A 44860-nucleotide genomic window follows, 5' to 3' on the forward strand; every position below is an offset into this window, starting at 1 on the left:
GCAGGGGCGGACGCTCTTCTCCCCTCCCGCTTGCGGGAGGGGTCGGGGGTGGGCAACGACGTTGCCATGGCCCACCCCGCTGCGACTAACGAGCAAGCTCGTAAGTCTCGCTGCCCCTCCCGCAGGCGGGAGGGGAGGGGCTCACGCGTCCGCTGTCTAAAGCCCGCCTTCCCCATCGGCGTGCAGGCTCATCAGCGAATCCATCAGCCCGTCGTCGGCGCTCGAACACACCCCCAGCACCAGCGCCTCGTCGCAGCCTTCGGCGACGACATAGGCGTGGCCCATCGACGAATCGAGGTAGATGCCCTGGCCGACCTCGAGGATGATCGGATCGTAAAATTCGGTGTGCACCGCCATCCGCCCTTCGAGGACGTAGATGAACTCCTCGCCATGATGGTGGACGAGCTCGCCGAATTCGGTCGCGCTGTGCGCGCGGATGCGCGTCAGGATCGGGATCATGCGCTTCTGGCGCAGGTCGGTGCAGAGATAGTGATAGTCGTAATTGTCGGTGGTCACGCGCACCGCATTGTCGAGCGTGCCGACGCTGCGTCGCCCGGTCACGCGCGGCGAGGCCTCCTCCGATTCCTCGGCGAACAGGTCGGACATGCGCATGTTCAGCCGCTGGCTGAGCTGCTGGAGCTTGTCGTAGCTCAAGGTCAGCCGGTCGTGCTCGACCTTCGACAGCGTCGACACGGGGATGCCCGACTTCGCGCTCATCTCCTTGAGCGTCCAGCGATTCCGCGACCTTATCCCGCGCATCACCTCGCCGAGCGTCGGCGGTTTGCTGCGGCTTGCCATCAAAGTCGCCATAAGCCGTTTGACAATTTTCTAATCAGGATCATTATGTCCCTATTGGGCTAACAGATGTCAGCCCTTGGTAAGGGGTCGCGCTGCTCGCTGCAAGGGCCAGTGAGGGCGCCGCAAAAAGGGAGGTGGCGATGCGTTTCGTTCGCAAGCTGATGATCGGACTGGCGGCGCTCGCCGCGGTCCCGCTGATGGCGCAGGGGCCGGTCCCCGCGCCGCCCGCCAAAAAGGCCGAGGCGCCCGCGCTGCCCGCGGTCAAGGCGCCCGCCGCGCCGGTCGCGCTCGACCGCGCCGATCTCGAGGCGTGGCTCGACGGTTATCTCCCCTATGCGCTCGAACGCGGGCGCATTCCGGGCGCGGTCGTCGTCGTCGTCAAGGACGGCCAGGTCGTGCTGGAGAAGGGCTACGGCTATTCGGACGTCGCGAAACGCGCGCCGGTGCTGCCCGAATCGACGCTCTTCCGCCCCGGCTCGGTGTCGAAGCTCGTCACCTGGACCGCGGTGATGCAACAGGTCGAACGCGGCAAGATCGATCTCGACAAGGACGTCAACGCCTATCTCGATTTCAAGATTCCCGCCTTTGAGGGCAAGCCGATCACGATGCGCAACATCATGACGCACACCGCGGGGTTCGAGGAATCCGTGCGCCACCTGATCAGCAGCGATCCCAAGGCGGTGATGACGCTGAAGAAACAGATGCCGCTGGCGCTGCCCGAACGCGTCTTTGCGCCGGGCACGACCCCTGCTTACTCGAACTACGCCACCGCGCTCGCGGGCTATATCGTCGAGCGGGTGAGCGGCGAGGATTTCGACTCCTATGTCGAAAATCACGTCTTCAAGCCGCTCGGCATGACGCACGCGACCTTCCGCCAGCCGCTGCCGAAGGCGCTCGAAGCGCATATGTCGAAGGGCTATCCCGACATCACCGGGAAGGCGCAGCCCTTCGAAATGGTGATCCCCGCGCCCGCGGGCAGCCTGTCGGCGTCGGGCGCCGACATGGCCAAGTTCATGATCGCGCACTTGAGCGACGGCGCCGGGCTGATGAAGCCCGAAACCGCGAAGATGATGCACGATTACAAGGCGCCGGGCGTCGGCCCGCTCAACAGCATGGCGCTCGGTTTCTACGAACAATGGGTCAACGGCCACCGCGCGATCGCGCATGGCGGCGACACCGTCTGGTTCCATTCCTATCTGTGGCTCTTCCCCGACAGCGACATCGGCCTCTATATCTCGATGAACGCCCCGGGGCAGGCGGGCGACGCGGGCGCGGTGCGCAGCGCGCTGTTCCACAAATTCGCCGACCGCTATCTGCCCGGCACCGAAAAGCCCGGCACCGTCGATGCCAAGACCGCCAAGGCGCACGCGCAGATGATGGTCGGCCATTATGTCAGCAGCCGCGGCAGCTTCACCAATTTTCTGAGCGTGCTTGGCCTGCTCGGCCAGGCGCAGATCGGGGTGACCGAGGACGGCAAGCTCAGCTTCCCCGCGCTCGACGGGCTCGGTGCCGGCGCGCGCGACTGGGTCGAGGTCGAACCCTTCGTGTGGCGCGACACCGGCACCGGCGAGCGGCTCGCCGCCGAGGTCAAGGACGGCCGCGTCGTCCGCATGAGCGTCGACGCGGGCTCGCCCTTCATGGTGTTCGAACCCGCCCCCGCGGCGACCAACAGCGCCTGGCTCAGCCCCGCGATGCTCTTCGCGCTGGCGATGGTCCTACTCGCGGCGCTCGCCTGGCCGGTGCGCGCGCTGGTGCGCCGCAGTTATAAAGCGGAATTCGCGCTGACCGGACCGTCGCTCCGCGCCTACCGCCTGTCGCGCGTCTTCGCCTGGCTGGTGATCGCGGCGCTGGTCGGCTGGGGTGCGCTGATCGCGGCCTTCTCGGCCGATATCGGCAGCATCGGGGGGCCGCTCGACTGGCTCATCCACCTGCTGCGCATCCTGACCCCGCTCGCGAGCTTCGGCCTGTTGGCGACCGCGGGCTGGCACCTGGTGCGCACGGTCAAGGACAAGCGCGCCTGGACGATGAAGCTCGGTGCGGTGCTGCTCGTGCTCGCCGCGCTGGTGCTCGTCTGGGTGACGCTGGTCTTCCACCTCTACGGCTTCGACATGGTGTATTGATGGCGACCATGGACCGGCAGAAACTGGCGCTCGACCTTCGGGTCGAGCGCTTTCCCTACCACCAGCCCTTCCGCATCTCGGGGCATGTCTTCACCGAGACGGCCTTGCTCGTCGCCGAGTTGTCCGACGGCACGCACAGCGGGCGCGGCGAGGGGGCGGGGGTCTATTATCTCGGCGACGATATCGACCATATGCTTAGCCAGGCGACCGTCGTGCGTCCGGCGATCGAGGCGGGCGCGACGCGCGCCGAGCTGCAGCACCTGCTGCCCCCCGGCGGCGCGCGCAACGCGATCGACTGCGCCTATTGGGAGCTCGAAGCGAAGCAGGCGGGGCGGCCCGTGTGGGAACTCGCCGGGTTGGCGGCGCCCAAGGCCCTGCGCTCGACCCTGACGCTCGGCGCCGACGCGCCGGGCAGGATGGCGCGCGCGGCGCTCACCATCGACCCGGAGGCGCCGGTGAAGGTCAAGCTCACCGGCGATTTGGGCGACGACATCGCGCGCGTCGAGGCGATCCGCGCGGCGCGGCCCGAAGCGTGGATCGGGGTCGATGCCAACCAGGGCTATGACGCCGCCACCTTGCGCAAACTGCTCCCGATACTCACCGCGAACGGCGTGGCGCAACTCGAACAGCCGCTGAAGCGCGGGCGCGAGGCCGATCTCGACGGCCTCAAGCGTCCGCTCCCGTTCGTTGCCGACGAAAGCGCGGTGACGCTTGCCGACACCGCCTCGCTGATCGGCCGCTTCGACGTGGTGAACATCAAGCTCGATAAATGCGGCGGGCTGACCGAGGGGCTGGCGATCGCGCGGCAGGCGAAGAAGCTGGGGCTCGACGTGATGGTCGGCAATATGATGGGCACCAGCCTGTCGATGGCGCCCTCCTATCTGGTCGGCCAGCTCTGCGACATCGTCGACCTCGACGGTCCAACCTTCCTCGCGCGCGACCGCGCGCCGGGGGTCGAATATCGCGGGGGGATGATCCGTTGTCCGGAAGAAATCTGGGGTGGGTAGGCTCCCATCCCTCGTCCCCCCGGACCTGATCCGGGGTCCCGCTTTTCGATGTGGCTGAGCGGGACCCCGGGGTCGAGCCCGGAGTGACGAAAAAGTCGACAACATGTCCTATTTGGGTTGACAATTTTCTGATTAGGACAATAGTCTCAAATTTGTAAAACATACTCGTGGAGGGTGGAATGAGTCGGTCATTCCCGCTGACGCGCCGCGCGCTTGTCGCCGGTGTGGTGGGGAGCGCCGTGTCGGCGCCGATGATCAATCGCGGGGCGTTCGCTTTCGCCGCCGCCCCCGCGCGCAGCTATTCGCGCCGCGCGGTCGATCTCGTCGCGTCGTCGCTGGTCATCGACATGCTCGCGCCGCTCAAGATCACGCTGTCGCCCGACTATGTGACGCGCCGCCTGACCGACGCCGAGGCGGCGGAGTTTCGCGCCAGCGGCATCACGGGCTTCCACAATGCCTTCGGCCTCGGCGGCCCCGATGCCCGCGCGCAAGCGCTCGAATATCTCGCGGCGTGGCAGCATTTTGCGGGGCATAATGCGCATGTCTTTTCGCTCGTCGGCGACGTCGCCGACCTCGACCGCGCCAAGTCCGAGAAAAAATGCGCGGTGATCATGGGCATCCAGAATGCCGAGCATTTCGAGAAGGTCGAGGATGTCGCGACCTTTCGCCGCCTCGGCCTCCGCTGCGCGCAGCTCACCTACAACAGCCAGAATATGATCGGGTCGGGCAGCACCGAGCGCGTCGACGGCGGGGTCAGCGACTATGGCGCCGCGATCATCGCCGAGATGGAGAAGCAGAAGATGCTGATCGACGTCTCGCACTGCGGCGACCGCACGACGCTCGACGCGATCGAACTGGCGAAAGGCCCGATCGCGATCACCCACAGCAACGCGCGTGCGCTGGTCGACCATGTGCGCGTCAAGACCGACGAAGCGATCAAGGCGCTCGCGGCGAAGGGCGGGGTGATGGGCATCACCGGGGTGCGCATGTTCGTGCGCGCCAGCGACCCGACCAACGTCGGGCATATGGCCGACCATATCGACCATGTCGCGAAACTGACGGGAATCGAGCATGTCGGCATCGGCTCCGACGCCGACCTCCACGGCTACGACGACATGGAGCCGTCCGAATATGCCGCGCTCAAGGGCAGCTACAAGGCGAGCTACGGCTTTCGCGACAAGATCGACATCGACGGTTTCGACCATCCCTTGAAGGTCTTCGACCTGACCGAGGAACTCATTCGCCGGGGTTATTCCAACAACAACATCACGGCCGTGCTCGGGGGCAATTTCCGCCGCCTGCTTGGTCAAGTCTGGGGGTAAGACGATGAAAAAGACTGTTTTGATTGCCGCAAGCCTGACCGCGCTGATGGCTGCCATGCCCGCGCAGGCGCAGGACGCCGCCGCGGGCGAAACCGACGGAGAGATCGTCGTCACTGCGCAGAAGCGCGTCCAGAATGTCCAGGACGTGCCGATCTCGATCGCGGTGGTCAGCGGCGAGGCGCTGCAGGAACAGGGCTCCGCCTCGCTCGTCGACTATGCGGGCTATGTTCCCGGCATGAACGTCAGCAACGGCGGCACGCCCGGCCAGACCACAATCACGCTGCGCGGCGTCGCGCCTTTGAACGCGGCGCAGACCGTCGGCATCTATCTCGACGACGCGCCGGTGGGGTCGAGCGCGCTCTACAATCGCGCCGGCTCCTTCACCATCGACCTGATGCCGTACGACCTCGAGCGCATCGAGGTGCTCAAGGGGCCGCAGGGCACGCTCTACGGCGCAAGCTCGATCGGCGGACTCGTCAAATATGTCACCGTCCAGCCCGACACGACGCAGTTCAAGGTCCGCGCCGGCGTCGAGGGTTTCACGATCAAGGATGCCGGCGGGCTCGGCTGGGGCGGGCAGGTGTTCGTCAACGCGCCGATCGCCACCGACACGCTCGCGGTGTCGGGCAGCTTCGCGTGGCGCAAGACGCCCGGCTGGGTCGACAGCGTCAACAACGCCGGGCTCAAGGACCAGAACGACTATGAACAGCGCGGCGGCCGCCTAGCCCTGCTGTGGCAGCCGACCCCCGAACTCAGCGTCAAGCTGGCGGGCATCTGGCAATCGCTCGATTCGGACGGCAATGGTCTTTATGCGGCCGATCTGACCGGCCAGCGGCTCGGCAACGGCCACTCATTCAACAATTATGTCCCCGAATCCTATGACATCGACCTCGACTATTATTCGGCAACGCTCGACTATGATTTCGGCGCGGCGACGCTGACCTCGGCGACGACCTACAGCAAGACGCAGAGCCGGCAGGTGCAGGATGCGAGCTATGCGTTCGGCGTGCTCTTCCCGCTGCTCACCGGCGGCGCGATCGCACCCGGCATCACGCCCTTCTACCTCGACCTCGGGCTCGAGAAATGGACACAGGAGCTTCGCCTCGCGTCGCCGAGCGGCGGGACCTTCGAGTGGATGGTCGGCGGATTCTTCACCGACGAAACCACCAGCAATTCGCAGTTGGTGCGTTCGTTCGACATGGCGGGCAACCCGATCGCGCCGCTCGATCCGCTCGCGATCGTCGGCCTGCCGGCGACCTACAAGGAATATGCGGTCTTCGGCAACGCCACCCTCAAGCTCAGCGAACGGTTCGAGGTCACCGGCGGGCTGCGCTGGGCGCGCAACGAGCAGACCTTCACCCAGATCAGCTCGGGCGCGATCGTGCCGACCGCGAACGACCCCGGCACGTCGGAGGAAAGCGTCTGGACCTTCTCGGTCAGCCCGCAGTTCCACATCAACGAGGATGCGATGCTCTATGCGCGCGTCGCGACGGGCTATCGCCCCGGCGGTCCGAACGTCATCGTCCCCAATGTCCCGCCCAGCGTCGATGCCGACCGCATGACCAATTACGAGGTCGGGCTGAAGGCCGATTTCGCCGATCGCATGGTGACCGTCGACGCCGCCTTTTTCTGGATGGACTGGACCGACATCCAGGTCACCCGCGCCTTCGGCGGCGTGTCGGGCGGCGCCAACGGCGGCAAGGCGACGAGCAAGGGCTTCGAGGGCAGCATCGCGCTGCGCCCCGCGCCCGGCCTGACGATCAGCGCGACGGGCAGCTACACCGACGCGACCTTGAGCGAGGATGTGCCCGAGATCAGCGGCGTCGATGGCGACCGCCTGCCCGCGGTGCCCAAGTTCAGCGGTGCGCTGCGCGCCGATTACGAGTTCGAGCTCGGTGGCAGCACCAAGGGCAGCTTCGGCGCGGGCATACGCCACGCGAGCAACCGCCTGTCGCTGGTCGAGAGCGATCCGCTGGTGGCGGTGGCCAAGCCCTACACCTCGGTCGACCTCAACGCGTCGGTGACCTTCAACGACCATTGGACGGCGCGCGCCTATGTGCGTAACCTGCTCGACAACAAGGGGGAGATGGCGCGGTCGACCTTCGCCAATGGCCTGAACCAGCCCAGCTTCCTCGGCATTTCGCCGCTACAGCCGCGGACGATCGGCGTCGCGCTCGACATGTCCTTCTGACGCGACGGGAGAGACCAAGATGAACGCGCCCACCGGACGCTTGTCCGAACGATTGACGCTGCCGCAGCCCTATCTGCTGTTCCTCGGCGACACCACCGAAGCAAGCTTCGCGAAGACCGCCTTCGGGCTCGCGGACTGGGCGGCGGACCGCTGCGTCGGGGAGTTTTCCGCCGCGGGCTGCACCGTCACCACCGGCCTGCCGCGGCTCGATCCCGCGGCGGCCAAGGCGGCAGGCGCGCGCTCGCTGGTGATCGGCGTCGCCAACCAGGGCGGCGTCATCGGCGATACCTGGGTCGCGATCCTGATCGAGGCGATGGAGGCGGGGCTCGACGTCGTTGCCGGGCTGCACACGCGGCTAACCAGCGTCCCCGCGCTGGTCGAGGCGGCGCGGCGCACCGGCCAGCGACTGATCGACGTGCGCACCCCGCCCGCCGACATCCCGATCGGCACCGGGATCAAGCGCACGGGCAAGCGCCTGCTGACCGTCGGCACCGACTGCGCGCTCGGCAAGAAATATACCGCGCTCGCGCTGCACCGCGCCTTTGTCGAAAGGGGCTTCGACGCCGACTTCCGCGCCACCGGCCAGACCGGGATCATGATCGCGGGCGGCGGCATCCCGATGGATGCGGTGGTCTCGGACTTCGAGGCCGGCGCGGCCGAAATCCTGAGCCCCGATGCGCCCGCCGATCATTGGGACCTGATCGAGGGGCAGGGGTCGATCTTCAACCCCGCCTATGCCGCGGTGTCGCTGGGCCTGCTCCACGGCAGCCAGCCCGACGTCTTCGTCGTCTGCCACGATCCGTCGCGCAAGGTGATCCTCGGCATGGAAAGCTTCGCGCTGCCGAGCGTCGAGGAGGTCATCGACCTCACGATCCGCCTCGGCAGCCGCACCAACCCCGCGATCCGCTGCGGCGGGGTCAGCCTCAACACCTCGAGCCTCGGCGCGGGCGAGGCCGAGGCGCTGCTGGGCGCCGAAAGCCGGCGGCTCGGGCTGCCGGTCGCCGACCCGATCCGCGGCGGCGCGGCCTTTGCGGCGCTCGTGGACAGCTGCCTCGCATGATCGGTGCCGAACCAGCCGGAGGGTCGAGCTGGTTCCAGCGCTTCCTGCTCCCCGGCTTCGCGCTCAAGGCGGTGATCATCGGCGGCGGCTATGCCACCGGCCGCGAGCTCGCCGAATATTTCGTGCCCGCGGGGCCGTGGGGCGGGCTTGCCGCGATGCTGCTCGCGACCTTCGTCTGGAGCGTGGTCGCGGCGTTGACCTTCGCGCTCGCGCGCAAGATGAGCGCCTATGACTATCGTGCCTTTTTCGAAGGCCTTCTGGGCCCAGGCTGGATCGCCTTCGAAATCGCCTATCTGATCTTCGTCATCCTGATCCTCGCGGTGTTCGGCGCCGCGGCGGGGGCGATCGGCGCCGCGACCTTTGGTTGGCCCGAATGGCTGGGCTCGCTGCTGCTCGGCGTGGCGATCGTCGCGGTGACGGCGTGGGGCACCGGCGTCGTCGAGCAGATGTTCAAATATGTCTCGATCCTGCTCTACACCGTCTACGCCCTCTTCCTGATCATCGCGCTCGCCAGCTTCGGCGACCTGATCGGTCAGGGTTTCGCGACCGCGCCGCCGCCGTCGGGCGACTGGATGTCGGGCGGGCTGACCTATGCGAGTTACAATATCGTCGGCGCGGTGGTGATCCTGCCGGTGCTGCGCCATTTGACCAGCCAGCGCGACGCGGTGCTTGCGGGGATCATCGCGGGGCCGCTGTCGATGCTGCCCGCGATCCTCTTTTTCGTCGCGATGATGGCGTTCTACCCCGCGATCGGCGCCGAGACGCTGCCGTCCGATTTCCTGCTGCGGCAGATGACGGTGCCGGGTTTCCATGTCCTGTTCCAGGTGATGATCTTCGCCGCCTTGCTCGAAAGCGGCGCGGGGGCGGTGCATGCGATCAACGAGCGCATCTCGGGCGCGATCGAGAGCCGCGGCCGCGCGCCGCTCACCACCGGCGCGCGCGCGGCGATCGGCGCGGTGATCCTCGCGGGCTGCATCTTCGTTGCGGGGCGCATCGGGCTCGTCGACCTGATCGCGAGCGGCTATCGCTTCCTCGCCTGGTTGTTCCTCGGGGTGTTCGTCGCGCCCTTGCTCACCATCGGTGTCTGGCGCCTGCTGCGTCCCGCCCCCATTGCCCCCATGGAGACCGTGTCATGAAACACGTCCGCATCATTGCCCTGTCGCTGCTCGCGACCACCGCCGTCCCGGCGTGGGCCGAACCGCCCAAGGATTTCGGGACCGAGGTCGAGGCGCTGCGCAAGGAGATCGGCGCGACCGGGGTGTCGATCGCGATCGTCGAGGACGGCAAGACCACGATGTCGCGCGGCTGGGGCGAGCGGAAGCTCGGCGAGCGCGCGCTGGTCGACAAGGAGACCATCTTCCAGACCGGCTCGACCGGCAAGGCGATGACCGCCGCGGCGCTCGCGATCCTCGTCGACGAGGGCAAGATCGGCTGGGACGACCCCGTCATCGAGCATATGCCCTGGTTCCGCATGTACGACGCCTGGGTCACGCGCGAGATCACGATCCGCGATTTGCTCGTCCACCGCAGCGGACTGGGGCTGGGGCAGGGCGACCTGATGTTCGTCCCGCGCACGCACCTCACCCGAAAACAGACCGTCGAACGCGTTGCCCATCTCAAGCCCAAGACCAGTTTCCGCTCGGCCTATGCCTATGACAATATCCTCTACGCCGTCGCCGGCCAGCTGATCGAGGAGGTTACGGGTCAGACCTGGGAAGTATTCATCCGCGAAAAGCTGCTGCGCCCCGGCGGCATGAAGAACGCGACCAGCGACAGCGAGGACCGCTTCCGCATCGCCAACCGCTCATGGCCGCACGCGCGGCTGAACGGACCGCTGCGCGGGCTCGGCGACCAGCAGGCGCTGAACGAGCGCGACGAACTGGGCCGCAACGGCGCGCCCGCGGGCGGGCTTGCGCTCAGCGCCGACGACATGGCGGCATGGCTCAAGATCCAGCTCGCGCACGGCGCACTGCCGAACGGGAAAAAGCTATTCAGCGAAGCGCAGGCGGCCGAGATGTGGAAGCCGGTGACCCCGATGCCGATCACCCAGTTGCCCGAGCAGCTGAAAGCCGCGCAGCCGATGCAGCAGGCCTATGCGCTCGGCTGGCAGGTGCAGGATTATCGCGGCCACCGCATCATCTCGCACGGCGGCGGCGTGTTCGGCTCGATCACCCGCGTCGTGATGATTCCCGACAGACAAGTCGGCTTCGCGATCATGATGAACAATGAAGAGAGCGGCATGCTGCTCGGGCTCACCTATCGGCTGCTCGACCATTATCTGGACCAGCCCGACATCGGCTGGACGACGAAATGGCAGGATTGGTACAAGGAGCGGCTTGCCGGCGGCGTCGAATATCTGAAGCAGGCGCAGGCCTCGCCCGCGAAGGTCGGCCCGTCGCTCGACCCCGCGCGCTATGCCGGGCGCTACCGCGATCCCTGGTATGGGGACATCGTCGTCGCGAACACGGCGCAGGGGCTGACGATCGACTTCACCTCGACCCCGCGCATGGTCGGGCGGCTCAAGCATTGGCAGTATGACAGCTTCGTCACCGAATATGACGACCCCGCGATCGAACCCGCCTATGTGACCTTCGCGCTCGATGCCGACGGCAAGGTGACGGGCGTGACGATGAAGGCGGTGAGCAAGATCGCCGACTTCAGCTGGGACTATCACGACCTCGACCTGAAGCCGGTGGAGGAGAAGAAGTGAAACAGCTCGCGATCCTGCTCGCCACCGCCTCGCTCGCCGCCTGCACCGCCGCGAAGGAGGACGGCGCCGCGCCTAACGATGACCGGCCGCTGCACAGCCGTTTCCTGACGCTCGACACCCACCTCGACACCTCGCTCCATTTCGAGCGCGCGGGGTGGAGCTTCGCCGATCCGCACACGCTGGAGGGCGACATCGTCCAGGTCGATATCCCGCGGATGAAGGCGGGTGCGCTCGATGGCGGTTTCTTCGTCATCTACACCGAACAGGGGCCGCTGACGCCGCAGGGCTATGCCGACGCGCTCGCCTTCGCGCGCGGTCGGTCGGACCTGATCGATGCGACGATCCGGAAGCATGGCGACCTCATCGGCCCCGCGCTGACCGCCGCCGACGCGCGCACGCTCGACAAGGCGGGCAAGCTGATCGCGTACAAGTCGATCGAGAACAGCTATCCCTTGGGCGACGATGTCGCGCTGCTCGCCGAATTCTACAAGAAGGGCGTCCGCATGGCGGGCCCGGTGCATTCGAAGACCAACCAGTTCGCCGACAGCGCGACCGGCGAGGCGAAGTGGAAGGGGCTGAGCCCGCTCGGCAAGCAGTGGGTGGCGGAGATGAACCGGCTGGGCATGGTGATCGACGCGAGCCATGCCTCGGACGCCACCTTCGACCAGCTGCTCGCATTGTCGAAATATCCGATCATCCTCTCGCACTCGAGCCTGCGCTCGGCGAACGACCACCCGCGCAACCTCGACGAGGGGCGGCTGAAGGCGCTCGCGGCGAAGGGCGGCGCGATGTGCATCTCGACGATCTTTATGTCGGAGATGAACATGACCCCCGCGCGCGGCGCGCTGTTCGGCCAATATGAGCGGATCGGCAAATTGTCGCCGCAAGAGCAGGCCGAGCTCAACCGCCAATGGCGCGAGCTCGACAAGCGCGAGCCTTTGTGGGCCGCCGATTTCGAGGCCTATATGAAGATGGTGCTGCGCGCGATCGAGGTCGGCGGGGTCGACCATATCTGCTTCGGCGCCGATTGGGACGGCGGCGGCGGGCTGCCCGGGATCGAGGATATTTCGGCGCTGCCCAAGGTCACCGAGCGGCTGAAGGCCGCGGGTTATTCGGACGCCGACCTCGAAAAGATGTGGAGCGGCAATGTGCTGCGCGTGCTGGCGGCGCAGGGCGGCAAATGATCCGTTCGGCCCTGCTGGCGCTCGCGCTGCTCGCCCCGGCGGCGTCGCCGGCGCAGGAGGCGCCGCGCGCCGACCATCATATGCATATCCAGAGTCGGCTGATCACCGATCAGCTGCGCGCGATGCAGGCTGCGGACCCCGCCATATTCGACGGCATCTCCGTCGACCTGTTCACCGAGCGGAGCGGCGCGGATGCGGTGCGCGAGCTCGACCGCGCGGGCATCGACAAGGGGGTGCTGCTGTCGGTCGGCTATATGTTCGGCTTCTCCGCGGTGCCGATGGAGCCCGCGGTCCGGGCCGAGCGGATGCGCGCCGAGAACCGCTACAATGTCGACGCCGCGCTGGCGTCGAAGGGGCGGCTCGTGGCCTTCGTCGGGATCAATCCTTTCGCCCCCAACGCGTTGGGCGAGCTCGATTATTGGGCGAACCAGCCTGGGGCATCGGGCATCAAGCTGCACCTCGGCAACAGCGGCTTCGACACCGCGAACGCCGAACAGGTCGATACGCTCGGCCGCTTCTTCGCCGCGGCGCGCAAGGCGCGCCTGCCGCTGGTCGTCCATCTGCGCGGCGCGGCGCCGTTCAGCGGGGCGAGCGTCAACATCTTCATCGACAAAATCCTGGCGCAGGCGGGCGACCTGCCGGTGCAGATCGCGCACGGCGGCGGCTATGCCGGGATCGACCAGCCGACGCTCGAAGCGCTCGACGCCTATGGCGCGGCGATCGCGCGCGGGGCGCCGGGCACCGCCAATCTGGTGCTCGATATTTCGGCGGTGATGCAGTTCGATCCGGCAAAACTGCCCGATGCGAAGACGTCGACCGAGACGCGCAGTTACGAGGAGATGCGCGGGCTCTATGTGGCGGGGATGCGGCGCATCGGGCTCGATCGTTTCGTGCTGGCGAGCGACTGGCCCGCGCTCGCGCCCGTGGCCGAATATTTTGCGCGCGAGCGCGAAATGCTGCCCGTGACCGACGCCGAATGGAAGCAGCTGTGCGGCAATCTGGCCCCCTATCTACGTCCCGGATGGCAACAGCCCTAGGGTCAGGACCTTGGGTGCCTCGGCCACGTCGACGAGATGGACGGATCGGGTCGCTATATGATGGACGATAGCCAGGAGCATCCGGCCGGATTCGGGTGTCGCAAAGCGGGCCGGATGCGCATAACAGGCCCGACATGACCGCCGCCGTCGATCCCTTTTTCGCGATCTCGATCAGCCGCCTCGCGCACCAGATGAAGGCGGCGGGCGAGCCCGTGATCCATATGGAGTTCGGCCAGCCCTCGACCGGCGCCCCCGCCGCCGCGGTGGCGCGCGCGCAACAGGTGCTGGCCGAGGACGGCATGGGCTATTGGGAAAGCCCGGCGCTCAAGCAGCGGATCGCACGCTACTATCAGGAGATGCATGGCGTCGCGGTCGATGCCGAGCAGGTGATCCTGACCTGCGGCGCCTCGCCAGCCTTCGTGCTCGCGCTGACCTGCGCCTTCGCGCCCGGCGCGCGCGTCGCCCTCGCGCGGCCGGGCTATGTCGCCTATCGCAATACGCTCAAGGCGCTGCACATGGTGCCCGTCGAGATCGGCTGCGGCGAGGCCGAGCGCTTCCAGCTGACCGCCGCCGCGGTCGAGGCGCTCGACCCCGCGCCCGAGGGGCTGATCGTCGCCAGCCCCGCCAACCCGACCGGCACGGTGATCGAGGCGGCCGAAATGGCCGCGATCGCCGCGGTCTGCCGGCGGCGGAACATCCGCATCGTCTCCGACGAAATCTATCACGGCCTCTCCTATGTCGGGCCGGTGCCGTCGATGCTGCAGGAGTCGCCCGACGCCTTCGTCGTCAACAGCTTCTCCAAATATTACAGCATGGCGGGCTGGCGGCTCGGGTGGCTGGTGGTGCCGCCCGACCAGATCGACGCGGCGCGCGCGCGGATGGGCAATCTGTTCCTGACCCCGCCCAGCCTTGCCCAGCATGCCGGGCTCGTCGCCTTCGACGAACGCGAAGAGTTGGAGGGGCATCTCGCGACCTACAAGCGCAACCGCACCCTGCTCCTCGACCGGCTGCCCGCGATGGGCCTGCGCCGTATCGCACCGCCCGACGGCGCCTTCTATATCTATGCCGACATCGGGCACCTGACCGACGACAGCATCGCCTTCTGCCGGCAATTGCTGGTCGATACCGCGGTCGCGACCGCGCCGGGTGTGGACTTCGACCCCGTCGACGGATCGCGCTTCATGCGGCTGAGCTTTGCGGTCTCGAGCGAAGAGATCGAGGAGGCGTGCGGCCGCATGGCACCCTGGTTCGCGAATTACGCGCAGCGGCCCTAGCGGCATCGCCTCCCCAAGAATTTCTATTCGGCCCCGGCCCCGCCGCCGCTTGCCTCGCTTTCCCGCGCGTGCAAGGGAAGCCCTCGCATAAACCTATGCGGGAGAGATTTGGCGATGCACTTCGACGTGGTGATCGTGGGGGCGGGGCATGGCGGCGCGCAGGTCGCGGTAGCGCTGCGCACGCAGAAGTTCGAAGGCAGCATCGCGATCGTCGGCGACGAACCCGAACTCCCTTATGAACGCCCGCCCTTGTCGAAGGAATATTTCGCGGGCGAGAAGGAATTCGAACGCATCCAGATCCGCCCAGCCAAATATTGGGACGAGCGCGAGGTCACGATGCTGCTGAACACGCGCGTCGTCGCGGTCGATCCCGCGGCGCGCAGCGTCACGACCGAGGGCGGCGAGACGATCGGCTATGGCAAGCTCGTCTGGGCCACCGGCGGGGCCCCGCGCATGCTGCCGATCCCCGGCGGCGACCTCCCCGGCGTACAGGGCGTGCGCACCCGCGCCGATGCCGATGCGATGAAGGCGGCGTCGGAGACCGCGGGGCAGATCGTCGTGATCGGCGGCGGCTATATCGGGCTCGAGGCCGCGGCGGTGCTGCGCAAGGCGGGCAAGCCCGTGGTGCTCTTGGAAGCGCTCGACCGCGTGCTCGCGCGCGTCGCGGGCGAGGATCTGTCGCGCTTCTACGAGAAGGAACATCGCGACCATGGCGTCGATCTGCGGCTCGGCGTCCAGGTCGTCGCGATAGAGGGCGAGGATCGCGCTACCGGCGTCCGCCTCGGCACCGGCGAGGTCATTCCCGCCGATCTCGTCATCGTCGGCATCGGTATCGTGCCCGCGGTCCAGCCGCTGATCGCGGCGGGGGCGCATGGCGGCAATGGGGTGCTCGTCGACCATCATTGCAAGACCAGTCTCGCCGACATCTACGCGATCGGCGACTGCGCCGCGCACGAGAACGATTTTGCCGAAGGCGCGGTCATCCGGCTGGAATCGGTGCAGAATGCCAACGACCAGGCCAATGTCGTCGCCAAGGGCATCTGCGGCGACGAAGCGCGCTATCACGCCATCCCCTGGTTCTGGTCAAACCAATATGATCTGAAGCTCCAGACCGCGGGACTGTCGACCGGCCACGACGCGACGGTGCTCCGCGGCGACCCCGCGACGCGCAGCTTCTCGATCGTCTATCTGAAGGGCGGCAAGGTCATCGCGCTCGACTGCGTCAACGCCACCAAGGACTATGTCCAGGGCCGGATGCTCGTCACCGCGGGTCTCGTCGCGACGGCGGAACAACTCGCCGATGTCGAGACGCCGCTGAAGAGCCTGCTGCCGGCCTGATCAACCCGGCGGCGGCGCGGCGGACGGTTCGTCGCCCAGCGTGCGTTTCAGCGTTGCCTTGATATTGCGCAGCAGGCGCCGCAGCGCGATGATCACGATCACCGCCGCGACCAGCATCAGGACCGCGATGACGATCGCGACCGGCGGATAGGCGATCGCGAGCGCGATCAGCCCGCCCGTCGCGACATCTTCGCCGGTCGATACCACGACGTTGCTGAAGGGCTCGGGGCTGGCATTGACCACCGCACGCGTCGTCGCCTTGGCGCCATGGCTGACCAGCGCGCCGCCGCCGCCGAGCAGGAAGGCGACCACCTGCCACGCCGGGTCCGAACTATCGACCAGCGCGAGCGCGAGCAGCGCGCCGCCCAGCGGGCGGATCACCGTATGGACGGCGTCCCACGCCGAATCGACCCACGCGATCTTGTCGGCCAGGAATTCGGCGAGCGTGCCGACCCCCGCGACTCCCAGCACCCAGGGGTTCGCCAATATCTGCAGCGCCTGCAGATGCTCGGGCAGCGGCAGCCAGCCGAAATGCATCGCGATCCCGGTGGCGAGGATGGTGAGGTAGAGCCGCCAGCCCGCGAGCAGGCTCAGGCTGCCCGCGACGCCCAATATCTCGACGATGCCCATCGACCCGCTCCCACCGCCATCCTGCGATTGCCATCTTGCACCCGGCTCGCTGCGTCGGCAATGCCGGATGACAGACAGAGAAGAGAGGATGATCGCCGATGGCCACGAGCGATACGGAAAAACTGCCCGACGGCGCGATCCCCGCCGCCACCCTCGTCATCATGCGCCCGTCCGAGAGCGGCGGTCCCGACGAGATATTGATGGTCAAGCGCGCGGCGAACATGGCCTTCGCGGCGGGCGCGATGGTCTTTCCGGGCGGGCGGATCGATCCCGACGACTATCTGGTCGCGCACCGCCACGGCTATGCCGAGATGGACCCCGACGGCGCGGCGCGCGTCGCGGCGCTGCGCGAAACGCTCGAGGAAACCGGGCTCGCGGTCGGCTGGCCGACGCTGGGCGAGGCGGAGGTTCCGGCGGTGCGCCAGGCCTTGCTCTCCGAACGGCTGCTGTCCGAAATCCTGACCGAGCGCGGCGACCGGCTCGAGCTTAACGCGTTGATTCCTTTTGCGCGCTGGTGTCCCAATTTCAAGGAAGCGCGCACCTTCGACACGCGCTTCTTCGCGGTCGAGGCGCCCGAGCACGGACACGAACTGACCATCGAGGAGGCCGAGCACAGCCACATCTTCTGGGCCAGCGCCCGCGCCACGCTGGCGATGGCCGACCGCGGCGAGGTGTCGATCATCTTCCCGACGCGCCGCAATCTCGAAAAGCTGGCGCAGGCCGATGATTTCGCCGCATTTTCGGCACATGCCGACGCCCATCCGGTCGAACTGGTGACGCCGTGGATCGAAGAGCGCGGCGGGGAGTCACATCTCTGCATCCCCGGGCACCTCGGCTATCCCGTGACGAGCGAGCCTTTCGAGCGCGTGCGCCGCGGCTGAACGAGGGCTCGCGGAGGAACTTTCCCGAGATTTAGCAGAATCATAAGAAATGGTGCAGTACGGCAAAACGCCTTGCAATATCTGGCAGCGCTGCCTAGAAGGGCGAGGCAGAAGCGGTTTGGGGGTGATTCCCCGGAGCGATTCGAGAAGATCAAAATTCCAGTGGATGGAGAAAAAGATGAACCTGCTCAAGAAAGCTGCGATCTCCCTCGCCGCGACTTCGATGCTTGCGGCTCCGGTTGCTGCTTCGGCTGCACCCGCCATGTCGGCGGTGTCGTTCGACGACGTGAACGCCGTTTCGGCCGTTGAAGGCCAGAGCGAGCTCGAAGGCAGCACCAGCTGGATCATCGCGCTTCTGGCGCTGATCGCCATCATCGGTGGCATCGTGATCGCCGCGGGCAACAACAGCGACGATCCGACCAGCCCGTAAGCTGGCGCGTCCACGCACGAGTTTCAAAAGGCTCCGAGCTAAGGCTCGGGGCCTTTTGCACGTCTGGCTGGTGGGCGGCGCGTTGGGCGCTGGGTGGCCGGTATCGGGCGTCGGCTGCCGTTCTATCATCGTCACGCCGCGTTTGACCCGGGGTGACGGTCGTTCGAATAGATATAGCTTGTGATCCCCGGCGACAGCCGGGGCCCAGATGGGGCTAGCGCGGCCTTTTCCTCATAGGCCCCGGCTTTCGCCGGGAATCCCATAACAGCAGCCACACGGCCCCAAAGCGCCCTTCATCGCCGCTCAGGGCGTGATCCCGAAACCCGAATATTCGGCGTCGATGCGGCCCTGCTGCAGCCGCGCGAGCGCGAGGTCGGCCTGGCCGCCGGCGCGGTCGTCGCCGCGCAGCTTGACGATGCCGCGCATATAGAGCGAACCCGGCATGTTCGGGCTGATCTTGAGCGCGGCGTCGAGGTCGGCGCGCGCCTCCTCCATCCGGCCCAGGCGGAAGAAGACCATCGCGCGGCTGTCGAGCACCGCCGCGGGATCGTCGGTGAGCTCGATCGCGCGGGTGCAGTCCTTGAGCGCCGATTCGAGCTCGAACGAGCGTGTGCCCTTGAGCCAGCAGAGACCATTGAGCAGACCGGGGTCGCCCGGCCGCTCGGCGAGCGCCTCGGCGAGCAGCGCGGCGCCCTCTTCGGCGCGTCCCGCCTTGCCGAGCGTCTCGGCCTTGAGCGCGACCCAGCCGCGCTTGTCCTTCGCCGCGGCGATCTGTTCGTCGTTGAGCGCGAGCGAATCGTCATACTGCTTGAGCTCGGCGAGCAGGCGGATCTTGTAGTCGAGCGCACTTTCCGAGCCCGGATCGAGCGCCAGCACCTCGTCGGTGTCGGCGAGGGCCGCCTTGAATTCGCCGGTGTCGAAATAGAGGTCGGCGCGGCGCAGATAGGTCGCGGCGTCGGCCTCGCGCTTCAGCGCTTCGCCGAGGTCGGCGATCGCGGCCTTGGGTTCGAAGATGCCGCTGTGGAAGGCGGCGCGGTTGAGATAGCCGTTCGCTGCCTCGGGGTCGTCGTCGATCGCCTTTTGATAGGCCGCGAGCAGCGGGCCGAGGCGCTTCGCCTTCTTGGCTTCGGCGATCTCCTCGGTGCGCGAAGGAAAGCCCGCGGGGGCGCGCAGGCGGAATTCGCGCTGCTTGGCGGCGGCGGTCGCCGCGCGCGCGGCGGGCAGCTGGTCGACCGCGACCTCGCGCCCGGTGGTCCAGATCGTCTCGCGCTGTTCGAGGCTGTTGCCGGCGAGCTTCGCCTCGCGCTGCATGCCGATGCCCGCGATCATCAGGTCGGCGGCGGTGTCGCCCTCCATCGCGAAACCCTCGGCGCGCGGCAGCTTGAGGCTGATTTCGCGCACGATCAGGCCGGGCTGGCCGCCCGCGACGGGGATGGTGCGCCAAGCGGCGCGGCTGCGGTCGGCGCTGACCTCGAAATCGCCGACCAGCCCGTCGAGTTTGACATAAGGACGCTGCTCGTCGCGGACCCACGGCAGATTGCCGACGCCCGCCGCACGGATCGTCGCGGTGCCCGCGGCCTCGTCGATCTCGATCGAGCGCGTGTGGATCTGGCCGTTGTTGACGAAGTCGCCGAGCGCGCCCTGCGCGAGGTTGCGCAATTGTTCGGGGGTCGCCTGCGCCGCCATGCCCGTCATGCGCGTCGCAAGCTCGCCGCGCATCGTGAAGCGCATGTCGAAAAGCGGCGGGAAGGCGGTGCCCGCCGACTGGTCATAGGCGATGCTGACGGTCATGTCGGGCCGCGCCGGGCGCCGCACCGGCAATGCCGCGAGGTCATGGCCGGCCGTCGTCAGCGGCAGCGCATGGCGGAAGGGCGGGACGTCGGCGAGGTCCTCGACATGCGTGCCCGCGGTGGTGCCGTCGAGCCAATAGTCGGTGCCGTCGATCGCCGCCTGGACGATGACATGGTCGAAGGCGCCGAGCGTGGGTAGCCGGTCGGGCAGCGCATCGCCGAGCGTCGAATGGACGAGCGTCGGCTGTGCCGCGATGCCGAGCCGATCGAGGACCGCGAGCAGCAGCAGGGTCTTCGCCTTGCAGTCGCCATAGCGCAGCGTCCAGGTCTCCTCGGGCTGCTGCGGGACATAGTTGCCGTTGGCTAGGCCGTTGTAGAGATAGCGGATCTCGTTCTGGACAAAGGCCAGCGCGGCGGCGGCGCGCGCCTTGGGATCCTTGGCCGAGGCGGCGATCTTGTCGATCGCGGCGGCGAGCGTGCCGCCCTCCTTGACCGTGCCCGCCGTTGCATAGAGCGGCGCGACGGTGCGTGACAGGTCGGTCCAGCTGGCGAAGGTCGAAAATTCGAGCCCGGGCGGGCGGCGATAGCGCAGCGGCGCATCCTGCGGCATCTCGTCCTGCTTGATCACCGGCTGGGCCTGGGTGAGGACGTGGTAGGCGCCCCCCTCGTTTACGACGTCGGCCTCGACCGGCGCGATGCCCTTGCCGAAGGCCTTCCACTTCACCGGCAGCGCCTTGGGCCAGAGCACGCGGAGCGAGCCCTGCGCCATCGCCGCGGGTTTCGCCTGGACGTCGGCAAAGGCCTCGCCATTGCCCGCGAGCACGTCGCTGCGTTCGACGACGGTCACCGAGAAGCGCACCGTGTCGCCGACGCGCAGGTCCTCGATCGCCGCGGTCGCGGTGAGCAGTCCGTCGATCATCTTCTGCTCGAACGCGGTTTCGCGGCGGAGCACGGTGAGCTTCAGCCCCTGCGCGAGCAGGTCGATGGTGGCGCCGCCGCGGACGATCTCCAGCTTGTGGACGATCAGGTCGTCGCGGTCGGGCTGCCACACGAATTGCAGGTCGTCCCAGTTGCGCAGCGCGTCGGCCGTGGCGATACGAAAGGCGTGGTCGGTGAAGGTCGAGCGTTTGTCGGCCTCGATCAATATCTGTTCGTCGCTGAGCAGCCAGGGTGTCGCGGCGTCGCCCGCGGGCAGCGGCCCGGCGTGCGGCACGACCCACGCCGCGGGCGCGCCATAGGCCGGCGTGTCGGCGGCAAAGGCGGGCGCGCTGAGCGCGAGGGCCGAGGCGGCCAGAAAAACGGCAAGCTGACGCACGAAATGAAACTCCCCCTGATCGCCCTCATCTAGCTTGGATCATGTGCGTTACCAATGTCTTTGCAGCGCACTCATGGAAAAAGAATGGCAAGCGGCCGACTGTTCGGGGCGCCTCGAGGTCACGAACTTCCCCGGTGCTGCACGACTATTCCGTTACCTTTGTGCCCTTGGCGGGGACCTGCTGTTCGCGCATCGCGGCGCGGACGAGGCTCATGGTCCGGGTGCAGCGGACGGCGACCGCGCCGCCGCGAGGCTACGGACGGTGGTGACGGGTGCCGGGCGGGAGGCGACGCCGGTGTAACCCACCTTCGTCACCGCGGGCTTGACCCGGGGCCTGCCTTTTCTTTGATCCGACGTCGAAAGAAGGAAGGCGGGTCCCGGGTCAAGCCCGGGATGACGACTTAATAAGCGGCAGTTCCCCACCCCAAAGCCGACGTCGCCTTCAAATAAGGCTTTCCTACATTATCCGGCTGTGCCAGCCTTCATCCGTTGGGTGAGCGCGGCCGCTGCCGGCTGGCCGATGCGATCACGGCGCGAGGTCCAAATCGGCGCGTGCAGGGCTGAACTTTCCTGAACTTTGGAAGGTCACGCCGCCTTCGAACGCCAGCGCGGCTCGCCATCCCGAAGCCGGCGCAACGCTCGCCCGGTACCGCCGTACAGCTAGAGGTCGACCCCGCGATTCGCGCGCGACCGCGCCAGCGGGATCGCCTGTCGTGCCCGCTCCGTCGCGGCGGGGTCGACCGGCGCCACGACCAGCGCAAAATCCTCGCCCGGCACCCCTTGCGCCTCGCCCAGCACCTCGCCCCACGGCCCGACCGCCAGGCTATGCCCATAGGTCGACCGCCCGTCGGCATGCACCCCCGCCTGCGCCGCGGCGAGCACATGACAGCCGGTCTCGATCGCCCGCGCGCGCATCAGGACGTGCCAATGCGCCTCGCCCGTCGAAACGGTGAAGGCCGCGGGGATCGCGAGCAGTTCCGCGCCGCGCTGGGTCAGCGCGCGATAGAGTTCGGGGAAGCGCAAATCGTAACAGATGCTGAGCCCCAGCCGTCCCACCGGCGTGTCGACCACGGCCGGCGCCTCGCCGCCCGCATAGCTCGACGATTCGCTCCAATTCTCGCCCGACGGCAGCGACACGTCGAACATGTGGATCTTGTCGTAGCGCGCGACGACCGACCCGTCGGCGGCGACCACATGGCTGCGGTTGACCCGGCGGCTGCCGTCGTCGGACAGGAAGGGCGCCGATCCGGTGTGGATCCAGAGGCCATGGCGCCGCGCCATCGCGCCATAGGTCGCGATCCAGGCGCTATCCTCCTCGCGCGCGATGTGGACCGCCGACCGCGCGCGGTCGGCGGTCCACATCGCGCGCGAGGAGGATAGCGCCTGGATCGCGACCTATGGCGCGATGGCGCGGCGCCATGGCCTCTGGATCCACACCGGATCGGCGCCCTTCCTGTCCGACGACGGCAGCCGCCGGGTCAACCGCAGCCATGTGGTCGCCGCCGACGGGTCGGTCGTCGCGCGCTACGACAAGATCCACATGTTCGACGTGTCGCTGCCGTCGGGCGAGAATTGGAGCGAATCGTCGAGCTATGCGGGCGGCGAGGCGCCGGCCGTGGTCGACACGCCGGTGGGACGGCTGGGGCTCAGCATCTGTTACGATTTGCGCTTCCCCGAACTCTATCGCGCGCTGACCCAGCGCGGCGCGGAACTGCTCGCGATCCCCGCGGCCTTCACCGTTTCGACGGGCGAGGCGCATTGGCACGTCCTGATGCGCGCGCGGGCGATCGAGACCGGCTGTCATGTGCTCGCCGCGGCGCAGGCGGGGGTGCATGCCGACGGGCGGTCGACCTATGGGCATAGCCTGGCGGTCGGGCCGTGGGGCGAGGTGCTGGGCGAGGCGCAAGGGGTGCCGGGCGAGGATTTTGCGCTGGTCGTGGCGCCGGTCGACCCCGCCGCGACGGAGCGGGCACGACAGGCGATCCCGCTGGCGCGGTCGCGCGCGAATCGCGGGGTCGACCTCTAGCTGTACGGCGGTACCGGGCGAGCGTTGCGCCGGCTTCGGGATGGCGAGCCGCGCTGGCGTTCGAAGGCGGCGTGACCTTCCAAAGTTCAGGAAAGTTCAGCCCTGCACGCGCCGATTTGGACCTCGCGCCGTGATCGCATCGGCCAGCCGGCAGCGGCCGCGCTCACCCAACGGATGAAGGCTGGCACAGCCGGATAATGTAGGAAAGCCTTATTTGAAGGCGACGTCGGCTTTGGGGTGGGGAACTGCCGCTTATTAAGTCGTCATCCCGGGCTTGACCCGGGACCCGCCTTCCTTCTTTCGACGTCGGATCAAAGAAAAGGCAGGCCCCGGGTCAAGCCCGCGGTGACGAAGGTGGGTTACACCGGCGTCGCCTCCCGCCCGGCACCCGTCACCACCGTCCGTAGCCTCGCGGCGGCGCGGTCGCCGTCCGCTGCACCCGGACCATGAGCCTCGTCCGCGCCGCGATGCGCGAACAGCAGGTCCCCGCCAAGGGCACAAAGGTAACGGAATAGTCGTGCAGCACCGGGGAAGTTCGTGACCTCGAGGCGCCCCGAACAGTCGGCCGCTTGCCATTCTTTTTCCATGAGTGCGCTGCAAAGACATTGGTAACGCACATGATCCAAGCTAGATGAGGGCGATCAGGGGGAGTTTCATTTCGTGCGTCAGCTTGCCGTTTTTCTGGCCGCCTCGGCCCTCGCGCTCAGCGCGCCCGCCTTTGCCGCCGACACGCCGGCCTATGGCGCGCCCGCGGCGTGGGTCGTGCCGCACGCCGGGCCGCTGCCCGCGGGCGACGCCGCGACACCCTGGCTGCTCAGCGACGAACAGATATTGATCGAGGCCGACAAACGCTCGACCTTCACCGACCACGCCTTTCGTATCGCCACGGCCGACGCGCTGCGCAACTGGGACGACCTGCAATTCGTGTGGCAGCCCGACCGCGACGACCTGATCGTCCACAAGCTGGAGATCGTCCGCGGCGGCGCCACCATCGACCTGCTCGCGCAGGGGCTGAAGCTCACCGTGCTCCGCCGCGAAACCGCGTTCGAGCAGAAGATGATCGACGGACTGCTCACCGCGACCGCGGCGATCGAGGACCTGCGCGTCGGCGACACGGTGCGCTTCTCGGTGACCGTCGTCGAACGCAGCGACGTGCTCGCGGGCAATGGCGAGGCCTTTGCCGACGTCCAGGCGAAACCCGCGGCGATGGCGCAGGGCTCGCTCCGCGTGCTCTGGCCCAAGGCGCTGCCGGTGAAGTGGAAGGCCTTCGGCAAGGGCATCGCGCCGGTCGAGGCCGACGTCGTAAACGAGGGGGGCGCCTACCACGTCCTCACCCAGGCCCAGCCGGTGATCAAGCAGGACGAGATGCCGCAGGATGCGCCGCTGCGCTATCGCCGCCCGCCCGGGCTCGAATTTTCGACCTTCGCCAGCTGGACCGACCTGTCACGCACCGTCGCGCCGCTCTATGCAACGGCGGGCACGGTCAAGGAGGGCGGCACGCTCGCCGCCGCGATCGACAAGATCGCCGCCTCGGCCAAGGATCCCAAGGCGCGCGCCGCCGCCGCGCTGGCCTTTGTCCAGAACGAGATCCGCTATCTCTACAACGGCCTAGCCAACGGCAACTATGTCCCGCAGCAGCCCGAGGAGACCTGGACGCTGCGCTATGGCGACTGCAAGGCGAAGACCCTGCTGCTGCTCGCGGTCCTCGATCGGCTCGGCATCGCGGCACAGCCGACGCTCGTCCATTCGACGCTCGGCGATGCGCTGCCCGACCGGCTACCCACGCTCGGCGCCTTCGACCATGTCATCGTCCAGGCGGCGATCGACGGCACCGACTATTGGCTCGACGGCACCACCGCGGGCACGCATGTCGAGGACCTCGCCGACGTCCCGCCCTTCCGCCATGCGCTGCCGCTGACGACGGCCGGCCATGACCTCGCGGCATTGCCGGTGCGGCGCCCGGCGCGGCCCGACATGACCGTCAGCATCGCCTATGACCAGTCGGCGGGCACCGCCTTCCCGCCGCTTTTCGACATGCGCTTCACGATGCGCGGCGAGCTTGCGACGCGCATGACGGGCATGGCGGCGCAGGCGACCCCCGAACAATTGCGCAACCTCGCGCAGGGCGCGCTCGGCGACTTCGTCAACAACGGCCAGATCCACACGCGCTCGATCGAGATCGACGAGGCCGCGGGCACCGCGACGATCCGTGCGGCGGGCGTCGGCAATCTGCCGTGGGTCCGCGACGAGCAGCGTCCTTATGTCAAACTCGACGGGCTGGTCGGCGATTTCGAGGTCAGCGCCGACCGCAGCCGCGCCGCTTGGCGCACCATCCCCGTCGCGGGCGGCCAGCCCGGCCTGATCGTGCGCGAAATCAGCCTCAAGCTGCCGCGCGCCGAGGGTTTCGCGATGGAGGGCGACACCGCCGCCGACCTGATGATCGCGGGCATCGGCATGCAGCGCGAGGCGAAGCTCGCCGGCAACAGCCTCGAACAGCGCGAGACGATCTGGACCACCGGGCGCGAGGTCGCGGTCGACCAGCTGCCCGCCGCGCGCGCGGCGACCGCCGCCGCCAAGCAGCGCGAATTCCGCCTGCGCGCCCCCGCGGGCTTTCCTTCGCGCACCGAGGAGATCGCCGAAGCCAAGAAGGCGAAGCGCCTCGGCCCGCTGCTCGCGGCCTATCAAAAGGCGATCGACGACGACCCCGAGGCAGCGAACGGCTATCTCAACCGCGCCGCCTTCCACAGCGGCATCTTCGAACCCAAGGCCGCGATCGCCGACCTCGGCGAAGCGCTGAAGCGCGAGGCCGACGCCGCGACCTATCTGCGCCGCGCCGACCTCTATTTCGACACCGGCGAATTCAAGGCGGCCCTCGCCGACACCGACGAGGTGCTGGCGCTCGATCCGGGCTCGGAAAGTGCGCTCGACTACAAGATCCGCCTGCTCGCCGAGCTCAAGCAGTATGACGATTCGCTCGCGCTCAACGACGAACAGATCGCCGCGGCGAAGGACAAGCGCGGCTGGGTCGCGCTCAAGGCCGAGACGCTCGGCAAGGCGGGACGCGCCGAAGAGGGCGCCGCGCTGCTCGCCGAGGCGCTCGCCGAGCGGCCGGGCGACCCCGGTCTGCTCAATGGTCTCTGCTGGCTCAAGGGCACACGCTCGTTCGAGCTCGAATCGGCGCTCAAGGACTGCACCCGCGCGATCGAGCTCACCGACGATCCCGCGGCGGTGCTCGACAGCCGCGCGATGGTCTTCTTCCGCCTGGGCCGGATGGAGGAGGCGCGCGCCGACCTCGACGCCGCGCTCAAGATCAGCCCGAACATGCCGGGTTCGCTCTATATGCGCGGCATCGTCAAGCTGCGCGGCGACGACCGCGCCGGCGGCCAGGCCGACCTCGCGCTCGCGCGGCTGCAGCAGGGCCGCATCGACGCCGAATATTCGGGTTTCGGGATCACGCCCTGAGCGGCGATGAAGGGCGCTTTGGGGCCGTGTGGCTGCTGTTATGGGATTCCCGGCGAAAGCCGGGGCCTATGAGGAAAAGGCCGCGCTAGCCCCATCTGGGCCCCGGCTGTCGCCGGGGATCACAAGCTATATCTATTCGAACGACCGTCACCCCGGGTCAAACGCGGCGTGACGATGATAGAACGGCAGCCGACGCCCGATACCGGCCACCCAGCGCCCAACGCGCCGCCCACCAGCCAGACGTGCAAAAGGCCCCGAGCCTTAGCTCGGAGCCTTTTGAAACTCGTGCGTGGACGCGCCAGCTTACGGGCTGGTCGGATCGTCGCTGTTGTTGCCCGCGGCGATCACGATGCCACCGATGATGGCGATCAGCGCCAGAAGCGCGATGATCCAGCTGGTGCTGCCTTCGAGCTCGCTCTGGCCTTCAACGGCCGAAACGGCGTTCACGTCGTCGAACGACACCGCCGACATGGCGGGTGCAGCCGAAGCAGCAACCGGAGCCGCAAGCATCGAAGTCGCGGCGAGGGAGATCGCAGCTTTCTTGAGCAGGTTCATCTTTTTCTCCATCCACTGGAATTTTGATCTTCTCGAATCGCTCCGGGGAATCACCCCCAAACCGCTTCTGCCTCGCCCTTCTAGGCAGCGCTGCCAGATATTGCAAGGCGTTTTGCCGTACTGCACCATTTCTTATGATTCTGCTAAATCTCGGGAAAGTTCCTCCGCGAGCCCTCGTTCAGCCGCGGCGCACGCGCTCGAAAGGCTCGCTCGTCACGGGATAGCCGAGGTGCCCGGGGATGCAGAGATGTGACTCCCCGCCGCGCTCTTCGATCCACGGCGTCACCAGTTCGACCGGATGGGCGTCGGCATGTGCCGAAAATGCGGCGAAATCATCGGCCTGCGCCAGCTTTTCGAGATTGCGGCGCGTCGGGAAGATGATCGACACCTCGCCGCGGTCGGCCATCGCCAGCGTGGCGCGGGCGCTGGCCCAGAAGATGTGGCTGTGCTCGGCCTCCTCGATGGTCAGTTCGTGTCCGTGCTCGGGCGCCTCGACCGCGAAGAAGCGCGTGTCGAAGGTGCGCGCTTCCTTGAAATTGGGACACCAGCGCGCAAAAGGAATCAACGCGTTAAGCTCGAGCCGGTCGCCGCGCTCGGTCAGGATTTCGGACAGCAGCCGTTCGGAGAGCAAGGCCTGGCGCACCGCCGGAACCTCCGCCTCGCCCAGCGTCGGCCAGCCGACCGCGAGCCCGGTTTCCTCGAGCGTTTCGCGCAGCGCCGCGACGCGCGCCGCGCCGTCGGGGTCCATCTCGGCATAGCCGTGGCGGTGCGCGACCAGATAGTCGTCGGGATCGATCCGCCCGCCCGGAAAGACCATCGCGCCCGCCGCGAAGGCCATGTTCGCCGCGCGCTTGACCATCAATATCTCGTCGGGACCGCCGCTCTCGGACGGGCGCATGATGACGAGGGTGGCGGCGGGGATCGCGCCGTCGGGCAGTTTTTCCGTATCGCTCGTGGCCATCGGCGATCATCCTCTCTTCTCTGTCTGTCATCCGGCATTGCCGACGCAGCGAGCCGGGTGCAAGATGGCAATCGCAGGATGGCGGTGGGAGCGGGTCGATGGGCATCGTCGAGATATTGGGCGTCGCGGGCAGCCTGAGCCTGCTCGCGGGCTGGCGGCTCTACCTCACCATCCTCGCCACCGGGATCGCGATGCATTTCGGCTGGCTGCCGCTGCCCGAGCATCTGCAGGCGCTGCAGATATTGGCGAACCCCTGGGTGCTGGGAGTCGCGGGGGTCGGCACGCTCGCCGAATTCCTGGCCGACAAGATCGCGTGGGTCGATTCGGCGTGGGACGCCGTCCATACGGTGATCCGCCCGCTGGGCGGCGCGCTGCTCGCGCTCGCGCTGGTCGATAGTTCGGACCCGGCGTGGCAGGTGGTCGCCTTCCTGCTCGGCGGCGGCGGCGCGCTGGTCAGCCATGGCGCCAAGGCGACGACGCGTGCGGTGGTCAATGCCAGCCCCGAGCCCTTCAGCAACGTCGTGGTATCGACCGGCGAAGATGTCGCGACGGGCGGGCTGATCGCGCTCGCGATCGCCTATCCGCCGGTCGCGATCGTCATCGCGGTCCTGATGCTGGTCGCGGCGGTGATCGTGATCATCGCGCTGCGGCGCCTGCTGCGCAATATCAAGGCAACGCTGAAACGCACGCTGGGCGACGAACCGTCCGCCGCGCCGCCGCCGGGTTGATCAGGCCGGCAGCAGGCTCTTCAGCGGCGTCTCGACATCGGCGAGTTGTTCCGCCGTCGCGACGAGACCCGCGGTGACGAGCATCCGGCCCTGGACATAGTCCTTGGTGGCGTTGACGCAGTCGAGCGCGATGACCTTGCCGCCCTTCAGATAGACGATCGAGAAGCTGCGCGTCGCGGGGTCGCCGCGGAGCACCGTCGCGTCGTGGCCGGTCGACAGTCCCGCGGTCTGGAGCTTCAGATCATATTGGTTTGACCAGAACCAGGGGATGGCGTGATAGCGCGCTTCGTCGCCGCAGATGCCCTTGGCGACGACATTGGCCTGGTCGTTGGCATTCTGCACCGATTCCAGCCGGATGACCGCGCCTTCGGCAAAATCGTTCTCGTGCGCGGCGCAGTCGCCGATCGCGTAGATGTCGGCGAGACTGGTCTTGCAATGATGGTCGACGAGCACCCCATTGCCGCCATGCGCCCCCGCCGCGATCAGCGGCTGGACCGCGGGCACGATACCGATGCCGACGATGACGAGATCGGCGGGAATGACCTCGCCGGTGCCGAGGCGGACGCCGGTAGCGCGATCCTCGCCCTCTATCGCGACGACCTGGACGCCGAGCCGCAGATCGACGCCATGGTCGCGATGTTCCTTCTCGTAGAAGCGCGACAGATCCTCGCCCGCGACGCGCGCGAGCACGCGGTCGAGCGCTTCCAAGAGCACCACGGGCTTGCCCGCCTTGCGCAGCACCGCCGCGGCCTCGAGCCCGATATAGCCGCCGCCGATCACGACGATCTGCCCCGCGGTCTCCGACGCCGCCTTCATCGCATCGGCATCGGCGCGGGTGCGCACGCCCTGTACGCCGGGGAGGTCGCCGCCGGGGATCGGCAGCATGCGCGGGGCCCCGCCGGTGGCCCAGACGAGCTTGCCATAGCCGATCGTCTCGCCGCCCTCGGTCGTGACGCTGCGCGCCGCGGGATCGACCGCGACGACGCGCGTGTTCAGCAGCATCGTGACCTCGCGCTCGTCCCAATATTTGGCTGGGCGGATCTGGATGCGTTCGAATTCCTTCTCGCCCGCGAAATATTCCTTCGACAAGGGCGGGCGTTCATAAGGGAGTTCGGGTTCGTCGCCGACGATCGCGATGCTGCCTTCGAACTTCTGCGTGCGCAGCGCTACCGCGACCTGCGCGCCGCCATGCCCCGCCCCCACGATCACCACGTCGAAGTGCATCGCCAAATCTCTCCCGCATAGGTTTATGCGAGGGCTTCCCTTGCACGCGCGGGAAAGCGAGGCAAGCGGCGGCGGGGCCGGGGCCGAATAGAAATTCTTGGGGAGGCGATGCCGCTAGGGCCGCTGCGCGTAATTCGCGAACCAGGGTGCCATGCGGCCGCACGCCTCCTCGATCTCTTCGCTCGAGACCGCAAAGCTCAGCCGCATGAAGCGCGATCCGTCGACGGGGTCGAAGTCCACACCCGGCGCGGTCGCGACCGCGGTATCGACCAGCAATTGCCGGCAGAAGGCGATGCTGTCGTCGGTCAGGTGCCCGATGTCGGCATAGATATAGAAGGCGCCGTCGGGCGGTGCGATACGGCGCAGGCCCATCGCGGGCAGCCGGTCGAGGAGCAGGGTGCGGTTGCGCTTGTAGGTCGCGAGATGCCCCTCCAACTCTTCGCGTTCGTCGAAGGCGACGAGCCCGGCATGCTGGGCAAGGCTGGGCGGGGTCAGGAACAGATTGCCCATCCGCGCGCGCGCCGCGTCGATCTGGTCGGGCGGCACCACCAGCCACCCGAGCCGCCAGCCCGCCATGCTGTAATATTTGGAGAAGCTGTTGACGACGAAGGCGTCGGGCGACTCCTGCAGCATCGACGGCACCGGCCCGACATAGGAGAGGCCGTGATAGATTTCGTCGGAGACGATGCGGATGTTCCGCCGCCGGCAGACCGCGGCGATCGCGGCCATTTCGGCCGCCTCGATCACCGTGCCGGTCGGGTTGGCGGGGCTGGCGACGATCAGCCCCTCGGGCGCGGGGTCGAGCGCCTCGACCGCGGCGGCGGTCAGCTGGAAGCGCTCGGCCTCGCCGCAGCCGATCTCGACGGGCACCATGTGCAGCGCCTTGAGCGTATTGCGATAGGCGACATAGCCCGGCCGCGCGAGGGCGACGCGCGCGCCGGGCGCGAAGGCGCAGGTCAGCGCGAGCACGAAGGCTGGCGAGGCGCCGCAGGTCAGGATCACCTGCTCGGCATCGACCGCGACGCCATGCATCTCCTGATAGTAGCGTGCGATCCGCTGCTTGAGCGCCGGGCTTTCCCAATAGCCCATGCCGTCCTCGGCCAGCACCTGTTGCGCGCGCGCCACCGCGGCGGCGGGGGCGCCGGTCGAGGGCTGGCCGAACTCCATATGGATCACGGGCTCGCCCGCCGCCTTCATCTGGTGCGCGAGGCGGCTGATCGAGATCGCGAAAAAGGGATCGACGGCGGCGGTCATGTCGGGCCTGTTATGCGCATCCGGCCCGCTTTGCGACACCCGAATCCGGCCGGATGCTCCTGGCTATCGTCCATCATATAGCGACCCGATCCGTCCATCTCGTCGACGTGGCCGAGGCACCCAAGGTCCTGACCCTAGGGCTGTTGCCATCCGGGACGTAGATAGGGGGCCAGATTGCCGCACAGCTGCTTCCATTCGGCGTCGGTCACGGGCAGCATTTCGCGCTCGCGCGCAAAATATTCGGCCACGGGCGCGAGCGCGGGCCAGTCGCTCGCCAGCACGAAACGATCGAGCCCGATGCGCCGCATCCCCGCCACATAGAGCCCGCGCATCTCCTCGTAACTGCGCGTCTCGGTCGACGTCTTCGCATCGGGCAGTTTTGCCGGATCGAACTGCATCACCGCCGAAATATCGAGCACCAGATTGGCGGTGCCCGGCGCCCCGCGCGCGATCGCCGCGCCATAGGCGTCGAGCGCTTCGAGCGTCGGCTGGTCGATCCCGGCATAGCCGCCGCCGTGCGCGATCTGCACCGGCAGGTCGCCCGCCTGCGCCAGGATTTTGTCGATGAAGATGTTGACGCTCGCCCCGCTGAACGGCGCCGCGCCGCGCAGATGGACGACCAGCGGCAGGCGCGCCTTGCGCGCCGCGGCGAAGAAGCGGCCGAGCGTATCGACCTGTTCGGCGTTCGCGGTGTCGAAGCCGCTGTTGCCGAGGTGCAGCTTGATGCCCGATGCCCCAGGCTGGTTCGCCCAATAATCGAGCTCGCCCAACGCGTTGGGGGCGAAAGGATTGATCCCGACGAAGGCCACGAGCCGCCCCTTCGACGCCAGCGCGGCGTCGACATTGTAGCGGTTCTCGGCGCGCATCCGCTCGGCCCGGACCGCGGGCTCCATCGGCACCGCGGAGAAGCCGAACATATAGCCGACCGACAGCAGCACCCCCTTGTCGATGCCCGCGCGGTCGAGCTCGCGCACCGCATCCGCGCCGCTCCGCTCGGTGAACAGGTCGACGGAGATGCCGTCGAATATGGCGGGGTCCGCAGCCTGCATCGCGCGCAGCTGATCGGTGATCAGCCGACTCTGGATATGCATATGATGGTCGGCGCGCGGCGCCTCCTGCGCCGGCGACGCCGCCGGGGCGAGCAGCGCGAGCGCCAGCAGGGCCGAACGGATCATTTGCCGCCCTGCGCCGCCAGCACGCGCAGCACATTGCCGCTCCACATCTTTTCGAGGTCGGCGTCCGAATAACCCGCGGCCTTCAGCCGCTCGGTGACCTTGGGCAGCGCCGAAATATCCTCGATCCCGGGCAGCCCGCCGCCGCCGTCCCAATCGGCGCCGAAGCAGATATGGTCGACCCCGCCGACCTCGATCGCGCGCAGCACCATCTTCATATAGGCCTCGAAATCGGCGGCCCACAAAGGCTCGCGCTTGTCGAGCTCGCGCCATTGGCGGTTGAGCTCGGCCTGCTCTTGCGGCGACAATTTGCCGATCCGCTCATATTGGCCGAACAGCGCGCCGCGCGCGGGGGTCATGTTCATCTCCGACATAAAGATCGTCGAGATGCACATCGCGCCGCCCTTCGCCGCGAGCGCCTTCAGCCGCCCCTCGTCGAGGTTGCGCGGGTGGTCGTTCGCCGAGCGCAGGCTCGAGTGCGAGAGGATGATCGGATATTTCGACAATGCGAGCAGCTGGTCGAAGGTGGCGTCCGAGGCATGGCTCGCGTCGATCACCATGCCCAGCCGGTTCATCTCCGCCACCCACTGCTTGCCGAGCGGGCTCAGCCCCTTCCACTTCGCCTCGCCGGTCGCGCTGTCGGCGAACTGGTTGGTCTTCGAATGCACCGGGCCCGCCATGCGGACGCCCTTCTTGTAGAATTCGGCGAGCAGCGCGACATCGTCGCCCAAGGGATAGCTGTTCTCGATCGACTTGTACGCGATCAGCTTGCCCGCCTTGTCGAGCGTGCGCGCGTCGGCGGCGGTCAGCGCGGGGCCGATGAGGTCGCCATGCTTCCGGATCGTCGCATCGATCAGGTCCGACCGACCGCGCGCGAAGGCGAGCGCGTCGGCATAGCCCTGCGGCGTCAGCGGCCCCTGTTCGGTGTAGATGACGAAGAAACCGCCATCGAGCGCACCCGCCTTCATCCGCGGGATATCGACCTGGACGATGTCGCCCTCCAGCGTGTGCGGATCGGCGAAGCTCCACCCCGCGCGCTCGAAATGGAGCGAGGTGTCGAGGTGGGTGTCGAGCGTCAGGAAACGGCTGTGCAGCGGCCGGTCATCGTTAGGCGCGGCGCCGTCCTCCTTCGCGGCGGTGCAGGCGGCGAGCGAGGCGGTGGCGAGCAGGATCGCGAGCTGTTTCACTTCTTCTCCTCCACCGGCTTCAGGTCGAGGTCGTGATAGTCCCAGCTGAAGTCGGCGATCTTGCTCACCGCCTTCATCGTCACGCCCGTCACCTTGCCGTCGGCATCGAGCGCGAAGGTCACATAGGCGGGTTCGATCGCGGGGTCGTCATATTCGGTGACGAAGCTGTCATACTGCCAATGCTTGAGCCGCCCGACCATGCGCGGGGTCGAGGTGAAGTCGATCGTCAGCCCCTGCGCCGTGTTCGCGACGACGATGTCCCCATACCAGGGATCGCGGTAGCGCCCGGCATAGCGCGCGGGGTCGAGCGACGGGCCGACCTTCGCGGGCGAGGCCTGCGCCTGCTTCAGATATTCGACGCCGCCGGCAAGCCGCTCCTTGTACCAATCCTGCCATTTCGTCGTCCAGCCGATGTCGGGCTGGTCCAGATAATGGTCGAGCAGCCGATAGGTGAGCCCGAGCAGCATGCCGCTCTCTTCATTGTTCATCATGATCGCGAAGCCGACTTGTCTGTCGGGAATCATCACGACGCGGGTGATCGAGCCGAACACGCCGCCGCCGTGCGAGATGATGCGGTGGCCGCGATAATCCTGCACCTGCCAGCCGAGCGCATAGGCCTGCTGCATCGGCTGCGCGGCTTTCAGCTGCTCGGGCAACTGGGTGATCGGCATCGGGGTCACCGGCTTCCACATCTCGGCCGCCTGCGCTTCGCTGAATAGCTTTTTCCCGTTCGGCAGTGCGCCGTGCGCGAGCTGGATCTTGAGCCATGCCGCCATGTCGTCGGCGCTGAGCGCAAGCCCGCCCGCGGGCGCGCCGTTGCGGCCCAGTTCGTCGCGCTCGTTCAGCGCCTGCTGGTCGCCGAGCCCGCGCAGCGGTCCGTTCAGCCGCGCGTGCGGCCATGAGCGGTTGGCGATGCGGAAGCGGTCCTCGCTGTCGCTGGTCGCGTTCTTCATGCCGCCGGGGCGCAGCAGCTTTTCGCGGATGAATACTTCCCAGGTCTGACCCGTAACCTCCTCGATCAGCTGGCCGGCGACGGCGTAGAGGATATTGTCATAGGCATAGGCCGAGCGGAAACTGGTCTTGGGCTTGAGATGGGCAACGCGTTCGACGGTCTGTTTTCGGGTGAGGTGCGTGCGCGGGACGAACATCAGGTCGCCCTGCCCCAGCCCCAGTCCGCTGCGGTGGACGAGCAAATCGCGGATCGTGATCTCGCGCGTGACCCAGGCGTCGTACATGCGGAACCAGGGCATATGCTCGATGACGGGGTCGTCCCAGCCGATCTTGCCCTCGTCGACGAGGATCGCGAGCGCCGCGGCGGTCATCGCCTTGCCGGTCGAGCCGGTCTGGAAGATGGTCTCCTTGTCGACCAGCGCGCGCTCGCCGAGCTTCCGCTCGCCCCAGCCGCGCGACATCGTGGTCTTGCCGTCCTCGACGATCGCGATCGACACCCCGGTCGCGCCGATCTCCTTGCGCAGCGCCTCGACCTCGGTCCCGAAATCCTTGGGCGGTTCGGCCCACGCCGGGACGGCGGTGGTCGCGAGCAGCGACAGGGCAATGATGCGGACGTGTTTCATGACACGGTCTCCATGGGGGCAATGGGGGCGGGACGCAGCAGGCGCCAGACACCGATGGTGAGCAAGGGCGCGACGAACACCCCGAGGAACAACCAGGCGAGGAAGCGATAGCCGCTCGCGATCAGGTCGACGAGCCCGATGCGCCCCGCAACGAAGATGCAGCCCGCGAGGATCACCGCGCCGATCGCCGCGCGCGCGCCGGTGGTGAGCGGCGCGCGGCCGCGGCTCTCGATCGCGCCCGAGATGCGCTCGTTGATCGCATGCACCGCCCCCGCGCCGCTTTCGAGCAAGGCGGCGAAGATCATCACCTGGAACAGGACATGGAAACCCGGCACCGTCATCTGCCGCAGCAGGAAATCGGACGGCAGCGTCTCGGCGCCGATCGCGGGGTAGAACGCCATCATCGCGACGAAAAAGAGGATCGCGGGCAGCATCGACAGCGGCCCCGCGATGATCCCCGCAAGCACCGCGTCGCGCTGGCTGGTCAAATGGCGCAGCACCGGCAGGATCACCACCGCGCCGACGATATTGTAACTCGCATAGGTCAGCCCGCCCGACATCCAGTCGCCCGACGGCGGCGGCGCGGTCGCGAAACCCTGACCGATCAGGTCGCCGAAGCTGGCGAGCGCGATGATCAGGAAGAGGGCGTAGACGGTGTAGAGCAGGATCGAGACATATTTGAACATCTGCTCGACGACGCCGGTGCCCCACGCCGTCACCGCGACGATCGCCACGCCGAGCAGCAGCGAGCCCAGCCATTCGGGCCAACCAAAGGTCGCGGCGCCGATCGCCCCCGCCGCGGCGCCGAACACCGCGAGGATCAGGATGACGAAGATCAGATAGGCGATTTCGAAGGCGATCCAGCCTGGGCCCAGAAGGCCTTCGAAAAAGGCACGATAGTCATAGGCGCTCATCTTGCGCGCGAGCGCGAAGGTCAACGCCGCGACCACGCTCCAGACGAAGGTCGCGAGCAGCATCGCGGCAAGCCCGCCCCACGGCCCCGCGGGCACGAAATATTCGGCGAGCTCGCGGCCGGTGGCATAGCCGCCGCCGATGATCACCGCCTTGAGCGCGAAGCCGGGGAGCAGGAAGCGCTGGAACCAGCTCGACCCTCCGGCTGGTTCGGCACCGATCATGCGAGGCAGCTGTCCACGAGCGCCGCAAAGGCCGCGCCGCCGCGGATCGGGTCGGCGACCGGCAGCCCGAGCCGCCGGCTTTCGGCGCCCAGCAGCGCCTCGGCCTCGCCCGCGCCGAGGCTCGAGGTGTTGAGGCTGACCCCGCCGCAGCGGATCGCGGGGTTGGTGCGGCTGCCGAGGCGGATCGTGAGGTCGATGACCTCCTCGACGCTCGGCAGCGCGAAGCTTTCCATGCCGAGGATCACCTTGCGCGACGGATCGTGGCAGACGACGAAGACGTCGGGCTGGCTGCCGTGGAGCAGGCCCAGCGACACCGCGGCATAGGCGGGGTTGAAGATCGACCCCTGCCCCTCGATCAGGTCCCAATGATCGGCGGGCGCATCGGGGCTCAGGATTTCGGCCGCGCCGGCCTCGAAGTCCGAGACCACCGCATCCATCGGGATGCCGCCGCCCGCGATCATGATCCCGGTCTGGCCGGTGGCGCGGAAGTCGGCGTCGAAGCCCCTTTCGACAAAGGCGCGGTGCAGCGCGAGCGCGGTATATTTCTTGCCGAGCGCGCAGTCGGTGCCGACGGTCAGCAGGCGCTTGCCCGTGCGCTTGATCCCGGTGCCGATCGGGATGTCGGCGGGCGGGGTGCGCACGTCGATCAGTCGCTGGCCGGTGCGCCGCGCCGCCTCGACCAGCGCGGGGACGCTGGTTAGCCGCGTGTGCAGCCCGGCAACGACGTCGAGCCCCGCCTCCATCGCCTCGATCAGGATCGCGACCCAGGTATCGCCGATGACGCCGCCCTGGTTGGCGACGCCGATCACCAGCGAGCGCGCGCCTGCCGCCTTGGCCGCCGCGGGATCGAGCCGCGGCAGGCCGGTGGTGACGGTGCAGCCCGCGGCGGAAAACTCCCCGACGCAGCGGTCCGCCGCCCAGTCCGCGAGCCCGAAGGCGGTCTTCGCGAAGCTTGCTTCGGTGGTGTCGCCGAGGAACAGCAGATAGGGCTGCGGCAGCGTCAATCGTTCGGACAAGCGTCCGGTGGGCGCGTTCATCTTGGTCTCTCCCGTCGCGTCAGAAGGACATGTCGAGCGCGACGCCGATCGTCCGCGGCTGTAGCGGCGAAATGCCGAGGAAGCTGGGCTGGTTCAGGCCATTGGCGAAGGTCGACCGCGCCATCTCCCCCTTGTTGTCGAGCAGGTTACGCACATAGGCGCGCGCCGTCCAATGGTCGTTGAAGGTCACCGACGCGTTGAGGTCGACCGAGGTGTAGGGCTTGGCCACCGCCACCAGCGGATCGCTCTCGACCAGCGACAGGCGGTTGCTCGCGTGGCGTATGCCCGCGCCGAAGCTGCCCTTGGTGCTGCCACCGAGCTCGAACTCGTAATCGGCGCGCAGCGCACCGCTGAACTTGGGCACCGCGGGCAGGCGGTCGCCATCGACGCCGCTGATCTCGGGCACATCCTCGCTCAAGGTCGCGTCGGTGTAGCTGCCCGTCGCGCTGATCGTCAGGCCGGGCGCGGGGCGCAGCGCGATGCTGCCCTCGAAGCCCTTGCTCGTCGCCTTGCCGCCGTTGGCGCCGCCCGACACGCCGCCGAAGGCGCGGGTGACCTGGATGTCGGTCCAGTCCATCCAGAAAAAGGCGGCGTCGACGGTCACCATGCGATCGGCGAAATCGGCCTTCAGCCCGACCTCGTAATTGGTCATGCGGTCGGCATCGACGCTGGGCGGGACATTGGGGACGATGACGTTCGGACCGCCGGGGCGATAGCCCGTCGCGACGCGCGCATAGAGCATCGCATCCTCGTTGATGTGGAACTGCGGGCTGACCGAGAAGGTCCAGACGCTTTCCTCCGACGTGCCGGGGTCGTTCGCGGTCGGCACGATCGCGCCCGAGCTGATCTGGGTGAAGGTCTGCTCGTTGCGCGCCCAGCGCAGCCCGCCGGTGACCTCGAACCGTTCGCTGAGCTTGAGGGTGGCGTTGCCGAAGACCGCATATTCCTTGTAGGTCGCCGGCAGGCCGACGATCGCGAGCGGATCGAGCGGCGCGATCGGGTTGCCCGCCATGTCGAACGAACGCACCAACTGCGAATTGCTGGTGGTTTCGTCGGTGAAGAATCCGCCGACCATCCACTCGAAGGTCCCGCCGCTCGGCGACGCGAGGCGAAGCTCCTGTGTCCATTTCTCGAGCCCGAGGTCGAGGTAGAAGGGCGTGATGCCGGGTGCGATCGCGCCGCCGGTGAGCAGCGGGAAGAGCACGCCGAACGCATAGCTCGCATCCTGCACCTGCCGGCTCTGCGTCTTGCTGTAGGTCGTCGCCGAGGTCAGCGTCGCCGCGCCGAAATCATAGTCGAGCGTTGCCGAATAATAGTCGAGGTCGATGTCATAGGATTCGGGGACATAATTGTTGAATGAGTGGCCGTTGCCGAGCCGCTGGCCGGTCAGATCGGCCGCATAAAGACCATTGCCGTCCGAATCGAGCGATTGCCAGATGCCCGCCAGCTTGACGCTGAGTTCGGGGGTCGGCTGCCACAGCAGGGCTAGGCGGCCGCCGCGCTGTTCATAGTCGTTCTGGTCCTTGAGCCCGGCGTTGTTGACGCTGTCGACCCAGCCGGGCGTCTTGCGCCACGCGAAGCTGCCCGACACCGCGAGCGTGTCGGTGGCGATCGGCGCGTTGACGAACACCTGCCCGCCCCAGCCGAGCCCGCCGGCATCCTTGATCGTGAAACCCTCGACGCCGGCGCGGACCTTGAACTGCGTCGTGTCGGGCTGGACGGTGACATATTTGACGAGTCCGCCGATCGAGCTTGCGCCGTAGAGCGTGCCCTGCGGCCCCTTGAGCACCTCGATGCGCTCGAGGTCGTACGGCATCAGGTCGATGGTGAAGGAGCCGGCGCGATTGTAGAGCGCGCTCGACCCCACCGGCGCGTCGTCGAGATAGATGCCGACGGTCTGCGCCGCGTTCAAAGGCGCGACGCCGCGCAGCGTGATTGTGGTCTGGCCGGGCGTGCCGCCGTTGCTGACGTTCATGCCGGGAACATAGCCCGCATAGTCGACGAGCGAGGCGGAGCCCTGTTCCTGCAGCGCCTCGCCGCTGACCACCGCGATCGAGATCGGCACGTCCTGGACATTCTGGACGCGCTTCTGCGCAGTGACGACGATCTCTCCGTCGGTTTCGCCCGCGGCGGCGTCCTGCGCCTGCGCGGGCATGGCAGCCATCAGCGCGGTCAGGCTTGCGGCAATCAAAACAGTCTTTTTCATCGTCTTACCCCCAGACTTGACCAAGCAGGCGGCGGAAATTGCCCCCGAGCACGGCCGTGATGTTGTTGTTGGAATAACCCCGGCGAATGAGTTCCTCGGTCAGGTCGAAGACCTTCAAGGGATGGTCGAAACCGTCGATGTCGATCTTGTCGCGAAAGCCGTAGCTCGCCTTGTAGCTGCCCTTGAGCGCGGCATATTCGGACGGCTCCATGTCGTCGTAGCCGTGGAGGTCGGCGTCGGAGCCGATGCCGACATGCTCGATTCCCGTCAGTTTCGCGACATGGTCGATATGGTCGGCCATATGCCCGACGTTGGTCGGGTCGCTGGCGCGCACGAACATGCGCACCCCGGTGATGCCCATCACCCCGCCCTTCGCCGCGAGCGCCTTGATCGCTTCGTCGGTCTTGACGCGCACATGGTCGACCAGCGCACGCGCGTTGCTGTGGGTGATCGCGATCGGGCCTTTCGCCAGTTCGATCGCGTCGAGCGTCGTGCGGTCGCCGCAGTGCGAGACGTCGATCAGCATCTTCTGCTTCTCCATCTCGGCGATGATCGCGGCGCCATAGTCGCTGACCCCGCCGTCGACGCGCTCGGTGCTGCCCGACCCGATCATATTCTGGCTGTTGTAGGTGAGCTGCGCGCAGCGGAGGCCGAGGCGGCGAAAGGTCGCGACATCCTCGACCTTCTCGAAATGCTCGGCATTCTGGATGCCCATGATCACCGCGCATTTTTTCTCGGACTTGGCGCGGTCGAGGTCGGCGACGTCGCCGACGAGCGAAAAGACATGCGCATTATGCCCCGCAAAATGCTGCCACGCCGCGAGATATTCGAGCGCTTGCGCGCGGGCATCGGGGCCGCCGAGGCCGAAGGCATTGTGGAAGCCCGTGATGCCGCTGGCGCGAAACTCCGCCGCCTCGGCGTCGGTCAGGCGGCGCGTCACATAGTCGGGCGACAGCGTGATCTTGAGCGGCGCGAGCATGTCGATGACCAGCGACGACGCGACGAGATCGACCGCGCGGCGCGAATAGCTGCGCGCGGGGGCGGCGGCGAAAGCGAACGCCCCGCGATTGATCATCGGCGCCGACACGGCGCTCCCCACCACACCGGCGACAAGCGCGCGGCGCGTCAGCGGGAATGACCGACTCATTCCACCCTCCACGAGTATGTTTTACAAATTTGAGACTATTGTCCTAATCAGAAAATTGTCAACCCAAATAGGACATGTTGTCGACTTTTTCGTCACTCCGGGCTCGACCCCGGGGTCCCGCTCAGCCACATCGAAAAGCGGGACCCCGGATCAGGTCCGGGGGGACGAGGGATGGGAGCCTACCCACCCCAGATTTCTTCCGGACAACGGATCATCCCCCCGCGATATTCGACCCCCGGCGCGCGGTCGCGCGCGAGGAAGGTTGGACCGTCGAGGTCGACGATGTCGCAGAGCTGGCCGACCAGATAGGAGGGCGCCATCGACAGGCTGGTGCCCATCATATTGCCGACCATCACGTCGAGCCCCAGCTTCTTCGCCTGCCGCGCGATCGCCAGCCCCTCGGTCAGCCCGCCGCATTTATCGAGCTTGATGTTCACCACGTCGAAGCGGCCGATCAGCGAGGCGGTGTCGGCAAGCGTCACCGCGCTTTCGTCGGCAACGAACGGGAGCGGACGCTTGAGGCCGTCGAGATCGGCCTCGCGCCCGCGCTTCAGCGGCTGTTCGAGTTGCGCCACGCCGTTCGCGGTGAGTATCGGGAGCAGTTTGCGCAAGGTGGCGGCGTCATAGCCCTGGTTGGCATCGACCCCGATCCACGCTTCGGGCCGCGCCGCGCGGATCGCCTCGACGCGCGCGATGTCGTCGCCCAAATCGCCGGTGAGCTTGACCTTCACCGGCGCCTCCGGGTCGATGGTGAGCGCCGCGCGCGCCATCCTGCCCGGCGCGTCGGCGCCGAGCGTCAGGGTCGAGCGCAGGGCCTTGGGCGCCGCCAACCCGGCGAGTTCCCACACGGGCCGCCCCGCCTGCTTCGCTTCGAGCTCCCAATAGGCGCAGTCGATCGCGTTGCGCGCGCCGCCGGGGGGCAGCAGGTGCTGCAGCTCGGCGCGCGTCGCGCCCGCCTCGATCGCCGGACGCACGACGGTCGCCTGGCTAAGCATATGGTCGATATCGTCGCCGAGATAATAGACCCCCGCCCCCTCGCCGCGCCCGCTGTGCGTGCCGTCGGACAACTCGGCGACGAGCAAGGCCGTCTCGGTGAAGACATGCCCCGAGATGCGGAAGGGCTGGTGGTAGGGAAAGCGCTCGACCCGAAGGTCGAGCGCCAGTTTCTGCCGGTCCATGGTCGCCATCAATACACCATGTCGAAGCCGTAGAGGTGGAAGACCAGCGTCACCCAGACGAGCACCAGCGCGGCGAGCACGAGCAGCACCGCACCGAGCTTCATCGTCCAGGCGCGCTTGTCCTTGACCGTGCGCACCAGGTGCCAGCCCGCGGTCGCCAACAGGCCGAAGCTCGCGAGCGGGGTCAGGATGCGCAGCAGGTGGATGAGCCAGTCGAGCGGCCCCCCGATGCTGCCGATATCGGCCGAGAAGGCCGCGATCAGCGCACCCCAGCCGACCAGCGCCGCGATCACCAGCCAGGCGAAGACGCGCGACAGGCGGTAGGCGCGGAGCGACGGTCCGGTCAGCGCGAATTCCGCTTTATAACTGCGGCGCACCAGCGCGCGCACCGGCCAGGCGAGCGCCGCGAGTAGGACCATCGCCAGCGCGAAGAGCATCGCGGGGCTGAGCCAGGCGCTGTTGGTCGCCGCGGGGGCGGGTTCGAACACCATGAAGGGCGAGCCCGCGTCGACGCTCATGCGGACGACGCGGCCGTCCTTGACCTCGGCGGCGAGCCGCTCGCCGGTGCCGGTGTCGCGCCACACGAAGGGTTCGACCTCGACCCAGTCGCGCGCGCCGGCACCGAGCCCGTCGAGCGCGGGGAAGCTGAGCTTGCCGTCCTCGGTCACCCCGATCTGCGCCTGGCCGAGCAGGCCAAGCACGCTCAGAAAATTGGTGAAGCTGCCGCGGCTGCTGACATAATGGCCGACCATCATCTGCGCGTGCGCCTTGGCGGTCTTGGCATCGACGGTGCCGGGCTTTTCGGTGCCGGGCAGATAGCGGTCGGCGAATTTGTGGAACAGCGCGCTGCGCACCGCGCCCGCGTCGCCCGCCTGCCCCGGGGCGTTCATCGAGATATAGAGGCCGATGTCGCTGTCGGGGAAGAGCCACAGATAGGAATGGAACCAGACGGTGTCGCCGCCATGCGCGATCGCGCGGTGGCCGTTGACCCATTGTTCGTAGAAACCGAGCGCCATGCTGTTGAGCGGGCCGACGCCCGGCGCCTTGTAATCGTGCATCATCTTCGCGGTTTCGGGCTTCATCAGCCCGGCGCCGTCGCTCAAGTGCGCGATCATGAACTTGGCCATGTCGGCGCCCGACGCCGACAGGCTGCCCGCGGGCGCGGGGATCACCATTTCGAAGGGCTGCGCCTTCCCGGTGATGTCGGGATAGCCCTTCGACATATGCGCTTCGAGCGCCTTCGGCAGCGGCTGGCGGAAGGTCGCGTGCGTCATGCCGAGCGGCTTGAAGACGTGATTTTCGACATAGGAGTCGAAATCCTCGCCGCTCACCCGCTCGACGATATAGCCCGCGAGCGCGGTGGCGTAGTTCGAGTAAGCAGGGGTCGTGCCCGGCGCAAAGACGCGTTCGGGCAGCGCCAGCGGCATCTGTTTCTTCAGCGTCATCACCGCCTTGGGATCGCTGCTGATCAGGTGGCGCACGGATTCCTCGAACCCCGCGGTGTGCGTCATGATGTTGCGCATCGTGATCGGCTTGCCCTCAAAGGCGGGAATCTTGAAATCGAGATAGGCGTTGACGTCCTTGTCGAGATCGATCTTGCCGCGTTCGACCTGTTGCATCACCGCGGTCCAGGTGACGAGCTTCGACACCGAGCCGGGGCGGAAGAGCGTCGATTCGGGCAGCACCGGCGCGCGTTTCGCGACGTCCGAATAGCCGTAGCCCTTCTCCAGCACGACCTGGCCGTCCTTGACGACGACGACGACCGCGCCCGGAATGCGCCCGCGTTCGAGCGCATAGGGGAGATAACCGTCGAGCCACGCCTCGAGATCGGCGCGGTCGAGCGCGACCGGCGCGGCGGGCGCCTTGACCGCGGGCAGCGCGGGCGCCTCGGCCTTTTTGGCGGGCGGCGCGGGGACCGGCCCCTGCGCCATCAGCGGGACCGCGGCGAGCGCCGCCAGTCCGATCATCAGCTTGCGAACGAAACGCATCGCCACCTCCCTTTTTGCGGCGCCCTCACTGGCCCTTGCAGCGAGCAGCGCGACCCCTTACCAAGGGCTGACATCTGTTAGCCCAATAGGGACATAATGATCCTGATTAGAAAATTGTCAAACGGCTTATGGCGACTTTGATGGCAAGCCGCAGCAAACCGCCGACGCTCGGCGAGGTGATGCGCGGGATAAGGTCGCGGAATCGCTGGACGCTCAAGGAGATGAGCGCGAAGTCGGGCATCCCCGTGTCGACGCTGTCGAAGGTCGAGCACGACCGGCTGACCTTGAGCTACGACAAGCTCCAGCAGCTCAGCCAGCGGCTGAACATGCGCATGTCCGACCTGTTCGCCGAGGAATCGGAGGAGGCCTCGCCGCGCGTGACCGGGCGACGCAGCGTCGGCACGCTCGACAATGCGGTGCGCGTGACCACCGACAATTACGACTATCACTATCTCTGCACCGACCTGCGCCAGAAGCGCATGATCCCGATCCTGACGCGCATCCGCGCGCACAGCGCGACCGAATTCGGCGAGCTCGTCCACCATCATGGCGAGGAGTTCATCTACGTCCTCGAAGGGCGGATGGCGGTGCACACCGAATTTTACGATCCGATCATCCTCGAGGTCGGCCAGGGCATCTACCTCGATTCGTCGATGGGCCACGCCTATGTCGTCGCCGAAGGCTGCGACGAGGCGCTGGTGCTGGGGGTGTGTTCGAGCGCCGACGACGGGCTGATGGATTCGCTGATGAGCCTGCACGCCGATGGGGAAGGCGGGCTTTAGACAGCGGACGCGTGAGCCCCTCCCCTCCCGCCTGCGGGAGGGGCAGCGAGACTTACGAGCTTGCTCGTTAGTCGCAGCGGGGTGGGCCATGGCAACGTCGTTGCCCACCCCCGACCCCTCCCGCAAGCGGGAGGGGAGAAGAGCGTCCGCCCCTGC

34 protein-coding genes are annotated in these 44860 nt (G+C 67.4%); 17 read left to right on the top strand and 17 right to left on the bottom strand.

Annotation, left to right across the window (positions count from 1 at the left end):
- Nucleotides 1-156 precede the first annotated feature (156 nt).
- Nucleotides 157-810, bottom strand: a complete 654-nt coding sequence (locus ATE62_RS18610; RefSeq protein ID WP_231736312.1) for a helix-turn-helix domain-containing protein — start codon at nucleotides 808-810, stop codon at nucleotides 157-159.
- A gap of 128 nt (nucleotides 811-938) precedes the next feature.
- Between ATE62_RS18610 and ATE62_RS18605 the strand changes: the two genes are divergently transcribed.
- The 11 genes from ATE62_RS18605 to ATE62_RS18555 all read left to right on the top strand — a co-directional run bounded on the left by ATE62_RS18605 (nucleotide 939) and on the right by ATE62_RS18555 (nucleotide 16041).
- Nucleotides 939-2918: a serine hydrolase domain-containing protein gene (locus ATE62_RS18605; protein ID WP_058806377.1), complete on the top strand. Its 1980-nt coding sequence runs from the start codon at nucleotides 939-941 to the stop codon at nucleotides 2916-2918.
- Nucleotides 2918-3925: a dipeptide epimerase gene (locus tag ATE62_RS18600; RefSeq protein ID WP_058806376.1), complete on the top strand. Its 1008-nt coding sequence runs from the start codon at nucleotides 2918-2920 to the stop codon at nucleotides 3923-3925. The genes ATE62_RS18605 and ATE62_RS18600 overlap by 1 nt, the downstream gene beginning before the upstream one ends.
- Before the next feature lie 179 nt (nucleotides 3926-4104).
- Nucleotides 4105-5247 (top strand): dipeptidase, encoded by a 1143-nt coding sequence (locus ATE62_RS18595; protein WP_058806375.1) that lies wholly within the window; start codon nucleotides 4105-4107, stop codon nucleotides 5245-5247.
- Between the two features lie 4 nt (nucleotides 5248-5251).
- On the top strand, nucleotides 5252-7438 hold the full coding sequence (locus ATE62_RS18590; protein WP_058806374.1) for a TonB-dependent receptor: 2187 nt from the start codon (nucleotides 5252-5254) through the stop codon (nucleotides 7436-7438).
- Nucleotides 7439-7457: 19 nt separating this feature from the next.
- A complete protein-coding gene (locus tag ATE62_RS18585) occupies nucleotides 7458-8498 on the top strand; it encodes a DUF1611 domain-containing protein (RefSeq protein WP_058806373.1) in 1041 nt (346 codons plus the stop codon).
- Nucleotides 8495-9634 (top strand): YkvI family membrane protein, encoded by a 1140-nt coding sequence (locus ATE62_RS18580; RefSeq protein ID WP_058806372.1) that lies wholly within the window; start codon nucleotides 8495-8497, stop codon nucleotides 9632-9634. Before ATE62_RS18585 ends, ATE62_RS18580 begins: the two co-directional genes overlap by 4 nt.
- Nucleotides 9631-11208: a serine hydrolase gene (locus ATE62_RS18575; protein ID WP_058806371.1), complete on the top strand. Its 1578-nt coding sequence runs from the start codon at nucleotides 9631-9633 to the stop codon at nucleotides 11206-11208. The genes ATE62_RS18580 and ATE62_RS18575 overlap by 4 nt, the downstream gene beginning before the upstream one ends.
- Nucleotides 11205-12392: a dipeptidase gene (locus ATE62_RS18570; RefSeq protein WP_058806370.1), complete on the top strand. Its 1188-nt coding sequence runs from the start codon at nucleotides 11205-11207 to the stop codon at nucleotides 12390-12392. Before ATE62_RS18575 ends, ATE62_RS18570 begins: the two co-directional genes overlap by 4 nt.
- On the top strand, nucleotides 12389-13429 hold the full coding sequence (locus ATE62_RS18565) for an amidohydrolase family protein (RefSeq protein WP_058806369.1): 1041 nt from the start codon (nucleotides 12389-12391) through the stop codon (nucleotides 13427-13429). The genes ATE62_RS18570 and ATE62_RS18565 overlap by 4 nt, the downstream gene beginning before the upstream one ends.
- A 134-nt stretch (nucleotides 13430-13563) precedes the next feature.
- On the top strand, nucleotides 13564-14703 hold the full coding sequence (locus ATE62_RS18560; protein WP_058806368.1) for an aminotransferase class I/II-fold pyridoxal phosphate-dependent enzyme: 1140 nt from the start codon (nucleotides 13564-13566) through the stop codon (nucleotides 14701-14703).
- 114 nt (nucleotides 14704-14817) lie between these two features.
- Nucleotides 14818-16041, top strand: coding sequence for an NAD(P)/FAD-dependent oxidoreductase (locus ATE62_RS18555; protein ID WP_058806367.1), 1224 nt, complete (start codon nucleotides 14818-14820; stop codon nucleotides 16039-16041).
- On the opposite strand, the gene ATE62_RS18550 is transcribed toward ATE62_RS18555, so the two are convergent.
- Nucleotides 16042-16671, bottom strand: a complete 630-nt coding sequence (locus tag ATE62_RS18550; protein ID WP_058806366.1) for a DUF4126 domain-containing protein — start codon at nucleotides 16669-16671, stop codon at nucleotides 16042-16044.
- Nucleotides 16672-16769: 98 nt separating this feature from the next.
- Between ATE62_RS18550 and ATE62_RS18545 the strand changes: the two genes are divergently transcribed.
- A complete protein-coding gene (locus ATE62_RS18545) occupies nucleotides 16770-17552 on the top strand; it encodes an NUDIX domain-containing protein (protein WP_058806365.1) in 783 nt (260 codons plus the stop codon).
- A 178-nt stretch (nucleotides 17553-17730) separates the two neighbouring features.
- A complete protein-coding gene (locus tag ATE62_RS18540) occupies nucleotides 17731-17982 on the top strand; it encodes a hypothetical protein (protein WP_058806413.1) in 252 nt (83 codons plus the stop codon).
- Between the two features lie 303 nt (nucleotides 17983-18285).
- Here the strand turns inward: ATE62_RS18540 and ATE62_RS18535 are convergent, their stop codons facing one another.
- Together ATE62_RS18535 and ATE62_RS18530 are read right to left on the bottom strand one after the other, a co-directional pair.
- Nucleotides 18286-21087 carry a DUF3857 domain-containing protein gene (locus tag ATE62_RS18535; protein ID WP_058806364.1) on the bottom strand — a complete coding sequence of 934 codons (2802 nt, stop codon included), beginning with the start codon at nucleotides 21085-21087 and terminating at the stop codon, nucleotides 18286-18288.
- A gap of 660 nt (nucleotides 21088-21747) precedes the next feature.
- Nucleotides 21748-22449, bottom strand: a complete 702-nt coding sequence (locus tag ATE62_RS18530; RefSeq protein WP_058818581.1) for a carbon-nitrogen hydrolase family protein — start codon at nucleotides 22447-22449, stop codon at nucleotides 21748-21750.
- On the opposite strand from ATE62_RS18530, the gene ATE62_RS18525 reads away from it, so the two are divergent.
- Both ATE62_RS18525 and ATE62_RS18520 read left to right on the top strand, forming a co-directional pair.
- Nucleotides 22412-23113, top strand: a complete 702-nt coding sequence (locus tag ATE62_RS18525) for a carbon-nitrogen hydrolase family protein (protein WP_058818581.1) — start codon at nucleotides 22412-22414, stop codon at nucleotides 23111-23113. The genes ATE62_RS18530 and ATE62_RS18525 overlap by 38 nt on opposite strands.
- A gap of 660 nt (nucleotides 23114-23773) precedes the next feature.
- Nucleotides 23774-26575 carry a DUF3857 domain-containing protein gene (locus tag ATE62_RS18520; RefSeq protein WP_058806364.1) on the top strand — a complete coding sequence of 934 codons (2802 nt, stop codon included), beginning with the start codon at nucleotides 23774-23776 and terminating at the stop codon, nucleotides 26573-26575.
- A 303-nt stretch (nucleotides 26576-26878) separates the two neighbouring features.
- On the opposite strand, the gene ATE62_RS18515 is transcribed toward ATE62_RS18520, so the two are convergent.
- Both ATE62_RS18515 and ATE62_RS18510 read right to left on the bottom strand, forming a co-directional pair.
- Nucleotides 26879-27130 carry a hypothetical protein gene (locus tag ATE62_RS18515; protein WP_058806413.1) on the bottom strand — a complete coding sequence of 84 codons (252 nt, stop codon included), beginning with the start codon at nucleotides 27128-27130 and terminating at the stop codon, nucleotides 26879-26881.
- 178 nt (nucleotides 27131-27308) lie between these two features.
- The gene (locus ATE62_RS18510; protein WP_058806365.1) at nucleotides 27309-28091 is read right to left on the bottom strand and encodes an NUDIX domain-containing protein; all 783 of its coding nucleotides are present in this window, start codon (nucleotides 28089-28091) and stop codon (nucleotides 27309-27311) included.
- A 98-nt stretch (nucleotides 28092-28189) separates the two neighbouring features.
- Between ATE62_RS18510 and ATE62_RS18505 the strand changes: the two genes are divergently transcribed.
- Nucleotides 28190-28819 (top strand): DUF4126 domain-containing protein, encoded by a 630-nt coding sequence (locus ATE62_RS18505; RefSeq protein ID WP_058806366.1) that lies wholly within the window; start codon nucleotides 28190-28192, stop codon nucleotides 28817-28819.
- On the opposite strand, the gene ATE62_RS18500 is transcribed toward ATE62_RS18505, so the two are convergent.
- The 11 genes from ATE62_RS18500 to ATE62_RS18450 all read right to left on the bottom strand — a co-directional run bounded on the left by ATE62_RS18500 (nucleotide 28820) and on the right by ATE62_RS18450 (nucleotide 43922).
- Nucleotides 28820-30043, bottom strand: coding sequence for an NAD(P)/FAD-dependent oxidoreductase (locus ATE62_RS18500; protein WP_058806367.1), 1224 nt, complete (start codon nucleotides 30041-30043; stop codon nucleotides 28820-28822).
- Between the two features lie 114 nt (nucleotides 30044-30157).
- Nucleotides 30158-31297: an aminotransferase class I/II-fold pyridoxal phosphate-dependent enzyme gene (locus ATE62_RS18495; protein ID WP_058806368.1), complete on the bottom strand. Its 1140-nt coding sequence runs from the start codon at nucleotides 31295-31297 to the stop codon at nucleotides 30158-30160.
- 134 nt (nucleotides 31298-31431) lie between these two features.
- Complete coding sequence (locus tag ATE62_RS18490; protein WP_058806369.1) at nucleotides 31432-32472, bottom strand: amidohydrolase family protein; 1041 nt, start codon at nucleotides 32470-32472, stop codon at nucleotides 31432-31434.
- A complete protein-coding gene (locus ATE62_RS18485; RefSeq protein ID WP_058806370.1) occupies nucleotides 32469-33656 on the bottom strand; it encodes a dipeptidase in 1188 nt (395 codons plus the stop codon). The genes ATE62_RS18490 and ATE62_RS18485 overlap by 4 nt, the downstream gene beginning before the upstream one ends.
- Nucleotides 33653-35230 carry a serine hydrolase gene (locus ATE62_RS18480; protein ID WP_058806371.1) on the bottom strand — a complete coding sequence of 526 codons (1578 nt, stop codon included), beginning with the start codon at nucleotides 35228-35230 and terminating at the stop codon, nucleotides 33653-33655. The genes ATE62_RS18485 and ATE62_RS18480 overlap by 4 nt, the downstream gene beginning before the upstream one ends.
- Nucleotides 35227-36366, bottom strand: a complete 1140-nt coding sequence (locus ATE62_RS18475; protein ID WP_058806372.1) for a YkvI family membrane protein — start codon at nucleotides 36364-36366, stop codon at nucleotides 35227-35229. The genes ATE62_RS18480 and ATE62_RS18475 overlap by 4 nt, the downstream gene beginning before the upstream one ends.
- Nucleotides 36363-37403: a DUF1611 domain-containing protein gene (locus ATE62_RS18470; protein ID WP_058806373.1), complete on the bottom strand. Its 1041-nt coding sequence runs from the start codon at nucleotides 37401-37403 to the stop codon at nucleotides 36363-36365. The genes ATE62_RS18475 and ATE62_RS18470 overlap by 4 nt, the downstream gene beginning before the upstream one ends.
- A gap of 19 nt (nucleotides 37404-37422) precedes the next feature.
- Complete coding sequence (locus tag ATE62_RS18465; protein ID WP_058806374.1) at nucleotides 37423-39609, bottom strand: TonB-dependent receptor; 2187 nt, start codon at nucleotides 39607-39609, stop codon at nucleotides 37423-37425.
- Between the two features lie 4 nt (nucleotides 39610-39613).
- Entirely contained in the window at nucleotides 39614-40756 is a 1143-nt protein-coding gene (locus tag ATE62_RS18460) for a dipeptidase (protein ID WP_058806375.1), read from the bottom strand.
- Nucleotides 40757-40935: 179 nt separating this feature from the next.
- On the bottom strand, nucleotides 40936-41943 hold the full coding sequence (locus tag ATE62_RS18455) for a dipeptide epimerase (protein WP_058806376.1): 1008 nt from the start codon (nucleotides 41941-41943) through the stop codon (nucleotides 40936-40938).
- On the bottom strand, nucleotides 41943-43922 hold the full coding sequence (locus ATE62_RS18450) for a serine hydrolase domain-containing protein (RefSeq protein ID WP_058806377.1): 1980 nt from the start codon (nucleotides 43920-43922) through the stop codon (nucleotides 41943-41945). The genes ATE62_RS18455 and ATE62_RS18450 overlap by 1 nt, the downstream gene beginning before the upstream one ends.
- A 128-nt stretch (nucleotides 43923-44050) precedes the next feature.
- On the opposite strand from ATE62_RS18450, the gene ATE62_RS18445 reads away from it, so the two are divergent.
- Entirely contained in the window at nucleotides 44051-44704 is a 654-nt protein-coding gene (locus ATE62_RS18445) for a helix-turn-helix domain-containing protein (protein WP_231736312.1), read from the top strand.
- Nucleotides 44705-44860 lie beyond the last annotated feature (156 nt).

It is taken from the genome of Sphingopyxis sp. HIX (assembly GCF_001468285.1).
Lineage (GTDB): Bacteria > Pseudomonadota > Alphaproteobacteria > Sphingomonadales > Sphingomonadaceae > Sphingopyxis.

Excerpts from the sequence above, each read along its gene's own strand:
- ATE62_RS18610 (WP_231736312.1), bottom strand. The coding sequence starts at position 810 with ATGGCGACTTTGATGGCAAGCCGCAGCAAACCGCCGACGCTCGGCGAG.
- ATE62_RS18605 (WP_058806377.1), top strand. The coding sequence starts at position 939 with ATGCGTTTCGTTCGCAAGCTGATGATCGGACTGGCGGCGCTCGCCGCG.
- ATE62_RS18600 (WP_058806376.1), top strand. The coding sequence starts at position 2,918 with ATGGCGACCATGGACCGGCAGAAACTGGCGCTCGACCTTCGGGTCGAG.
- ATE62_RS18595 (WP_058806375.1), top strand. The coding sequence starts at position 4,105 with ATGAGTCGGTCATTCCCGCTGACGCGCCGCGCGCTTGTCGCCGGTGTG.
- ATE62_RS18590 (WP_058806374.1), top strand. The coding sequence starts at position 5,252 with ATGAAAAAGACTGTTTTGATTGCCGCAAGCCTGACCGCGCTGATGGCT.
- ATE62_RS18585 (WP_058806373.1), top strand. The coding sequence starts at position 7,458 with ATGAACGCGCCCACCGGACGCTTGTCCGAACGATTGACGCTGCCGCAG.
- ATE62_RS18580 (WP_058806372.1), top strand. The coding sequence starts at position 8,495 with ATGATCGGTGCCGAACCAGCCGGAGGGTCGAGCTGGTTCCAGCGCTTC.
- ATE62_RS18575 (WP_058806371.1), top strand. The coding sequence starts at position 9,631 with ATGAAACACGTCCGCATCATTGCCCTGTCGCTGCTCGCGACCACCGCC.
- ATE62_RS18565 (WP_058806369.1), top strand. The coding sequence starts at position 12,389 with ATGATCCGTTCGGCCCTGCTGGCGCTCGCGCTGCTCGCCCCGGCGGCG.
- ATE62_RS18560 (WP_058806368.1), top strand. The coding sequence starts at position 13,564 with ATGACCGCCGCCGTCGATCCCTTTTTCGCGATCTCGATCAGCCGCCTC.
- ATE62_RS18555 (WP_058806367.1), top strand. The coding sequence starts at position 14,818 with ATGCACTTCGACGTGGTGATCGTGGGGGCGGGGCATGGCGGCGCGCAG.
- ATE62_RS18550 (WP_058806366.1), bottom strand. The coding sequence starts at position 16,671 with ATGGGCATCGTCGAGATATTGGGCGTCGCGGGCAGCCTGAGCCTGCTC.
- ATE62_RS18545 (WP_058806365.1), top strand. The coding sequence starts at position 16,770 with ATGGCCACGAGCGATACGGAAAAACTGCCCGACGGCGCGATCCCCGCC.
- ATE62_RS18540 (WP_058806413.1), top strand. The coding sequence starts at position 17,731 with ATGAACCTGCTCAAGAAAGCTGCGATCTCCCTCGCCGCGACTTCGATG.
- ATE62_RS18525 (WP_058818581.1), top strand. The coding sequence starts at position 22,412 with ATGTGGACCGCCGACCGCGCGCGGTCGGCGGTCCACATCGCGCGCGAG.
- ATE62_RS18530 (WP_058818581.1), bottom strand. The coding sequence starts at position 22,449 with ATGTGGACCGCCGACCGCGCGCGGTCGGCGGTCCACATCGCGCGCGAG.
- ATE62_RS18515 (WP_058806413.1), bottom strand. The coding sequence starts at position 27,130 with ATGAACCTGCTCAAGAAAGCTGCGATCTCCCTCGCCGCGACTTCGATG.
- ATE62_RS18510 (WP_058806365.1), bottom strand. The coding sequence starts at position 28,091 with ATGGCCACGAGCGATACGGAAAAACTGCCCGACGGCGCGATCCCCGCC.
- ATE62_RS18505 (WP_058806366.1), top strand. The coding sequence starts at position 28,190 with ATGGGCATCGTCGAGATATTGGGCGTCGCGGGCAGCCTGAGCCTGCTC.
- ATE62_RS18500 (WP_058806367.1), bottom strand. The coding sequence starts at position 30,043 with ATGCACTTCGACGTGGTGATCGTGGGGGCGGGGCATGGCGGCGCGCAG.
- ATE62_RS18495 (WP_058806368.1), bottom strand. The coding sequence starts at position 31,297 with ATGACCGCCGCCGTCGATCCCTTTTTCGCGATCTCGATCAGCCGCCTC.
- ATE62_RS18490 (WP_058806369.1), bottom strand. The coding sequence starts at position 32,472 with ATGATCCGTTCGGCCCTGCTGGCGCTCGCGCTGCTCGCCCCGGCGGCG.
- ATE62_RS18480 (WP_058806371.1), bottom strand. The coding sequence starts at position 35,230 with ATGAAACACGTCCGCATCATTGCCCTGTCGCTGCTCGCGACCACCGCC.
- ATE62_RS18475 (WP_058806372.1), bottom strand. The coding sequence starts at position 36,366 with ATGATCGGTGCCGAACCAGCCGGAGGGTCGAGCTGGTTCCAGCGCTTC.
- ATE62_RS18470 (WP_058806373.1), bottom strand. The coding sequence starts at position 37,403 with ATGAACGCGCCCACCGGACGCTTGTCCGAACGATTGACGCTGCCGCAG.
- ATE62_RS18465 (WP_058806374.1), bottom strand. The coding sequence starts at position 39,609 with ATGAAAAAGACTGTTTTGATTGCCGCAAGCCTGACCGCGCTGATGGCT.
- ATE62_RS18460 (WP_058806375.1), bottom strand. The coding sequence starts at position 40,756 with ATGAGTCGGTCATTCCCGCTGACGCGCCGCGCGCTTGTCGCCGGTGTG.
- ATE62_RS18455 (WP_058806376.1), bottom strand. The coding sequence starts at position 41,943 with ATGGCGACCATGGACCGGCAGAAACTGGCGCTCGACCTTCGGGTCGAG.
- ATE62_RS18450 (WP_058806377.1), bottom strand. The coding sequence starts at position 43,922 with ATGCGTTTCGTTCGCAAGCTGATGATCGGACTGGCGGCGCTCGCCGCG.
- ATE62_RS18445 (WP_231736312.1), top strand. The coding sequence starts at position 44,051 with ATGGCGACTTTGATGGCAAGCCGCAGCAAACCGCCGACGCTCGGCGAG.